Source organism: Streptomyces sp. NPDC004647 (genome assembly GCF_040609575.1).
In the GTDB taxonomy this organism is placed as follows: Bacteria; Actinomycetota; Actinomycetes; order Streptomycetales; family Streptomycetaceae; genus Streptomyces.
The window spans coordinates 15,724-73,394 of the sequence record NZ_JBEXKU010000029.1 but is presented as its reverse complement, the minus strand read 5'-3'; the positions used below and the strand labels follow the sequence as shown (position 1 = coordinate 73,394).

The following is a 57,671-nucleotide window of genomic DNA, read 5'->3' as shown; positions in this document are numbered from 1 at the left end:
GAACTCGCGATCACGCGCGAGGTCCGGTCGCGGCGGTGGAGACGGAGGCTGACGGTCACCGTGGCGATGGCCACGGCCGACATCGCCGCGCCCGCCCACGCCGTGGACGGGAAGCCGAAGCCGGCGTCGATGACCGCACCGCCGAGCCACGGGCCGCTCGTGTTGCCGAGGTTGAAGGCGGCCGTCGTGGTCGCACCGGCCAGGGTCGGCGCGGCGCCCGCCACGTTGAACATCCGGGCGTTGAGCGCCGGCGCGGAGAAGAAGGCCGAGACGCCGAGGAGGAAGGAAGCGGTGACGACGGCGACCGGGATGTGCGCCGTGAAGCCGATGACGACGAGGAGGACGGTCGAGGCCGCTATGCCGGAGAGCAGGACGCCGAAGAGATGCGCGTCCGCGAACCGGCCGCCTACCGTCGTGCCGATGAGGGCGCCGAGCCCGAAGAGCCCGAGCACCGTCGGGACCCAGCTGTCGGCCAGCCCGGCCACATCGGTCAGCAGCGGGGCCAGATAGCTGAAGATGCAGAAGACGCCGCCCGCGGCGAGCGCGGTCGTCGCCACCGCGAGCCAGACCTGCCGGTCACGGTAGATACGCAGCTCCTTGCGGAGCGCGGGACGGGTCTCGGGCAGCGGGATGCGGGGGATCAGGGTGGCCACTCCGACGAGCGCGACGGCGGACATGGCGCCTACTGCCCAGAACGCCGACCGCCAGCCGAGGTGCTCGCCGAGGAACGCACCGGCCGGTACTCCGAGGACGTTCGCGATGCTCAGACCGCCGATCATCACCGCGAGTGCCCGGGCGCGGGCGTTGACCGGGACCATCGCGATGGCCACCGCCGCACCCACTGCCCAGAACCCGGCGCAGGCGAGCGCGCTGATGACGCGGGACGCGAAGAGAAGCCCGTACGTCGGGGCCAGCGCTCCGCCGACCTGGCCGAGGCCGAAGACCGTGATCAGCGCGATCAGGGTGGTACGGCGGGGCAGTCGCAGTGTGGCCACCGCCAGCAGGGGCGCGCCGACGACCATGCCGATCGCGAAGGCGGATATCAGCAGCCCGGCCTGCGGGATGGTCACGCCCATGTCGTCCGCGATCGGCGGCAGCAGCCCGGAGACCATGAATTCGGAGGTGCCGAGCGCGAAGACACTCAGTCCGAGGATGTAGACGGCAAGGGGCATGCGGGCAGGGCGCTCGGCTCGGGTGGGCATGCTCGTTGCGAACGCCTCCGAAGGACCCGCAATTCCCTCACGTGGTGGAGAGCAGCTCGAGCTCCGTCGTCATGTTGTGGCGCGCCGTGCGCTCCCAGCGGTCGTGTGCGGTGTCCGTGCGGAACAGGCGGGGGAGTCCGAGCAGGTGGCGCAGTACCGCCGTGCGGCCGTCGCGGAAGGCGTCGTGCGGGACGAAGCCGTACTCCTGGCGTACGGCGGCCGCGTAGGCCGCGTACGCCTGCGGGGGGCCGGCGAGTACGGCGAGATCCGCGTCACACAGCACCTCGCCGTCGGCGTCCCCGGGCTCCGGGTCGTGAGTGACGGTGAGCCGTACGAGCCGCGCGACTTCGGCGGTGCGGGCCGCCGTCACGCCCGCCTCGGGCAGCGCCCGCTCGGCGATCCGCGCGCTGCGCTCCTCGTTCTCCGCCCGGTCCGGCCGGTAGACGGCGTCATGGAACCAGGCGGCGAGCCGGACCGCGTCGGGGTCGGCGCAGTGATGGGCCAGCTCCTCGACATGGTCGAGTACGGCCACCAGGTGATCGGTGGTGTGATAGCGCCGCTGCGGCTCGGCCCAGCGGGCGAGCAGGTTCTCGCCGTACGGGGCGGGGTCCGGCGGCGACGCGACCTCCTGGCAGCGGCGCAGCAGCTCGGACCAGCGGGCGAGCAGGATGTCGTGAGTGGCGGTGTCGGCCATGGAGCCAATTGTGGGCCACGGCTTTCCGCCGTGGCCCACAGTGTGGCAACCTTGGATATATGTCTAGACCAATCCTTGAGGTGGTCGCCCTCGACGCCGAGGACGCGGTCGCCGCACAGTCGGGAGGTGCGGACCGTCTCGAACTGGCGACCGATATGGCGGCCGATGGGCTGACCCCGTCCCGCAAGGTCTTCGCCGAGATCCGCGGCGCCGTGGACATCCCGCTGCGGGTGATGCTCCGTGCGGAGCAGGGCTTCTCGGCCGGCGGTCTGCACGCGCTGTGCGCGGAGGCGGAGGAGCTGCGTACAGAAGGGGCCGAGGAGTTCGTGCTCGGCTTTCTGGACCACGCGGGGCACCCGGATCTGGTCGCGGTGGAGATGCTGGTCGCCGTGATCGAGCCGTGCCGGTGGACCTTCCACCGGGCCATCGACCGGGCGGGCAACCGCGACGCGCTGCGCAAGCAGCTCGCGGGCATCCCCGGCCTGGACGCCTATCTGACGGCCGGTTCGCCGAGCGGCGTCGACGACGGCCTCCCGACGCTCCTCGCGGAGGCGGCCCGGAGCGGAGAGCCGGGCTACGAGCCACGGATCGTGGTCGGCGGCGGCCTGCGCCTCGACCACGTGAGCACGCTGCGCGCCGCCGGAATCGACGCCTTCCATATCGGCGGGGCGGCGCGCCCTGCGGGCTGGGCGAACCCGGTTTCGCCGGCGGCGGTCCAGGAGTGGCGCGAGGCACTCTGATCCCGACGACGGGCCGCTCATCCCGACGACGCCGCTCACGCCACGATGCGGGTACGAGCCGCCCGACGCGTACGGCGCGGCAGCCGCCGACCGGCGGGAGGGCTCCCGGCTGTCGGGCATGGCGCAGGGGACGGACCCGAGGGTGCCCACCGGCGGGACGGTGACGAGGTCGGAGGGGCGGGGGCTGGAAGCTGCCGGTGGGCCGCCACGCCCGTAAATACACGTTCCAGGCCCCCACTCCGGAGGCTCCGGCGCCCGAACCACCCACGGGGGAGGCAGTGCCCGATTCGGGATGCACGCCCCGATCGCCCGGCGCCGAGCCCGCCGCCGAGCGCCCCAGCCCTCAGTGACCGGCGCCCCCGCCCAACGCCCCCGGCAGGGAAGCCGCGTGGACCAGCACCAGCCCCGACACCGCGCGAGTCAGCGCCACATACAGCCGCCGCAACCCCGTCCTCTTTTTCCGGAGCCCGGGATGCCCCTGACGCCGGCTCGGGGTCCGTCCCCTCCAGTAGGGGGACCGGGCTGCGTCTGCGGGTGGACCGGCCCGTACGGCGGGCTCCGTCTGCGGACCGATGTGCTCTGAACGGGTGAATCCCATCATGGGGGATATGAGGACCGCATCGTTCACCCCGGCCCACCGCTCCCCCCTTCGCGGCAGCACCGCCCTGAGCAACGGCTTCGATCACCACCGGCACGTACTGGGCAACGCGCTGCGCGCCATCCGCGTGTACGCGGGCGCGGCGTTCAGCGTGGTCGTCCTCGGCGAATTCGCCGAGCCGGAACCGGTGATACGACGCTGAACCCGACGCGGCCGGAGACGCACCGCGTCATCGCACGCCTGCGCGCCTGCGCCGGGGCTCGGGGTGCTGCCTGCGCGGGCGTCGCGGCGGTCCGGCAGGCGCGGCAGGAGCACACCCGGGCCCGGCGGCCCTGTGCGGGGCAGCCGCGGCACGAGTACGCCTGGGCCCGTTACCGTGCCGTCGTCACCGCCCCTGCCGCCCCCACAAAAGTCGTCACCGCCCCTGCCGCCCCCACCCGGAAGTGGGCCGGCCAGGCCAGGGGAAGGGCAGGCCGGGGTAAGGGCGGCCCAGGCCGGAAGGAAGGCAGGCCAGGGCGGGCTTGGCCAGGGCGGGCTAGACGTCGTCCGACGCCAGCAGCTCGTCCGCGTCCACAATCCGGTATGCGTAGCCCTGCTCGGCCAGGAACCGCTGGCGGTGCGCCGCGAAGTCCTGGTCGATCGTGTCGCGGGCCACGACCGAGTAGAAGACCGCCGGGTGGCCGTCCGCCTTCGGACGCAGCACGCGGCCGAGGCGCTGCGCCTCCTCCTGCCGGGAGCCGAACGTCCCCGACACCTGGATCGCGACGGTCGCCTCCGGCAGGTCGATCGAGAAGTTCGCCACCTTGGACACGACCAGGACGCTGAGCTCGCCCTGCCGGAAGGCCTCGAAGAGCTTCTCGCGCTGGGCATTGGTCGTCTCGCCCTTGATGACGGGGGCGTCGAGATGTTCGCCCAGCTCGTCGAGCTGGTCGATGTACTGGCCGATGACCAGCGTCTGCTGGCCCCGGTGCCGCTCGACCAGCGCTTCGGTGACCTGGCGCTTGGTGTCGGTCGTCGCGCAGTAGCGGTACTTCTCCTCGGTCTCGGCGGTGGCGTATGCCAGCCGCTCGGCGTCGGTGAGGTTCACCCGGACCTCGACGCAGTCGGCCGGCGCGATGTAGCCCTGCGCCTCGATCTCCTTCCAGGGCGCGTCGAAGCGCTTCGGACCGATGAGCGAGAAGACGTCCGACTCACGGCCGTCCTCCCGTACGAGGGTGGCGGTGAGACCGAGGCGGCGACGGGCCTGGAGATCGGCGGTGAACTTGAAGACCGGTGCGGGCAGCAGATGCACCTCGTCGTAGACGATCAGGCCCCAGTCGCGGGAGTCGAACAGCTCCAGGTGCTGATAGACGCCCTTCCGCCTGGTGGTGAGGACCTGGTACGTGGCGATAGTGACCGGCCGGATCTCCTTGCGGGTGCCGCTGTACTCGCCGATCTCCTCCTCGGTGAGCGAGGTGCGCTTGATCAGCTCGGACTTCCACTGACGGGCGGAGACGGTGTTCGTGACGAGGATGAGGGTGGTGGATTTGGCGGTGGCCATCGCGCCTGCGCCCACGAGCGTCTTGCCCGCGCCGCAGGGCAGCACGACGACGCCGGAGCCGCCGTGCCAGAAGCCCTCGACGGCCTGCTTCTGGTACGGGCGCAGCGCCCAGGTGTCCTCGTGCAGCTCGATGGCGTGCGCCTCGCCGTCGACGTAACCGGCCAGGTCCTCGGCGGGCCAGCCGAGCTTGAGGAGGGTCTGCTTGATCTGGCCGCGCTCGGAGGGGTGCACGGCGACCGTGTCGGAGTCGACGCGGATGCCGACGAGGGGCTGGATCTTCCTGGAGCGGAGGATCTCCTCCAGGACCGGGCGGTCGGTGGACTCCAGGACGAGGCCGTGGGTGGGGTGCTTGAGGAGCCGCAGCCGGCCGTAGCGGGCCATCGTCTCGGCGACGTCGACGAGCAGGGCGTGCGGCACCGGGTAGCGGGAGTGCTCGACGAGCGCGTCGACGACCTGCTCGGCGTCGTGTCCGGCGGCTCGGGCATTCCACAGGCCGAGCGGGGTCACCCGGTAGGTGTGGATGTGCTCGGGAGCGCGCTCCAGCTCAGCGAAGGGCGCGATGGCGCGGCGGCATGCGTCCGCCTGCTCGTGGTCGACTTCCAGGAGCAGCGTCTTGTCGCTCTGGACGATGAGAGGTCCGTTCACGCCTGGCCCTTTCTACGGTGATGCGGCCCGGGTGGCCGGTACGGCCGGCGAGGCCAAACATCCAGTGTCGCATCCGCGGAGGTCGCGGCGGCGGTCGTTGGTGGGGCGGGCACACCTCGGGTGCCCCGGGTGCCCCGGGCGCATCGGTGGTCCCGGGTGTCTCGGATCGCATCGGGCAGCTTCGGCTGCGCCATGAGCCGCCGCCTCGCCCGTGTCGGCTACGTGTCGCGTCGCTTACGTGCCTCCGTCGGCTCCGTCGGCTCCGTCGGCTCCGTCGGTTCGTCGGCTCCGTCGGTTACGTCGGTTCGTCGGCGAGTTCGGCGACACCGGTGATGCGGTGCAGAGGATACGTGCGCACTTCGTCCGCCGTGTGGTCGAACGCCGTGACGAATCCGCCCTCCACACGCACCGGCGCGATCACACGCTGGCTGGCCGCACCGTCCGCGTTGACGTAGCCGATCCAGACCGCGCTGCTGGTGAGGGCGGCCGCCTGCATGGTGGCGAGAGTCTCGGCGGAGGTGGTGCGCGGAAGCCGGCCGCTGTCGGCACGCGCCGCGGTCCGGCCGGTCGCCGCCGCGGCCGCCGGTGCCGGCCTGCGGACCGCCGTCGCCGCGAGGTCGCCCGCGCGGATCGCCCTGACCGCCGCGCCGAGCAGGGTGTGGTCGGGGAGGGGCGGGCCGCCCGGTACGGGGGCGGGCGCCGTGCGCGGCGGGGTGCGGTGGGCGTCGGCGCGGGTCACCAGCACATCGCCTTCGGCGGACTCGGCCGCCGGCGCGTACCCCATCTCGCGCAGCCGTTCCAGCAGCAGGTCGGGCGTGGCCTGCGCGGCCAGCACGGTCGGTGCGAGACGGCGCAGCCGCAGCCCCGCCGACCGCCGGTCGGCGACGATCTCCGCGAGCAGCGCGTCGTCGTCGCAGCGCACGTACGCGGACGCGGCACCGATACGGAGGTGGCCGTGCTTACGAGCCACATCGTCGATGAGATAGCTGAGCGGCTGCGGCACCGGCGTACGGGAGTGCTCGGCGAGGAAAGCGTGCAGATCGCCGGCGGTCTGCCCGGCGTCGAGTGCGCGGCGTACGGAACCCGGAGTGAACCGGTAGACCGTCGCGCCGCCCTTCGACTCGACATCGGCCAGAACCCCGAGCATCTCGGCGAGCCGGCGCTCCAGCGGTCCGGGCGCGACGGCGGTCAGGTCGGCCTGGAGGAGTACGTGGTCGAGCGGCTCCGGCAGTTGGGGCGCGAGCAGCGCGGCGGCACGGGCGGGATCGCCCGACGGCTGCGAGCCCGGCGTGTCCTGCTGAGCTTCGTGCGAGTCCTGTGTGTCCTGCGAGTCCTGGATGCCCATCAGGGCGCGGCCGTGCGCCGAGAGGGCGCCGCGCCCTGTGACGCCGAGGAGTTCGGCCTCGGCCAGGGTCCACCGGGCGATGCGGGAGCGGAGATCTTCGGCGGAGGCAGGCCCCTGGGCAGCTGCTGAGGCTGAGGGGGACGGCCGGTCGGCGGCTGCGATCCGGGACGCGGCGGAGCCCGCCCGGGTGGTGGCGGCGGAGTCCGCCCGGGTGGTGGCGGAGTCCGCACGGGTGGTGGCGGAGTCCGCACGGGTGGTGGCGGAGTCCGCACGGGTGGTGGTGCCCAGGCCGCCGTACGCGCCGGTCGCGGTGGCCCCGCGCGCACGCGCCCCGGCTCCGGCACCCGGGCCGGTCGGGGTTGTCGGCACGACGGCGTGCCCGTCGGGCTCCGTATCGGTGACCGACCGGGGTGATGGGGGTGCCGTACCCGTACCCGAGGGTGATCCGTGTTCCCAGCGCAGTCGTGCCAGCAGCGACTCCGGGTCAGCCGATGCGCTCTGCGGGAGGAAGGCGAGGAGTTCGAGGGTGCGGCGGCGGATCGACGGGGCCGGAGAGCGGTCGAGGCCCGGGCCCAACGCGGCGAGGGTGCGCCCCTTCGCGTCCTGGGCGCCGACCAGGCCCGCCGTACGGGTGGCCGCCAGCCACGCCGTGGCGAGCACCACCCAGCGCTCCTCGGCGGGCAGCCGAAGCCATTCGTCGTACGCCGGGGTCGGCGCGAACCGCTCGTCCGCCTCGCCGTCGGAGGCCAGCAGCCCGGCGGCGTAAGCGAGTTCGAGCCAGAAGGCTGCCGTCTGTTCGTCCGTGTCGAGTGCGGTGGCGGTCCGCTTGAGGTCGCGGACGCTCAGCCCGCCCGCGCGCAGAACGGCGGGCCCGCCCGCGTCCCAGGTCTTGAGCAGATCCTCCACCGTGGCGAGCGCCGTCAGTGCCTGGCCCGCCGCCGTCGCGTCCACCGGTCCCGGGCGGTGCCCGGCCGCGGGCACGATGGTCGGCGGCACCGGCTCCGTGACGCGGTGCGCGCGGCCGCCGCGCAGATGCAGGGCGACTTCCCGCGGCAGGACGACGGTGCCGGGGGCGGTGGGCAGGAGCAGCCCGCGGGCGATGAGCCAGCGGACGGGCGCGGACGGCTCGGCGGGCACGGTTCCGTACGGAGGTCCCCAGACCAGCCGGGCGAGCGTCTGCCGCGACTCCTCCGGCGCCTGCGCGAGCAGTGCGGCCATCCGTTCGCGGTCGGAGAAGAGGGCGGTGAGCGCTTGGACGGCGGTCACCGGGTCGTGGGTGGCCGGCAGCCCGGCGGTGGCGACGATCTCCTGGAGCCGCCCCGGGGACATCCCGGCGGTGGCCTCCGTGACGGTCGGGCCGAGGCCGGTGGGGGAGGGGCCCGCGGCGCCCGACCCGTGCGTGCGGGGGACTCCGGGGGAGAGCAGTTCGCGGGCCGTGCGCACGAGGTGGAGACGGTCGTCCCCGCCCCAGACGAGCGCCTGCGCGCGGAGGGTGGCGATGGCGCGGGGGAGCTCTCGCTCGGCCTCCTCGTCACCGGAGTCGCCCGCCATCAGGCCGAGCAGCGTGGCGTACGGGCTCGGGTCGGGCGCGACCGCGAGAGCCTCGGCGGTCTGGAGCGCGAACCGGTCCAGCCGCTCCAGGGCCCGTACGACGGAAGCGCGGGTGCCGGCGCGGGTGGCGAGCTGGGTGAGGTCGTTGGGGACCGGGGAGAGCAGGTCGGGGCGGGCGCGGAGGAGTCCGGCGAGGTCTTCGTCGGGGCGGGTGCGGAGCTCTTCGGCGAGGGTGCGGGGGGTGGTGGGGCGGGTGCCGGTGGGGTCGGTGCCGGCTGGGTTGGTGCCCGGGGAGGTCGGGTCGGGGCCGCCGCCGGGGTCGTCCCTGGGGCCGACGGGGCTGTCGGGGCTGCTGGGGCGGCGGTTGCCGGGGCTGCCGCTGGCGGTGCCGCGGCGGGGCTCTGTCGGCACGCGCGCCTCCCGGTTCCGCTCGCTGGTCATCCGCCCCACGATAGCCGCTTCGCTGTGGGGGGTGGGGTGTGCTGGTGCCCTCGCCGGGCGGGCCGCTCCGCGGTGTGGGTTCCCTGCGGTGCGGGTGTGGGTTCCCTGCGGTGCGGGTGTGGGTTCCCTGCGGTGCGGGTGTGGGTTCCCTGCGGTGCGGGTGTGGGTTCCCTGCGGTGCCGGTGCGGGTTCCCTGCGGTGCGGGTGCGGGTTCCCTGCGGGGGTGCGAGTGTGGATCCGCGGTGCCGGTGCCTGTGTCGGTGCTTGTGCGGGTCCCCTGCGGGGTGCGGGTCGGTGGCCGGTTGGGTCGGTGTGTTTTGGGTTGCGGGGCCGGGGCCTCCGGGGTGGGGGCGTCCGGGAACGTATATTTACGGGCCCTGGGGGCCCACAAATACACGGCAGCTTCCCGGAACCCCCACCCCTCCGACCCCGTCCCCTCCCCCCGGCGGCCCGGCGGCCCGGCGGGGGAGTTGCGGGGCCAGGGTCTCCGGGCCGGTGGCTCCGGGGTGGGGGCGTCCGGTCCTTCGGCCCCTTCCCCCGGTGGCCGCCCGTGGGGGCGCCCCGCAAAAGAGGTCCCCTGCCACCCACGAACGTCCTCCGCACCGCCGACCGGCCACGCCGCCTCAACGCCTCCCAACCGAGCGGCGCCACTCGCCCGTGTCGCGAGGCCCGACCACAACCAGCGGTGGGCACAACCTCGGGGAGACGTGCCCGCCCCCGGGTCCGATGGTGGGCCGATCGTTCGCCCGTGGGTCTGGTGCCGGTCGTGTTGGGTCACGGGCCCTGTCGCCGCACGTGTCCGTCCGGGGTGGTGGGGAAAAGCCGGTACCGTCGAGGCAGTGCCGTCAGTAAATCCACGCGCCCGCAGGGGATTTGGTGGGGATCGAGAGCGATCAGCTCGTTTATGACTATCTGAGCCGGGTTGGCGACCTGGCTCAGCAGCGGCAGTTGCCGTCCGGCGATCGGATGCGCCTGGTCTCCAAGGTGCGCACCGAGATCGAGCAGCAACGTGCTGGTGTTCCCGATACGCCCGCCGCGGTGAAGCGGATTCTCGGCAAGCTGGGCCCGCCCTCCGAGGTGGTGGATGCGGCGGGTGGGCCCGTCGGTGGGGCGTCCGCGGCGCCGGCCGAGCCTGCCGAACCCCCCGCCGCCCGCAGCCGGTTCAGCGGCTTTGCGCAGCGCACGGGACTGGGTGGCCGGGTGCCGGCGCCGCGTCAGGACTCCGGGCCGGTTGCGGATACCGGAGGACCGCCGTTGCCCGCGTTCGGGGGCGCGTCGCCGCCGCATCTCGCGGGTGAGGACGAGTTGGGCCCGAGCGATGCACGCCCCGACTGGTGGCGGCTGGAGCCGGGACCGTTCGGCAGCCCGGGGGAGTCCGTACCGGGGTTCACCGGCGGGATCGAGATCCCCGAGATACTCAAGCCGCCGCGTGCCGAGGCGACCGAGGAGGTCGTGGAGGCGGCCGAGGCGGAGGAGGCCGGAGCGGAGGCAGTGCGCGGGCCGGGACTGCTGCGGCGCGTGATCTCCCGGCGCCGGAAGGCGGCAGCGGTCGAGAAGAAGGCCGCGCGCGCCATGCCCAGCCCGCTCCTGCTGCTGGCCGCCGGTTTCCTCGTCGTAGGCGCTGTCCTCGGCAACCTCATCGCGCTCGGCCTCGGCTGGGTCATCGCGTACGGCACCCGCCAGCTCTCGCGCGCCGAGGCGAAGTGGGCCGCGCTCGGGCTGCCGGGCCTCGTCGCGGCGAGCGCCGTCCTCTGGCTGTGGGGGCGGGTCAACGGGCGCTGGGGCGAGCCGATCCCGCACGGCGGGATGGGCGATGCGCTGCTCGAGACCTGGCCCGTGGCCGTGCGTACGGCTGCCGCCGCCTCGGCGCTCTACCTGGTGTGGAGGGCGAGGCGGCGGCAGTGACGCGCCCGGGTCATCCGGTCAGGTCGGACCGCAGTTCCTCGAGGATCTTGTCCGCGGCGGTGCAGCCGATGTCCCGGATCCACGACAGACCGGGAGCGTGACCCGGCTTGAAGCGACCGAGCAGGCAAGCCCGGTCCCTCCAGGGCCTTGACTGCCTTCATGTTCTGCCGGTGATCCGGGTCTCCTGGCCTTCTTCGGGTGCCGTCCTCGGCCTCCTCGACGGCCTTCGGGCGGCCCACGCCGAGGTCCTCGAGGAGCGTGGGCACAATGGCGGGCATGGCCACGCACCCCCGGACCGCTCCCCTGACCGTCGGCTTCGACCTCGACATGACGCTGATCGACTCCCGCCCCGGCATCAAGGCCGCCTACGAGGCGCTGTCCGCCGAGACCGGGGCGTACATCGACGCCGATCTCGCCATCACCCGGCTCGGACCGCCGCTGGAGCAGGAGCTCGCGCACTGGTTTCCGGATGATCGGATCCGGACCATGGGCGACCGCTACCGCGAGATCTACCCCCTCTTCGCCATCGCCCCGACGCCCGCCATGCCCGGGGCCCATGAGGCCATATCGGCCGTGTGGCGGCTGGGATCCGTCTCGGCGGAGGACGGGCGGGGACGCGCGATCGTCGTCACCGCCAAGCACGAACCCAACGCCAAGCTTCACCTCGCGCACCTGGGCATGGAGCCCGACGCCGTGGTCGGCTGGCTGTGGGCCGAGGCCAAGGGGGAGGCGCTGCGCGAGCACGGCGCGTCGGTCTACGTCGGGGACCACATCGGCGACGTCCGCGCCGCGCGCACAGCCGGTGCGCTGTCCGTCGCGGTCCCCACCGGGCCGTGTGACGCAGCCGAACTGCGCGCGGCGGGCGCCGACGTCGTACTGGACGACCTGACCTGCTTCCCGGACTGGCTCGAGAGCTACGCGGCGGAACGCGTGGCCGACTCGGCCTGACGGCGCTGCGCGGCGACCGACCGCAGCACCCCCGCGGCGGCGATGGCGAAGCCCACCCCCATCAGCATGCAGACGAAGTACGCGGCCGACGGAAGCGGCTCGACTCCCAGGCCTGCCATGTTCAGGAAGAGCGGAGCGACGGTGGCCAGAGTGGCCACCGCGCCGATGACGAAGACGATCGCGCCGATACGTACGAGGCGATCACCGGGGGAGGAAGGTGTGTTGCTCACCCGACCAGGGTAGATCGGGTCCAGGAGCGCTGAGGAACCACCCGGCGACGTCTTGTCACCAGGCACGGGACCATTAGCCTTGGACCAGGCGGGTCTCACGGCCCGCTGTACTGCTATCCAGAGCTGTTTTGTGTTTGTTTTTCCCCGACGAGCAACGAGGACGAGGACAGACGTGCCTACCGGCAAGGTCAAGTGGTTCAACAGCGAGAAGGGCTTCGGCTTTCTCTCCCGCGACGACGGCGGCGACGTCTTCGTGCACTCCTCCGTGCTCCCAGCCGGAGTGGACACACTCAAGCCGGGTCAGCGCGTCGAGTTCGGTGTGGTGGCCGGCAACCGCGGCGATCAGGCGCTGTCCGTGACCGTTCTCGACCCGGCCCCGTCGGTCGCCGCCGCGCAGCGCCGCAAGCCGGACGAGCTGGCGTCGATCGTCCAGGACCTCACCACGCTGCTGGAGAGCGTCACACAGCAGCTCGAGCGCGGGCGCTACCCCGACAAACCGCACGGCCACAAGATCGCGGGCATGCTGCGCGCGGTCGCCGACCAGCTGGACGTATAGCGGCCGGCCTCAGCCGGTCCGGCTCTTTCAGCCGGGCCGGACGAAGCTCAGCGCGTCGCGGCCGAGGGGAGGTACGAGCCCCTCGGCCGCCGCACGTGTGAGCAGTCCGTGCACCGCCGCGTAGCCGTCCTCGCCGAGGCCCGCGGTGAACTCGTTGACGTACAGGCCGATGTGCTGGTCGGCGACGGCCGGGTCCATCTCCTGGGCGTGCTCCAGCACATACGGCCTCGAGGCCTCCGGATCCGCCCACGCCATCCGTACGGACGTCCGCGCCGCGTCGGCCAGCTGCCGCAGCCGCTGCTCGCCCAGCTCCCGCTTGGCGACGATCGCGCCGAGCGGGATCGGGAGCCCGGTGGTGGTCTCCCAGTGCTCACCCATGTCGGCGAGGCAGTGCAGGCCGTAGTCCTGGTAGGTGAAGCGGGCCTCGTGGATGACGAGCCCGGCGTCGACCTTGCCGTCGCGCACCGCGGGCATGATCTCGTGGAACGGCAGCACGACGACCTCGCCGACCCCACCGGGGAGCATGTCGGCGGCCCACAGCCGGAACAGCAGATACGCGGTGGACCGCTCACTGGGCACCGCGACGGTCCTCCCCTCCAGCCGCGCCGCCTCACCGGGCTCCCGCGTCAGCACGAGCGGCCCGCAGCCACGGCCGAGCGCCCCGCCGCAGGGCAGCAGCGCGTACGCGTCGAGGATCCACGGCAGCACGGCGTAGGACACCTTGAGCACATCCAGCTCGCCGCGCTCGGCCATGCCGTTGGTGATGTCGATGTCCGCGAACGTCACGTCCAGCCCGGGTGCGCCCGGGACCAGACCATGCGCCCACGCGTGGAAGACGAAGGTGTCGTTCGGGCACGGCGAGTACGCGATTCGCACGGTGTCGCTCATGAGATGGGCCCCTCCCATTCGTCCAGTACGGACACGAGCGCGCCGCAGGCCCGCGCGAGGGCTTCCAGCGCTTCGCCGATCCGCCAGGCAGCGCGGTCGCGGGGGCCCACGGCGTTGGAGACCGCGCGGATCTCCAGCACCGGCAGCCCGTGCGCGGCGGCGGCCTCGGCGACGCCGAAGCCCTCCATGGCCTCGGCCGCGGCCCCGGGATGACGGCCGCTCAGCTCAGCGGCGCGCCCGGCGCTGCCGGTGACGGTCGACACGGTCAGGATCGTCCCGTACACGGCGGCTGCCGCGTCGGCGACGGCGCGGGAGAGGCCGGCGGGCGCTCGGTGCGTCGTGGTGCCGAAGCCCAGTTCGGTGACGGGCAGGAAGCCGTCGGGCGTCTCGGCGCCGAGATCGGCGACGACGATCGCCTCCGCGACGACCACGGCCCCGATGAGCGCGACCGGCGGGAATCCGCCGCCGATCCCGGCCGAGACGACGAGGTCGTACGGGCGCCCCGCCACCGCGGCAGCCGAGACCGCTCCGGCAGCGCCGGCCGCGGCGGCTCCCGGCCCGACCCCGGCGGCGATCAGGTCGACGGTGAGAGCGGCCCGGTCGGGCGGTGCGTCCGTGGCGCCGTACCCGCGTGGGGCGCCGTACCCGCGTGGGGCGTCGTACCCGCCCGGGGTGTCGTGTCCGCCCGCGTCCGAAGCGCCGGTGGCGGGCGGGACGGTCGGCAGTCCCGTGCGGCCGGACTGCGCGCCCGGGGCGATGGCGCCGGAGCGGCTGTCGGACGTGCCGGTGACGGCTGCGGCGCCGGCGAGGCGCGCCCGGGGCGCTGGTGCCTCGGGCGACGTGCCCGGGGGGCCGTCAGGGTTGTTGGCGGCTATAGCGCCGCTCGCAGGCAGCGCCAGCCGTTGCAGGGTGCCGCCGGGCAGCGCGACTGTCACCGGGGCGTCCGCCGCATCGACCGCATTGGCGGGTGCAGGGAGCGCCGCGCGCAGCCCAGTGAGTACGGCGTCGCATTCCGCCCGTACGGCAGTGACCACGAGGACGCGCATCAGCGGGGACCAGCCGGTCGCGGACGGCCGTAGCGCACCAGCCCCTGCCCGCCGCTTGCTGCCGGCACCGCGTCGGCGCGGACGGGCCCGGCCCCGCTGCTGCTGCCGTTCCTGCCGTGAGGACGAGGAGGCGCATCAGCCCGGCCCGGACGTCGTCGGCGGCCGTCCGTCGGGACTACCGCTTCAGGGTGAACTGCCACGCGCCCTTCGCCTGGCCCGCCTTGTCCAGCTGGATGATCGCGACCTGTGCGGTCTTCGGTGCCGGACCCGCGGCGCCCGCCTGGCTCTGCTGCGGGGCGAAGATCTGGTCGAAGTCGAAGGTCCGGTAGGTGTCCTTGCTGGCCTCGGTCATCGTGCCCTGGCCGTTGACCACCATGGCCCAGCCGGTGTCGGCGATCTCCGGCTCGACGCCGACGCGGACCTTCTCGCCGTCGCTCACCGTCAGCTTGTGCTCGGACTTGTTGCCGATGCAGTCGCCCAGCTCCTGCTGGGAGAGCTTCTTGCCGTCGTTGTAGCAGGCGGCTTCGGCAGAGACGGAGTTCGAGCCCACCGTGACGGTGGCCAGCGGGGTCGGCTTCTCACAGGCGGAGAGGGCGACGAGCCCGAGGGCCACGGCACCGGCGGCGGCAGCGGTGCGGCGGGTCTTGCTCCTGTAGTGCGCAACGGTCATGGGCGAAGGCTATCTGGCTGCTCCGGTCACGCCACGCGGGGGTGCGGTGTGCCGCGCCGGGCGGCGCTCAGCAGCCCGCGGACGCTCAGGACCGCGCCGAGGGTGAGCACCGAGGCCGCCACGGTCAGCCCGAGGGAGCCGTGCAGGGGCAGCGAGATACCGATCGCGCCGCCCACCACCCAGGACATCTGGAGCAGCGTCTCCGAGCGGGCGAACGCGGATGGCCGTACCTGCTCCGGCACGTCCCGCTGGATCAGCGCATCCAGCGACAGCTTGGACAACGCCTGAGTGAACCCGGCGGTCGCGCAGATCGCGGCGATCATCACCGGCACGAAGACCGCGGCGGCCAGGACGCACACGCCCAGCGCGAAGCCGAGCACCGTAGCGATGATGATCTCCGGCCCGCGGGCCCTGAGCCACGCGCCGACCGCCGTGCCGAGAGCGTTGCCCACCCCGGCCGAGACACCCACTATCCCGAGCGAGACCGCCGCGCTCAGATTGCCCAGCGGATGCTCGCGCAGCAGGAAGGCGAGGAAGAAGATCAGGAAGCCGGACAGCGCGCGGTGGGCGGCGTTCGCCTGGAGCCCGTGCAGTACGGACGGCCCGACCGTCCGCAGCCCGGGCCGCTTGGGCCCGCCGCGCTGGACCCTGAGGAGCCAGGCCGGAGCGTGGCGCGCGCGGGTCGCGCCGGCCCCGACCACGCCGGGCTCGTCATGCTTCGCGGCCTTCGGGGCGGATTCGGCATGCGAGATGAAGCGCGCCTTCGCCTCGCCCTTCGCCGAGTCCACCTTGTGCGGCAGCGTGAAGGCGAGGACGGTCCCCGCGATGAAGACGACGCAGGCCCCGTACAGCGGCCAGGCCGAACCGATGGACTGCAGCCCCGCTCCGACGGGTGCCGCCACCCCGGTGGCGAGCAGGCCACCGAGGGTCACCCGGGAATTCGCCTTGACCAGGGCGAAGCGGGGCGGCAGCAGCCGGGGTACGACCGCGCTGCGGACGACGCCGTACGCCTTGGAGGCGACCAGCACCCCGAGCGCCGCCGGGTAGAGCTCCAGACCGCCGGTCGACACGGCGCTCGACATGGTCAGGGCGAGCACGGCACGGGTCAGCATGGCGCCCGCCATCGCCGCGCGGCGGCCGTGCGGGAGGCGGTCCAGGAGCGGGCCGACGATCGGCGCGAGAAGGATGAAGGGCGCCATGGTGACGGCGAGGTACAGCGCGACGCGCCCACGGGCCTCATCGGTGGGAACGGAGAAGAACACGGTGGAGGCGAGCGCGACGGTGACCATCATGTCGCCGGCGGCGTTCACGGCGTGCAGCTCGATCAGCTTGCCGAGACCAGATTCGCCCGCGCCGTGCGCGTGGGTGGCCCGGCGGATGCCGCGCGCGGTGGCGGTGAACGGCAGATGCAGCGCACGGCCCACTGCCGCGCCGACGCGGCGGAGCGGACCCGATTTGTCGGACGACCAGTCGGCTGCCACTCCGTCATACTGCCCCAACCCGTCCACAGCATGGCTGTTTCGGCGACGCCGACGGCATGTCCGGTGGGCGGTCGGCGGAGCGAAGATGAGGGGAGGGTGGGCCCGGCGCCGCCGTTGGGGGTAGCGTGCCTAGCGCGCCACCGGCGGTCGTTCTTGGCCGCGCGCCTGTCCGCGATCCCGCAGAATGGGTTGTAACAGGTGCGCCCGAGGCCGATCGGGCGCGGACGTCGACGCGGTCCCCCGGTCCGCTCCGCCCGCTGCTCCTCCGGCCGCTCGGCCGGTTGGCTGGCGCACTCGTGAGACGGCGTAGGAGAGAATCGATTCTTGTGAGTGCAGCGACAATGCGAAGCCGTACCCCTGACCGCCTGTGCGCCGAGGCCGTCGAGCTCGCCCTGGCCGCGGCCGTGGAAGCCGCAGGTGAGGACTCTGTCGGCGAGCACCTTGGCGTGGTCGCGGACGGTGACCGCGTCGTCACGCACTTCTTCGCCTGCAAGGAGTCGGCGTACCGCGGCTGGCGGTGGGCGGTCACCCTGGCCCGCGCCTCGCGCGCCAAGCTCGTCACCCTCGACGAGACGGTCCTGCTGCCCGGCCCGGAGGCGATGCTCGCTCCGGAGTGGGTGCCGTGGAGCGAGCGTCTGCGCCCCGGCGACATGGGGCCGGGAGACCTCCTCCCGACCGAGGCGGAGGACCTGCGGCTGGAGCCCGGATTCACCGGGGAGGACGCGCCGCCGCCGGACTCCGTGGTCTCGGAGGAGGCCGAGTACTCGCGCAACCTGAGGGAGCTCGCGGAGGCCGAGGACGCCGAGGTGTCCGCCGTGCCGCCGTCCGCGCTGCCGGTCCCGCCGGCCAGGGGGAGCCTGGCGTCCGTGGCCGAGGAGCTGGGCATGCGCCGCGCGCGGGTTCTGTCCCGCTACGGGCTCCACACGGCGGCGGACCGCTGGGACGAGGCGTACGGCGCGAAGACGCCGATGGCGCAGGCCGCGCCGGCCTCGTGTGTGACCTGCGCATTTCTCCTGCCGCTCGCGGGCTCGCTGCGACAGGCGTTCGGGATCTGCGCCAACGAGTTCTCCCCGGCGGACGGCCGGGTCGTATCCCTCTCGTACGGCTGCGGCGGCCACTCGGAGGCGGCGGTCATGCCGAAGCCTCCGCGGCCGGCGCCGCCGGTGATCGACGAGACGAAGGTGGACCCGATGCCGTTGCATCCGGACCGGGAGGGCGGCTCGGTGGAGGAGACGACTCCGGCGGAGGAGCTCGGCCACTCCTGACCTCGTCCGCCGGACCTGGCCTCGCCGGCCGGGCCGCTGCCGCGGTGGGTTGTGGAATGGACAACAACTGGCTCCGGTGGCGGCCGGTGGGTGCTCGCCGTGTCTCACGCTCGGTCGGGCGGGCGGGGCATCGCGAGCCGTTCGGTCCGTGGCCGGTCCCCGTCGTGCGGGGCGCGCGCGGCGCGGCGGCGGTGCACGACCGGGTGGGACTGGGCCGCTGCGCGTTCAGCAGACGAGGTGGCGGGCATCGGTCCTTGCCGTGCCGTCTCCGCGTGGGCGGGCCGGCGTTTCCCGTGGGCGGGCCGGCGTTCGCTTCCTCTTCCCGGCTCGCTGCGGATGCCCGGAACTGGGACCACCGTCTCCGCGGGCTGCTGCGGCCCCGTCCGGCATCCGCTGTCGGCGCTGTACGGCGGCGGGGAGGCATTCCGGGGCAGGTGGGTGGGCAGTCGGGAGTGGCGGGTGCGTACCTCCTGCGGGTGCCCCGGGTGAAGCCTTGCCGACACTCCTGGTGAAGCCTCGCCGAGGCACCGGGCGATGTCTCGGCCGTGGCCGCGGGCGGGCCCGTCCGCCCGGGCGGGGGGCCGCAGCCGCGCGGGTGGCGCAAGGGGTACGTTCGGCGCTGACAATCGATGGTGCGGGAGAAGGAGCGACACGTGAGCGGCACGGCGATGGTGCGGGCGACGGCCGACGGGGCTGACCCGTTCGGGACGGCGCGACTGCGGCGCGGTGTGCTGGACGCGTGGGCAGCCTCCCCGGCCCGGTTCCGCGAGGACGCGAACGCCGAGGAGGACCTCGCCCTCGGCGGCTACCGCGACCGGCTCGTCGTCGAACTGGCCCAGAATGCCGCCGACGCGGCCGCCCGTTCCGGCGTACCCGGCCGTCTGCGGCTGACCCTCCACCCCGCCGGGGAAGATTCGCCCGCCGTCCTCGCCGCCGCCAACACCGGCGCTGCGCTGGACGCCCCCGGCGTCGAGTCGCTCTCCACGCTGCGCGCCTCCGCGAAGCGCGACGACGAGGACCCCGCGCGGGCCGTCGGCCGCTTCGGCGTCGGTTTCGCGGCCGTGCTCGCCGTCAGTGACGAGCCCGCCGTCGTCGGCCGTACGGGCGGCGTGCGCTGGTCCCTCGCCGAGGCCCGCGGACTCGCGAGCGAAGCGGCCGGGGCGAGCCCGAAGCTCGCCGACGAACTGCGCCGCCGCGACGGGCACGTACCGCTGCTGCGGCTGCCGCTGGCCGCGCAGGGCACCGCGCCCGTCGGGTACGACACCGCCGTCGTGCTGCCGCTTCGCGACGGCGCGGCCGCCGACCTCGCCACCCGGCTGCTGGCCGGAATCGACGATGCGCTGCTGATCACCCTTCCCGGCCTGGCCGAGGTCGTCGTGGAGACGCCGGAGGGCGTTCGGACCCTGACGCGCCGGCAGGACGGCCGGTACGTCGTCATCGAGGACAGCGCGCGGGGCACCACGCGCTGGCGTACCTCCGTCGCGGGCGGCCCGCTGGACGCGACGCTGCTCACCGACCGCCCGGTGGAGGAGCGGCTGCGCCCGGTGTGGTCGGTGACCTGGGCCGTACCCGTGAGTGAGGCCGAGGACGAGGCGGAGGGCGGCGCTCCGGTACGGCCCGGCACCGCGCCCGTCGTACACGCACCCACGCCCACGGACGAACCGCTCGGCCTGCCCGCCCTGCTGATCGCCTCACTCCCGCTGGAGCCGACCCGCCGCCACGCGGCACCCGGCCCGCTCACGGACTTCCTGGTGGAACGGGCGGCGGAGGCGTACCTCTCGCTGGTGCGCGACTGGCGGCCCGTCGGCACCGGCACGATCGACCTCGTACCCGGCCCGCTCGGCAAGGGCGAACTGGACGGCCGCCTCCGCGCGGAAATCCTCCGGCTCCTGCCGCGCGTCCCCTTCCTCCCCAGCGCGGCGTCGCCCGCGCCAGGGGCGGGGACGGACCGTGCGGCGGCGGAGTCCGGCGAGCCCTGGGAGGAGCTCCCGGGCCTGCGGCCGGGTGGCTTCGGCTCAGGCGCCGGTCCGGACGCCCGCGAGTCGGCGGCCGGGGGCCCGCCCGCCGCGCCGAGCGCTCCGCTCGGCGATCACGGCGGGTCGGTGCGAAGCGCCGTCCGTGCCGGGGACGAGGCGGCCGGCCGGCGGACGGAGGCTCCCGGTGCCGCCGGGCGCCGGGCGGACGTCGATGTCGACGCCGTCGGCTGGGACGACCCCCTCGCCGGAAGCGGCAGCGGCACCGCCGAGGGGACGGACGCCCTGCGGCCGGTCGACGCCGAGATCCTCGAAGGCGCCGGGGCCGGGACCGTACGCGTGCTCGCCGAGCTGTTCCCCGGTCTGCTCCCCGCCGGACTCGAGCGCCGGGCCGAACTGCGCGCGCTGGGAGTCGCGCGCGTGCCGCTCGGCGAGGCCATCGACCGGCTCGCCGGCGTCGAGCGCGCCCCCTCCTGGTGGCGGCGGCTGTACGACAGCCTCACCGGCACCGACCCCGACCGTCTCAGCGGTCTGCCCGTGCCGCTCGCCGACGGCCGGACGACCATCGGGCCCCGGCAGGTTCTGCTGCCGCTCCCCGGCACCGAGGACACCGCCGCGGAGCGCCGCCATCCGGATGTGGCCGACGTCGTCGTCGGCGCGACCCGCATCCCGGCCCCCGCGTCCGAGACCGCCCCCGCACCGGGGACGACCAGCGCGGCCACCCTCGCGCGCCTCGGCCTCAAGGTCGCCCACCCCGACGCCGCCCACCCGCTCCTCGAGAAGCTGGGCGCGACCCCCGCCACGCCCCGCGCCGTCCTCACCACCCCTCAGGTGCGGGCCGCCGTCGCGGGCTCCCTCGACAGCGGCGAGATCTGGGATGAGGAGGCCCTGGACGCCGAGGAGCTGGCCGAGGCCGTCCTCGGACTCGTACGGGACGCGCAGCTCGCACCCGGCGACGAGCCCTGGCTCGCCGCGCTCGCACTCCCCGACGACGAGGGCGAGCCGGCCCCGGCCGGTGAACTGGTCTTCCCCGGCAGCCCGTTCGAGCAGGTCATCCGCGAAGGCGAGCTCGCCGCCTGCGATCCGGAACTCGCCGAACGGTGGGGCGAGCAGCCCCTCACGGCAGTCGGCGTGCTGGCGAACTTCGCACTCGTACGGGCCACGGATGTCGTCCTCGACCCCGATGAACTCGAGCCGCGCGACAGCGAGTTCGCGGAGCCGGACGACGTCGGGCTGCTCGACTCGGTGGACGTGTGGTGCGAGGACGTGCTCGACCGGCTGCCCGACACCCCCGTGCCGCCGGTCGCCACCGAGATCGTCGCCGTCCGCGACCTCGACCTGGTGGACGACGACGCCTGGCTGCAGGCCCTCGCACTGCTCGCCCAGCCGCCGCTGCGGGACGCGCTGACGGCATCCGTACGCATTCTGCTGCCGGACGGGACGACCGAGACCGTACGCCCGTACGCCGCATGGTGGCTGCGCGGCCAGCCGGTGCTGGACGGGCGCCGACCCGCCGGACTCCGGGCCGCCGGCGGCGACCCGCTGCTTGCCGGACTCTACGAGTCCGTGGACGCGCACGGCTTCGACGATGAGCAGGTGCTGCGTGCGCTCGGGGTGCGTACCTCGGTGGTGGCGCTGCTCGACGAGCCGGGCGGTGCGGCCGAGTTGCTGGCCCGACTCGCCGACCCCGGCCGGCCGGTCACCGCCGCCCAACTGCACGCTCTGTACGGACTGCTGGCGGACCTCGACCCCGAGCAGGTGACACTGCCCGACGAGCTGCGGGCCGTGGTGGACGGCGAGGTGCAGGTCGTGGACGCCGCGGACGCGCTGGTCGCGGACGCCCCGGACCTGATGCCGCTGGCCGCGGGCCGGGCCCTGCTGCCCGTACGCCCCGGGCTGGCGGCGGACCTGGCGGAACTGCTCCAGGTGCGGCGGCTCAGCGATGCGTACGAGGGCCGGGTCGCCTCCGGCGGGGACGCCGCCGGAGAGCAGGCGGGAGAGACGCACGAGGTGCCCGACGCCGTACGCACACTCCTCGGCCCGGCGACGCCCGCGTCCTATGTCGAGTACGAGGAACTGTTCGTCGACGGCGTGGAGACCGACTGGCGCCGGACGCCGGACGGTGTGCTGCACGCGGCGACCGTGGAGGGCGTGGCGGCGGGCCTGGCCTGGGCGGTGGGTGACTGGCCGCGGCGATTCGAGGTCGCGGCGCTCCTGGAGGACCTCTCCCGCACGGAGGAACTGGCGCGGGCCCGCTGGTTCGACCGGTAGCGTCCCGCGCCGCGCCCGGGGGCCGGCCGCCGCTCGGCCGCCCCGGGACCGAACGCCGGCCGCCGCACGACCGCACCGTGCCGTCGACCGCGCCGAACGCACTCTCGGACGGCGACGCAGGCGGTCGGCCGTGCTTGACGACCAGGACGCGTGGGTCCATGGCCATGGCGGCAGGAACGGAGGCGACGCGAGGCGCAACAGGCCGGCCCGCGGACTGCCGAGCCCGCAGCGGCGGGGCAGCCCCAGCCGGTTCGAGGCAGTCCGCGCGGTGCGGGGGCGGCGGAACCGGAAGCGGGGACGGGTGGGCGCACGCCGCGTACCCCGACCGGGCCGTCGGACGGGAGGACGGCCGGGGAGCGCGGTGCCTTCGGCCACCCCCGTGACTCCTGCGGCCAGGGCTAGCCGTTCGGTTCGGGGCCGCGGGGTTCCCCGCAGGGGTACTTCCTCTCCACCCACAGCCACGACAGCTCCAGCGCCACCCCGGCCAGCGCCGCAACACCGACCGCCGTCCACGGCATCGTTCTCCCCACCAGCTTCAGCTCGAAGAACGTCTGCAGCCACGGCGTGGCGATCACGACCAGGAATCCCAGCCCCATCGTCAGCACCAGCCCGATCCGCCACCAGGTGTACGGCCGGGCGACGATCGCCAGCACCCACATCGCGATCAGAAAGAGCGTCAGGGTGGCGGCGCTGGTCTCCGCGGGAAGAGCGCCGGAGCCGCTGTAGTAGCGCCGGGCCATCAGATACGTCGTGAAGGTGGCGGCCCCTGCGATGATCCCCGCCGGGATGGCGTGCCGCATGACCCGACGGACGAAGTCCGGTCTCGCCCGTTCCTTGTTGGGGGCCAGGGCCAGGAAGAAGGCCGGAACGCCGATCGTCAGCGTCGACAGCAGCGTCAGATGCCGCGGGAGGAAGGGGTAGGGGACCTGCGAGCAGACGACCAGGATCGCCAGCAGCACCGAGTAGACCGTCTTGGTGAGGAAGAGGGTCGCGACCCGGGTGATGTTGCCGATCACCCGGCGGCCCTCGGCCACCACCGACGGCAGTGTCGAGAAGCTGTTGTTGAGCAGCACGATCTGCGCGACGGCCCGGGTCGCCTCCGACCCCGAGCCCATCGAGACGCCGATGTCGGCGTCCTTCAGGGCGAGTACGTCGTTCACGCCGTCGCCGGTCATCGCGACCGTATGGCCGCGGGACTGGAGCGCGCCCACCATGTCCTGCTTCTGCTGCGGGCTGACCCGCCCGAACACCGTGCTGTCGTCCAGCACTTGGGCCATCCGGTCCAATTCGGCGGGCAGCTTCCGGGCGTCCACCGGCGATCCCGCCCCGGGCAGTCCCAGCTTCCCCGCGACCGCGCCGACCGACACCGCGTTGTCGCCGGAGATGATCTTCGCGTCGACGTGCTGATCGGCGAAGTAGCGGAGGGTGCCCGAGGCCTCCGGGCGGAGCCGCTGCTCCAGGACGACCAGGGCGGTGGGCCGTACCTCCTGTGCCACCGCCGGGTCGTCCAGCGCGCGGTCGGAGCGGGCGAGCAGCAGTACCCGCAGGCCCTGGGTGTTGAGCTGGTCGATCTCGGCGAGTGCCGGGTCACCGGCGGGCAGCAGGACGTCGGGCGCGCCCAGCAGCCAGGTGTTGTGCCCGCCCCCCTCCGCCGTGAGGCTGGCGCCGCTGTACTTGCGGGCGGAGGAGAACGGCAGTGTCTGTGTGGCGCGCCAGTCCCGGCCGTCGGGATAGGCCTGGATGATCGCCTGGAGGCTGGCGTTGGGCCGGGTGTCCGATGCTCCGAGGGCCCCCAGCACGCTGCGTACATGGCTCTCGTCCGGGCCGCTCCCCGCGCCCCGGCCACTGCTCCCCGTTCCCCCCGCGCCCCGGCCGCTTTCGCTGCCGGAGTCGTCGGTCGCGGAGCCGAGCAGCCGCAACGCGTGGACGTCCATGCCGCCCTCGGTGAGCGTGCCGGTCTTGTCCAGGCAGACGACGTCGACCCGCGCCAGGCCCTCGATCGCGGGCAGCTCCTGTACGAGGCACTGCTTGCGGCCGAGCCGGATGACGCCGATCGCGAAGGCCACGGAGGTCAGCAGGACCAGGCCCTCGGGCACCATCGGGACGATGCCGCCGACCATCCGGCGGACCGCTTCGCGCCAGTCGTGTTCCTGCACGACGCTCTGGCTGATGATGAGTCCGATCGCGGTCGGAATCATCATCCAGGTGATGTATTTGAGGATCTGGCTGATGCCGCTGCGCAGCTCGGAGCGGACCAGGGTGAAACGGGAAGCCTCCTCGGCGAGCTGGGCGGCGTAGGCCTCACGGCCGACCTTGGTCGCGGTGAACGCACCGCCGCCCGCGACGACGAAGCTGCCCGACATCACCGGGTCGCCCGGCTGCTTCACCACCGGATCCGCCTCGCCGGTGAGCAGCGACTCGTCGATCTCCAGACTGTCGGCCTCGGCCACCTCGCCGTCGACCACCGCCTTGTCGCCGGGGCCGAGTTCGACGAGGTCCCCGAGGACGATCTCCGAGGTGTGGATCTCGGCGGAGACGCCGTCGCGACGGACCGTCGGCCGGGACTCGCCGATCACGGCGAGGGCGTCAAGGGTCTTCTTGGCACGCAGCTCCTGGACGATGCCGATCGCGGTGTTGGCGACGATGACGAAGCCGAAGAGACCGTCCTGGATCGGGCCGACGACCAGGACGATCGCGAAGAGGACCCCGATGATCGCGTTGAACCGGGTGAAGACGTTGGCGCGGACGATGTCGACCGTGGAGCGCGACGACCGGACGGGTACGTCGTTGACCTCGCCGCGCGCCACCCGCTCGCCGACCTCGGCGGCGGTGAGGCCGGGAGAGGCCGTGGCCGGGCGCCGCGTTCCGGGCGGCGAGACGGGGTGTACGGGATCGAGCTCCGCGCCCGCGTCGATGGCCTGCCCGGTGCCGGCCCCGCCTGACGGCTCCGGCTGTCCCCCGTCGGTCTGAGGCCGCTGCGTCATGACTACGACCGTACGGGGGGAGAGGGGCGTTCACCCCCTGAGTGCTCCTCCGGTCAGGGGCCTGCCGCCGAGGATCAGGCTCCGGTACCGCCGGGGGCGCTGTCCGGGTCGGCCCCGGAGGTGCCCGCGCCGGGCGTGCCTGCCCCCGCGTCGCCCGCCGCCCGCCGGAGGGCGGCGTCGCGCCTGCGGACGTACCAGATACCGATGAGCCCGAGTCCCGCGCCGGCCAGGCAGGTCCAGACCCACCACAGATGTCCGTGGTCGTCGAACCAGCCGTAGAAGGGGAGCTGGACGAGGAAGAGGACGAACCACAGGACGGTGCCGCCGGTGATGGTGCCCACCACATTGCCCTCAAGGGGCTCAGGCGCCTCGTGCCTGGGGGTCCACTTGGTCATGCGCACAGCTTACGGGCCGGGGCCGCTCGAACTGCCGGGGCTGGAGGCGACTGGGTCTACGCGCGGAGATTGGAGATCTATGGCCTATGCATTCATACTGTCCCGGTCCGGGACTGACTGGACTTATTCGTGTGATCGTCCGGCGGTGGACCGGATATTCACCTTCGCAGGTTGCTTCGCCCGCCGCGCCGCCCCCCCAGGCCCGTACCACTGAGGTCCCGTATGCCGCCCCCCTCGGTCATAGCTGACGCCGATGCCCCTCCGCCGTCTCCCGCTGAGCCGAGGAACAAGCTGGACCGTTTCTTCCGGATCTCAGAGCGGGGGTCGAACGTCCCGCGGGAGATTCGCGGCGGGCTGGCCACGTTCTTCGCGATGGCCTACATCGTCGTACTGAACCCGATCATCCTGGGTGCGGGTGTGGACAAGTTCGGCCAGCAATTGGACACCGGACAGCTGGTCACCGCCACCGCCCTGATGGCGGGTCTGACCACGGTCCTGATGGGCATCATCGGCAACGTCCCGATCGCGCTCGCCGCGGGCCTGGGCATCAACGCCGTCGTCTCGCTCCAGCTCGCTCCCAAGATGAGCTGGCCGGACGCGATGGGCATGGTGGCCCTGGCCGGCCTGGCGCTGATGGTCCTGGTCGCCTCGGGCCTCCGGCAGCGCGTACTGGACGCGATCCCTGCCGGGTTGCGCCGGTCCATCGCGATCGGCATCGGCATGTTCATCACGCTGATCGGCCTGGTCGACTCCGGATTCGTCACCCGCAACCCGGACTCCGCGCACACCACCGTCCCGCTGGGGATGGGCACCGGCGGGCGGCTGGAGGGCTGGCCGGTGCTGGTCTTCGTGCTCGGACTGGCCCTCACCTTCGTGCTGGTCGTCCGTAAGACCAAGGGCGCGATCCTGCTCGGCATCGTCGCGATGACCGGTGTCGCGATCCTCATCAACGCCGTCGCCACCATCCCGGACGAGAGTTGGGGCCTGACCGTCCCCAAGGTGCCCGACAGCATCGTGGGCACCCCGGACTTCGGGCTGATCGGCGAGGTGAGCCTGTTCGGCGGCTTCCGCGAGGTCGGTCTGGTCACCGGCTGCCTGTTCGTCTTCACCGTGCTGCTGTCCGGCTTCTTCGACGCGATGGGCACCATCATCGGCGTGGGCGAGGAGGCGGGCCTGACCGACGAGCAGGGCCGGCTGCCCGGCATGGGCAGGGTGTTGATGGTCGACGGTGTGGCCGTCGCGGCGGGCGGATTCGGCTCGGCCTCGGCGACGACCTGCTTCGTGGAGTCCACGGCGGGTGTCGGCGAGGGTGCCCGTACGGGGCTGGCGAATCTGGTGACCGGCGCCTGCTTCCTGCTGGCCCTGGTCCTCACGCCGCTCGCGACGGTGGTCCCCTCGCAGGCGGCGACCCCGGCTCTGGTCGTCGTCGGATTCCTGATCATGGCGTCGAACGTCAGGGGTATCGACTGGAGCGATCCGACGGTCGGGGCGCCGGCGTTCCTGACCATGGTCTCGATGCCGTTCACGTACAGCATCACCAACGGCATCGGTCTTGGGGTGCTGTCCTTCATCCTGCTGCGGACGGCGACGGGCCGCTTCCGTACGATCCCGTGGCTGCTGAACGTCGTGGGGCTGTGCTTCCTGGTCTACTTCCTGCTCGGCCCGATCGAGCAGGCACTCGGTGTCAGCTGACCGATGACCACTCAGGTCACCCCGTAGAACTTCTCCGTCTCGTCGACCGCCGCGTTGAAGCGCTCGTCGAAGTCGTCGCGCATGAGTGTCCGGACCACGTAGTCCTGGACGCTCATTCCGCGTTTCGCGGCGTGCTGCCGGACCCGGTCGAGCAGCTCACCGTCCATCCGCAGGCTTAGCACGTCAGATCCCATACCCGTACGGTCCCGGCCGCCGGGGGCGCGTGCGTCACTTTCCGACACCGTCTCACTCGTATGGGTGATCGTCCCGGTGATGGTGCAGAGGTGTGGCCCATCGCTCACGGTTGCGACTGGTCTTTAGGCAGGGTAATGAGTTAACCTAAAGAACATGCCGGAATCGAGCCGCACACCGCCGCCGGCGGGGCTGTCCCCTCAGGACGCCGCCGCCGTGAACTCGCTGCGGTCCGCCGTGATGCGACTGTCGCGTCGGCTCAAGCACCAGCGGGTGGACGAATCGCTCAGTCCCACCGAGATGTCGGTGCTCGGCACTCTCGCGCGCTGCGGATCCGCGACCCCCGGTGAGCTGGCCCGCAGGGAGCATGTGCAGCCCCCGTCGATGACCCGCATCGTCGCGATGCTGGAGAACAAGGGGCTGGTCCGGATGGAGCCGCACCCCGAGGACCGCCGGCAGAAGGTCGTCACCCAGACCGAGCGGGCGGAGAGCATGCTCGAGGAGAGCCGGCGCAAGCGCAATGCCTGGCTCGCTGAACTCGCAGCGGGACTGGACGATGAGGAATGGGCCGCGCTGCGTGCCGCCGCGCCCGTGCTGGAGAAGCTTGCGCATCTCTGAGCGCACCTCGAGAAGGCGAGCGCAGAGAAGACGGCGGCACGCCACGACGAGGAGGCGAACGCACTTTGAGTACGGGACCCGGAGCAGAATCCGCACCCGCACCGAACACACACCACGACATCCCCGGCACCCCTGACGCCGCGAAGCCGCGCACGGGGACGTTCCGCTCGCTGAAGGTACGGAACTACCGGCTCTTCGCCACCGGACAGGTGGTATCCAACACCGGCACCTGGATGCAGCGCATCGCCCAGGACTGGCTGGTGCTCAGCCTCACCGGCTCCTCGGCCGCCGTCGGCATCACCACGGCGCTGCAGTTCCTCCCGATGCTGCTCTTCGGGCTGTACGGCGGTGTGATCGCCGACCGTTTCCCCAAGCGGCAGCTGCTCCTGATCACCCAGGCCGCGATGGGCCTCACAGGCCTCGCACTCGCCGCGCTGACGCTCAGCGGGCAGGTCCAGGTCTGGCACGTCTACCTCATGGCATTCCTGCTCGGCATGGTCACGGTCGTCGACAACCCGGCCCGTCAGGCCTTCGTCGTCGAAATGGTCGGCCAGGACGATCTGCGCAACGCCGTCAGCCTCAACTCCGCGAACTTCCAGTCCGCCCGCCTGGTCGGCCCCGCCGTCGCCGGTGTCCTCATCACGGCGGTCGGCAGCGGCTGGGCGTTCCTGCTCAACGGTCTGTCCTTCATAGCCCCGCTCGCCGGTCTGCTGCTGATGCGGACGGGCGAGCTGCACAAGGTCGAGCGCGCGCCGCGCGGCAAGGGCCAGCTGCGGGAGGGCCTGCGTTACGTCGCCGGCCGGCCCGATCTGATCTGGCCGATCGTCCTCGTCGGCTTCATCGGTACCTTCGGTTTCAACTTCCCGATCTGGCTCACCGCCTTCGTCGACGACATCTTCCACGCGGGCGCGGGCACGTACGGCCTGCTCAATACGCTCATGGCGATCGGCTCGCTGGTGGGCGCGCTGCTCGCGGCCCGGCGCGGGGCGTCCCGGCTGCGGCTGCTGATCGGTGCGGCCGTCCTGTTCGGCGTGCTGGAGATGACGGCGGCCCTCGCTCCCGCCTTCTGGGTATTCGCGGCGCTGCTGGTGCCGATCGGCATGTTCGGCATGACGATCAACGTCACCGCGAATTCGAGCGTCCAGCTCGCGACCGATCCCGCGATGCGGGGGCGGGTGATGAGCCTGTTCATGATGGTCTTCATGGGCGGTACGCCGGTGGGCGCACCGATCGTCGGCTGGCTGACGGATGCGTACGGCGCCCGGATCGGCTTCCTGGCGGGCGGTCTGATCTCCGCGCTCGCCGCCGTTGCCGTGGGTCTGGTGCTGGTCCGGGTCGGCGGACTGCGGCTCAAGGTGGACCTGCGACGCGGCCACCGGCACGTGGAGTTCGTACCGCGCCTGCCGTCGGGTGAGAAGCGGCTGGCCGCGGCTGCGTGATCGGTGCGGTCGGGTTGACCGACCGGTCACTTCCGATCAAGGGACTGCGCGAAACTGGCCGCATGAGACTCTTCGCTGCCGTCCTGCCGCCGGCCACGGCCTTGGCGGAGCTGGCCGGGGAAGTGAACAAGGTACGGGCACTGCCGGGGGCGGACCGGCTGCGCTGGACCGGCCGGGCGGGCTGGCACTTCACGCTCGCGTTCTACGGGGAGGTGGCGGAGGAGCTGCTGCCGGAGCTGAGCAGGAGGCTCGAACGGGCGGCACACCGTCACCATCCGTTCGAGCTCCGGCTCTCGGGCGGCGGCCGTTTCGCCCGCGCGGTGGTCTGGGTGGGCGCCGAAGGCGATCCGGAGGCGATGCGACGGCTGGCGGACTCGGCCGCGGCCGGCGCCCGGAGAGCGGGCGTACCGATGGACGAGCACCGCTCCTACGCGCCCCATCTGACGATCGCGCGCAACCGGACACATATGACTCTCAGCCCGTTCGTCGACGCGCTCGCGGAGTTCGAGGGCAGCCCATGGACCGTGGGCGAGCTGAGCCTGGTCCGCAGCAATCTGCCGGTCAGCGGGGTGGAGGGGGAGCAGCCGCGCTACGAGACGGTGGGGGCCTGGCCGCTGGGGGCATGATCGCGGCCCGGGCGTCTCCGCTCGGCAGCCGCGGTCGTGATCGGGGTCACTGCCGGTGCGTGCGGCCGCCCCGTTAGCCTCGACGTGTGGATTCCAAGATGAGAACCCGGATCGTGAGCGGTGCCCTCGTACTGATGCTCGTCGTCGTCGCTGTGGCGGCCGCGCTCGGGTAGGCGCGGCCGCCCGTAGGCATCCCCTTCGCTACCAGCCCTTCGCTACCAGGCGAAGGCCTCCGGCGAGGGCCCCGGCCCCGGGAAGATCTCGTCGAGTGAGGCCAGCAGCTCGTCCGACAGCTCCAGCTCGACCGCGCGCAGCGCCGAGTCGAGCTGCTCGGTGGTGCGCGGGCCGACGATCGGGCCGGTGACACCGGGCCGGGTGAGCAGCCAGCCGAGCGCGACGTCGCCGGGTTGCACGCCGTGCTTGTCGACCAGGTCCTCGTAGGCCTGGATCTGCTCGCGCTGCTTCGCGTTCTTCAGCGCGTCGGCGGACCGCCCGGAGACGCCGCGCTTCGCGCCGCCCTCCCGCTCCTTGCGGATCACCCCGCCCAGCAGCCCGCCGTGCAGCGGGGACCAGGGGATGACCCCGAGGCCGTACGCCTGGGCGGCCGGGATGACCTCCATCTCGGCCCGCCGTTCGGCGAGGTTGTACAGGCACTGCTCGCTGACCAGGCCGTACGAGCTGCGGCGGCGGGCGGCCTCATTGGCCTGGGCGATGTTCCAGCCCGCGAAGTTGCTCGATCCGGCGTAGAGGATCTTGCCCTGCTGGATGAGGACGTCGACGGCCTGCCAGATCTCGTCCCACGGGGTGGTCCGGTCGATGTGGTGGAACTGGTACAGGTCGATGTAGTCGGTGCCGAGCCGCTTGAGGCTGCCTTCGACGGCGCGGCGGATGTTGAGGGCGGAGAGCTTGTCCTGGTTGGGCCAGGGGACACCGTCCCCGGCCATGTTGCCGTAGACCTTGGTGGCGAGGACCACCTTCTCGCGGCGGTCGCCGCCCTGGGCGAACCAGGAGCCGAGGATCTCCTCGGTGCGGCCCTTGTTCTCGCCCCAGCCGTAGACATTGGCGGTGTCGAAGAGGTTGACGCCGGCGCCGAGCGCGGCGTCCATGATCGTGTGACTGTCGGCCTCGTCGGTGACGGGCCCGAAGTTCATGGTGCCGAGCACCAGTCGGCTGACCTTGAGTCCGGTGCGTCCCAGCTGCGTGTACTCCATGGGTCACAAGCCAACGCCTTGGAGCGCGCTCGAAGCAAGGGGCGACCCGCAGCGGCGACGAGAGTGTTGGCTACCGGAAACGCCCCGGGGACCGGGGAGGGGCTGCTCGTGCGCGACCTTTTCCTACTTCGGGGCCGGCGCGTACGGGCTGCCTACGTCCCACGCCTGGTGCATCGCGTCCGCGAAGGCCGCGGCCAGGCGGTGCTCGCCCGAGGCGTTCGGGTGGGTGCCGTCGTAGGTGTCGTGGTCGAGGTGCCAGCCGTCCGGGCGGGACGCCAGCAGCAGCGGCGATGCCGGGGTGTCGAGGTCGGCCACCGCCTTCGCCAGCAGCTCGTTGAAGCGTTCGCACTCCGCGGCGAAGGGCTCGTCCGACAACGCGCGGATGTTCGGTATGACGGGCAGCAGCACCATTCCTATCCCCGGGTTCGCCTCCCGCGCCTCCGCGATGAAACGGCGGACATCGGCCGCCGTCTGACCGGCGTCGGAGTAGAAGCCGAGGTCGATCAGGCCGAGCGAGACGAGCAGCAGGTCGGCACGGTGACCGGCGACCGCCTCGCGGATCAGCGGAGCCATGTGCAGCCAGCCCTCCCCCCAGCCCGCGAGGTGGCGGCGGGCATGCTGGGGGAAGTCCGGGTCGGCGTAGTCCTGGGACCCGGCGGCGTGGGCGGCGTCGCCGGTGTGCCCGGCGTCCGGGCCGGCGTCGGCGGACGGGTCGTGGAGTCCGCTGCGCGGCCCCACTATCCGGTGCGGCCCCCCGGACTCGCGGTTGAGGTGCTGCCACATCCGGTAGCGCCAGGTGTGCTCCCCGGCGCTTCCGATGGTCATCGAGTCGCCGACGAACATCACCAACATGCCGCGTCCAAGCGGTGGACCGCCTCGGGAATCTTCATGGGACGAGATCATAAGGATGGCGCGCCGAGAGGTCCGGGCAGCCCCCGGCTTGCTGCCGAGGAGCATGAACACAGTCCGACGAGCCGGGCGTACGAGCACCGGTCGTTCGGGCACTCGGGTACGCGGGTGTTCGGGCACCTGGGGGCTCTGGGGCTCCGGGCGCTCGGGGCTCCGGACTCCCCGTCTCCCGGGCACAGGTCATCGACACCTCCGCGAACCCTGTTCCAGCAGAGGAATGTGCCCGCTTTCATCACAGGGGGAAACCACGACCACGCATTACAGGGAGCAACGCACGGACGGGACGGACGCCAGGCCGTTGCTTTCATTATCGACCCCGGCGACCAGGCTGTCGCGGCGAGCGCAAATACGGCCGGGGGACCGGTAATTCACTACCCCGGTGCCGCTGTTGAGGATGAACCCAGTCGAGTTACCCTGGAATTGCCGGGCCGACCGATCAAGCTGACAGCGGAGGTCGGCATGGATGTCACGGTAGGAACGTTCAATCTCAACAATCTGTTTTCGCGCTTCAACTTCCGCGCTGAAGTCTCCAGCGTTCAACCGGCGGAGAACGGCGAAGGACTGACGGGCAGCTACGTGTTCGACGACCCCGAGCAGGTGCGGCTCCGCACCTACAAGGGAAAGCTGGTCAAGGGCAAGGACCCCGAGGACCAGAAGAGCATCGCCGAGCGGATACTCCGGATGGATCTCGATGTGCTGGCCGTTCAGGAGGTCGAAGACATTGACACGCTGCGGTTCTTCGCCGCTCAGCAGCTCGGCCATGCGTACCCGAACCTGACCCTCATCGAGGGCAATGACCCCCGGCTGATCGATCTGGCCGTGCTGTCAAAACTTCCGATAGGCGCCGTAACCTCCTGGCAGCATGCGGCCCATCCGAAGCTGCACACCGAGCGCGTATTCAGCAGGGACTTGCTGGAAGTCGAAATCCTGGATCCCCGCGACCGGGACCGGCGGCTGCTCACGATATTCAACAACCACCTCAAGAGCCAGTTCGTCGAACCAGGGCATTCACCCGAGCTGGGCGCGGCCGCGAATGACGAACGTCGTCGCCTTCAGGCGGAGACCATTGCCCATATCGTCTCCGCGAGGTCCCGCCCCGACGGGCGTTTCCTGGTGCTGGGCGATATGAACGACACCCCGGATGCGCCGACTCTCTCAGCGCTGGGTCACTCCTCGGAACTGTCGTTGACCGAGGGCCTCTCCCATCCGGTCGAGACACGCGAACCAAAAGCGGACGTTCCTCCTCCACCGCCGTCGGGGTCGTGGACCCACCGGTTCAAGGAATCCGGTCAGCCGGCCAAGTACGAACTGTTCGACCAGATCTGGCTGAGCAGGAACCTCGTTTCGCGTCAGAAGGGCGCGTTCATCGACCGGCGCACCCGGCACGGCGGTGACGGCAGCGACCACGATCCCGCCTGGGTCGTCCTCGACCTCTAGCGTTCCGCTCCCGGTCCGGACCAGGCGGCTCGGCCCCGCACCGCGTGGGTGCCGCGTCGGTACCGTGTCGGCGGACGGGCACAAGGGGCTGATGCGGACGCGGCCCGGCCCGCGGCCTGAAGCGGGCCACCCCCGCCAGGTGGCAGTCTTGGGGCATGCGTTCGCTTGCACGCGGCCTCGGCGCCGCCGCCCTGGTCGTGCTTGTCGCCGCCGCGCCCGCGGCTGCCGGCGACAACGACTCCCCGTCCTCCTTCACCATCGAGGACCCCCGGATAACGGAGTCCAGCGGCCTGGCCGCCAGCCGCCTGCACCCCGGGATCTTCTGGACGCACAACGACAGCGACGACGGCCCGTACGTCTACGCGGTCGACAGCGCGACGGGCCGAACCGTCGCGACCGTCACCCTCAGCGGCATCCAACCGCGCGATGTCGAGGCCATCTCGGTCGGCCCCGGCGGCCGGATCCATGTGGGCGACATCGGTGACAATCTGGGCGGCAGCTGGTCCGAGGTGTGGATCTACCAGTTCCAAGAGCCGAAGGAACTGCGGAACACCACGGTCACGCCGGTCCGCTACACCGTCCAGTACGACGGCGGCCCGCGTGACGCCGAGTCGCTGATGGTCCATCCGAAGACCGGCCGGGCCTACATCGTCAGCAAGCACGAGGAGGGCGGCGGCCTGTACCGCGGACCGAAGGAGCTCTCCGCGTCCGGTGTGAACACCTTCGAACGGATTGCCGACATCGATCTCTGGGCGACCGACGGGGCGTTCTCGCCGGACGGCACCCGGCTGGTGGTGCGCAGCTACTTCTCGGCGGCCGAGTACGGCTGGGAGGGCGGTCTGCCGGAGCGGATCGGGCAGCCGAGCCTGCCGATGCAGCGCCAGGGCGAGTCGGTCACCTTCTCCCCGGACGGCCGTGCGCTGATGTACGGCACGGAGGGCGCGCAGAGCCGGGTGACGCGGGTCGAGCTGCGGCGAGAACTGCTGCCGGACTCTGTGGCGGCGGAGGCCGGTGTGAAAGGCGGACCGTCCGGCAGAGAGGACAAGGCGGACGAAACGGGCGGCGACCGGGACCGCAACCTCCTCATGGGCGTGCTGACGTTCGCCGCCGCGACGGGGCTGGTGATGGGGCTGCGCAAGGTGTTCCGGCGCCGCTGAGGGCGCCGCGCGGCTGCCGGCCGTCCATGGCGCGACAGCTACCCGCTGCCCGCCGAGCTCCTCTCCGCGGAGCGCGGCGGCTGTTACGCGCCCGGCTCCTCCTCGAGCAGCCGCACTTCGTAGTGCAGCGTCTTGTCCCGCAGGAGCTTGTGCGCCGCCGGGACCAGATAGCGCTGCACCAGCGGGTACTTGCGGCCGATCAGATAGGCCGCGTGCGCGTTCTCCTCGCTGCCCTGGTCGAGCAGCCGCACCCGGGCTTTCAAGGTCGGCCCGGTCGGTTTTCCGCGGCGGGTCGAGGGGGCGACCTCCACCTCGGGGAAATTGCGCATCCGCTTCGCCTTGCCCGACTTGGCGAACGTGCGGATGTACGCGTGGTCGCCGTCGACGGCGATATGGACGGGCGTCCCGACGGTCGAGCCGTCCCGCTTGCGCGTGGTGAGCAGAATGCAGCCCTGTTGCACGAACGGTGCGAGTCCTGGAGTGGCCATGCCTCCATGGATGCATACAGCGGCGCACCCGTCATCCGGAGCGGTGTCCGATGAAGGTCTCAAGGCCGTCGAGCAGGCGCTGCAGGCCGAACTCGAAGGTGGCCTCGCTGTGTCCGGTGAAGGCGTCCTCGTCCAGTGCCGCGAGCAGCGGATAGCGGCCGGTGTTCATGGCCTTCTCCAGGATGGGCGCCTGGGCGTCCCAGAAGTCCTTGTCGCTGACGCCGGTGCGCTGCTCCGCCCGTACGGAGTTGACGTGGCCGCGGGCCAGCCCGTGGACGTAGCCCTCGATGAGCGTCAGGACGGTGATCTTCTCCCGGTCGGAGAGCGCGGCGTCCTGGATGCCGCCGAGGGAGATCTCCAGCCCGGCGAGGGCATTGGGCCCCAGGACGGGCCGGGCCTGGTCGACCAGGAGCAGCCAGGGGTGCTGGGTGTACATCTCCCAGATGCCGTGCGCGATGAGGTCCAGGACGCCTCGCCAGCCGAGGTCCGGGTCGTACTCCGTCGTATCGCCCACGTCGTTGACCTTGTCCAGCATCAGGTCGAGCAGTTCAGCCTTGCCGGGGACGTAGCGGTAGAGCGACATCGTGCCGGCGCCGAGCTCGGTGGCGACGCGGCGCATGGAGACGGCCTCAAGTCCTTCGGCGTCGGCGACGGCGACCGCGGCCGTGACGATCCGGTCGAGCGTGAGGCCCGGTTTGGGGCCGCGGGCGGGTTTGCCGCCGAAGTCCCAGAGGAGCTCCAGGCTGCGGCTGAGGTCGCCGCTTCCGGTGTGTTCTGTCGTCGTCATGGTGTCCCCCATCCTAAGCGGCCGCGAAAAAAACTGGGTACGCCGTACGCGAAATCGAGTACGCTGTACTCAGTTTGGAGGGGAGTCCATGAACGACACAACGGATACGGATCACGCGGTCCTCGCCGAGGGCCTGCAGAAGCGGTATGGGGACAAGCGCGCGCTCGACGGCTTCTACCTCGCCGTGCGCCGCGGCACCGTCCACGGGCTGCTGGGGCCGAACGGCGCGGGCAAGACGACAGCGGTGCGGATTCTGTCCACCCTCGTCCGGCTGGACGGCGGGCGGGCACAGGTTGCGGGCCTGGATGTGATGCGGCAGCCGCGGGAGGTGCGCCGGAGGATCGGGCTGACCGGGCAGTACGCGTCGGTGGACGAGATCGTCACCGGGCGGCAGAACCTGGCGATGTTCGGGCGGCTCTTCCACCTGGACAAGCAGCAGGCGGCGCGGCGGGCCGACGAGCTGCTGGAGCAGTTCGCGCTGACGGACGCCGCCGACCTGGGCGTCAAGGGGTACAGCGGCGGTATGCGCCGACGGCTGGATCTGGCGGCGAGCATGATCCTCGCCCCGGAGGTGCTCTTCCTGGACGAGCCGACGACCGGTCTCGACCCGCGCGGGCGCAACGAGGTGTGGGAGGCGGTGCGCTCGCTGGTCGCCGGGGGCACGACCGTACTGCTCACCACGCAGTACCTGGACGAGGCCGACAAGCTCGCGGACCGCATCGCCGTCATTGACCGCGGGCGGATGATCGCGGACGACACCCCGGCCCGGCTCAAGCGCGAGATCGGCGGGGACCGGATCGAGGTGGTGGTCCAGGAGGCCGCCGGTGTTCCGGCGGCGGTCAAGGTCGTGGCTCGGGTGACCGACGCCGAGCCGGAGAGCGACCCGGAGGACCGGCGGGTGACGGCGCCGGTGGCCGACCGGGTGGCTGCGCTGACCGAGGTCGCGCGGAGCCTTCAGGACGAGGGGATCGGCGTCGAGGACATCGGGGTCCGGCGCCCCACCCTCGACGAGGTCTTTCTCCGGCTGACCGGGCACCGCGCGGAGGAGCCGCAGGAGGCGGAAGAGACGGAGAAGGTGGAGCAGGGGGGCGTGGCGGCATGAGCACAGCAGTGGATGGACCGGCAGCGGATGCGCCGGCCGTGGACGTACAGGCCGTGGACGGGCCCGAGCGGCGGCTGTACTGGGCGGTCGCGGACTGTATGACCATTGTCAGGAACGAACTCACCCACCTGCGGCGGCAGCCCTCCAACATTGCCTGGCAGCTGGGCTTTCCGATTGTGTCGGTGCTGTTGTTCGTCTATGTCTTCGGCAGCGCCATGGAGGTGGGGGGCGAGGTCGACTACAGGGATTACGCGCTGCCCGGCATGTTCGCCATGACCATGTCGTCCGGCTTCATGAACACCGCGATGATGGTCGCCATTGGCAAGGAACGCGGCATCCTGGACCGCTTCCGCTCCATGCCGATGGCGCCCTCCGCGGTGGTGAGCGGCCGCGGTGTCTCCGATGTTATCGGCGCCTGCCTGGACCTGGTGGTGCTGGCGGTGATCGCCCTGGCTGTCGGCTGGCGGCCCGACGGCAGCCTCATCCAGGCGCTGTCCGCTTTCGCGCTGCTGATCCTGCTGCGGTTCTCACTGATCTGGGTCGGGGTGTTCCTCGGCCTTCTCGTCCCCAACCAGGAGGCCGCGGGGAACCTTTTCGCCCTGGCCTTTCCATTCGGGATGATCTCCAGCGTCTTCACTCCGCCGTCGCAGATGCCGGACTGGCTGGGCACCGTCGCGATGTGGAATCCGGTCTCCTCGACGGCGAATGCGATCCGGGGGCTTTTCGGCAATCCGATGCCGGGCGGCGGCAGTTGGATCGAGGAGAACGCGCTGCTGATGGCGGTGGTCTGGCCCATCGTCATCACGCTGGTCTTCCTGCCGCTGGCGGTGCGGAAGTACCAGAACCTGAGCCGCTGATACGGGAACGGGCTCCGGCGCGAGTGCTGAGCGCTGCCGGGGCCCGTTGCCGTACGCACCCCGGTGCGCGGCGGATGTCAGCTCAGAGCTTGTCGACCACGTAGTCGATGCAGGCGGTGAGCGCCTCCACATCGACCGGGTCGACGGCCGGGAACATCGCGACCCGCAGCTGGTTGCGGCCCAGCTTGCGGTACGGCTCGGTGTCCACGATGCCGTTGGCGCGCAGCGCCTTGGCGATCGCTGAGGCGTCGACGTCGTCGGTGAAGTCGATCGTGCCGACGACCTGCGAGCGCTTGGCCGGGTCGGTCACGAACGGCGTCGCGTACGGGGCCTTCTCCGCCCAGCCGTACAGCCGCGACGAGGAGCTCGCGGTCCGCTCGACGGCCCAGTCCAGGCCGCCGTGCCCGTTGATCCAGTCCAGCTGGTCGGACAGCAGGAACAGGGTCGCCAGCGCCGGGGTGTTGTACGTCTGGTTCTTCAGGGAGTTGTCGATGGCGGTCGGCAGCGAGAAGAACTCCGGGACGTGCCGGCCGGACGCGTGGATACGGGCGGCACGCTCCAGGGCGGCGGGGGAGAAGACGGCCAGCCACAGGCCGCCGTCCGCCGCGAAGGACTTCTGCGGGGCGAAGTAGTAGACATCGGTCTCGTGGATGTCGACGGGCAGCCCGCCGGCACCGGAGGTCGCGTCCACCAGTACGAGGGATCCCTCGTCGGCGCCCGCCACGCGCTTGATGGGTGCGGCGACACCGGTCGAGGTCTCGTTGTGCGTGAGCCCGTACACATCCACGCCCGCCTCAGCGCGCGGATCCGGGTGCGTGCCCGGGTCGGAGGTGATGACGGTCGGCTCCGCCAGCCATGGCGCGAGCTTCGCGGCCTTGGCGAACTTCGACGAGAACTCGCCGAAGGAGAGGTGCTGCGACTTCTGCTCGATCAGGCCGTAGGTCGCGATGTCCCAGAAGGCGGTGGAGCCGCCGTTGCCGAGGACCACCTCGTAACCGTCGGGCAGGGAGAACAGCGCGCGGACCCCGTCCCGCACCCGGCCGACCAGGTTTTTCACCGGGGCCTGGCGGTGGGACGTGCCGAGCAGAGAGCTACCGGTGGCCGCCAGGGCGCTGAGCGCCTCCGTACGCACCTTGGACGGGCCCGAGCCGAATCGACCGTCGGCGGGCTTGATGTCAGCGGGAATCTGGATCTCAGCCACGGGGGAAGCCTAATCCGTCCGGACGGCGCGTCCGGACCCCCGTCCACCGGATGAGACGCGCGCTGCCCGTCTGGCGAGCCACCGCGGCGGAGCCTGGGGCTCCGGATGGCCCCGTGCGGAGGGAGCCGCTTTCGGCGGAGCGCGGCGTTCGCAGCGGGGCCGGCGACACCGGTGGTCCCCTTCGGCCACACGGGCGGGGACGAGGTCCCGATGGTCCCCTTCGTATGCACGGGCGGGGACGAGGTCCCGGTGGTCCTCTTCGTATGCACGGGCGGGGACGAGGTGCGCCCCCGGCCCCGGCGGCGCCCGCTCCTGGCCAGTACCTCGGCGACTCCGCCGTCCCGGCAGCGGTCGGACCTCCCCCGACGTCTCCGGGATCTTTCAGCGCTCCGGCGGGTGAGGGCGGCCGGGTTTCGGGCAGGCTGGGCGCATGGACACTGGGATCTCCCGGGATGCGGCCGCCGCGCTGCGCGCACAGGTGCGCGGCGAGGTCTCCTTCGATGCCGGCAGCCGGGCGCTGATGACCATGGACGCCTCGAACTACCGGCGGGTGCCGGACGCGGTCGTGGTGCCACGCGACGCCGACGACGTCGCGGCCGCGCTCGCCGTCTGCCGCGAGTACGGGCTGCCGGTGCTGCCGCGCGGTGCCGGGACGTCGATCGCCGGGCAGGCGACGGGCGTGGGCGTGGTGCTGGACTTCACCCGCCACATGGACCGCATCGTCTCGGTCGATCCGGAGGCGCGGACGGCCGTCGTCCAGCCCGGAGTGATCCTCGACGACCTGCGGGCGGCAGCGGCCCGGCACGGGCTGACCTTCGGCCCCGACCCCTCCACGCACAGCCGCTGCACGCTCGGCGGCATGATCGGCAACAACTCCTGCGGCTCGCACTCGGTCGCCTGGGGGACCACGGCCGACAACGTGCACGAGCTGGACGTGCTGGCCTACGGCGGCGAGCGGGTGCGGCTCGGCCGTGGAGAGGACCGTACGGCGGGTCTTCCGGCGCGGCTGCGGGACGGGGCCGAGGCCCTGGTGTCCTCCCGCCTCGCCCTGCTCCGCACCGGCTTCCCCGAGCTGCCGCGCCGTATCTCCGGCTATGCGCTCGACTCGCTGCTGCCGGAGAACGGCCCGGACTGGGCGCGGGCCTTCACCGGCAGCGAGGGGACGCTCGGCGTGCTCACCGAGGCGACCGTACGGCTCGTGCCGTCGCCCCACGCGCGCGTGCTCGCGGTGCTGGGCTACGAGGACGAGAGCGCGGCCGCCGACGCCGCGCACACCGTGCTGCCGTACGGGCCGCTCACCGTCGAGGGCATGGCTTCCGATCTCGTGCCGGGCATGGCGGCGGAACGGCTGCCGAAGGGCGGCGCCTGGCTGTTCGTCGAGATGGGCGGGGACACGGCGGGCGAGGCGCGGGCAGCGGCGGAGGGGCTGTGCCGGGCGGTCGCGGACGGCACCACGGACCGCGCCGTGGTCACCGGCCCGGCCGAGCAGCGCGCGCTGTGGCGTATCCGCGAGGACGCCTCGGGCACGGCGACCAGGCTGCACCTTCCGGGCGCGGAGGTCAGCAGCGAGGCGTGGCCCGGCTGGGAGGACTGCGCCGTGCCGCCGGCCCGGCTGGGCGGCTATCTGCGCGACTTCCGCGGGCTGATGGCGCAGCACGGGCTGCGCGGCACGCCGTACGGGCACTTCGGCGACGGCTGCATCCACATCCGGATCGACTTCGACCTGCTCAGCGAGGAGGGAGTGCGGCGCTTCCGGGACTTCTCGTACGACTTGGCCGGACTGGTCGTCGAGCACGGCGGCTCTCTGTCGGGGGAGCACGGCGACGGCCAGGCGCGCGCGGAGCTGCTGCCACGGATGTACGGGCCGGACATGGTCCGGGCCTTCGAGGACTTCAAGGACCTGTGGGATCCCTCGAACGGGATGAATCCGGGCATGCTCGCCCGGCCGCACCGGCTCGACGAGAATCTCCGCTTCGAGGTGCTGCCCAGGGAGCCGGTGGATGTCGCCTTCGGCTATCCGCAGGACGGCGGGGACTTCTCGGCCGCTGTCCGAAGGTGCGTCGGCGTCGCCAAGTGCCGCAACACGTCGGTAACGGGCTCGCAGGTGATGTGCCCGTCGTTCCGGGTGACGGGGGAGGAACAGCACTCCACGCGCGGGCGCGCGCGACTGCTGCACGAGATGCTCGCCGGCGAGGTGGTGCGCGACGGCTGGCGTTCCGAGGAGGTCCACGAGGCGCTGGACCTGTGCCTGAGCTGCAAGGGGTGCCGCAGCGACTGCCCGGTGGGGGTGGACATGGCCACGTACAAGGCGGAGTTCCTGCACCACCACTACGCGGGCCGGGTGCGGCCCGCGGCGCACTACGCGATGGGATGGCTGCCGGTCTGGCTGCGGGCCGGGGCGCCGGCCGCACCGCTGCTCAACAGGCTGGCCGGGGCCGGGCCGCTGGCCGCGATGGCGAAGCGGGCCGGCGGGATCGCGCCCGAGCGGACGATCCCCGAGCTCGCACCGGAGCCGTTCACCCGCTGGTGGCGCAAGCGCGCGAAGGCGGCGCGGGGCTCGGGGAGCGAGGCGGGTGCGGCATGGCCGGGAGAGGGCGCTCGGGCGCCGGGATCGGGGCAGGGGCAGGGCTCCGACTCGGATCAGGAGCGTCGCCCCACCGTCGTCCTGTGGCCGGACACCTTCACCAACTACCTCTCCCCGTCCGCCGGAACGTCCGCCGTGGCGGTGCTGGAGGCAGCCGGGCTGCGTGTGGTCGTACCGCCGAAGCCGGTGTGCTGCGGGCTGACCTGGGTGTCGACCGGACAGCTCGGCCGCGCGCGCAAGGTCATGCGGCGCACGCTCGATGTGATGGCCCCCGCGCTGGACGCGGGCCTCCCCGTGGTCGGCCTCGAACCGAGCTGCACGGCCGCGCTGCGCACCGACCTTCCGGAGCTGGCCGGCGAGGACGACCCGCGGGCGGCGCGGCTGGCCGCGTCCACCGTCACCTTCGCCCAGGCTCTCGACCAGTACGCCCCGGACTGGCAGCCGCCGCATCTGGACCGCCCCGTTGCCGGTCAGACGCACTGCCACCAGCACGCGGTCCTCGGCGACGAGGCGGAGCGGAAGCTCCGTGAACGGGCGGGACTGACGGGCGGGCTGAGCGGCGGCTGCTGTGGACTGGCGGGCAACTTCGGCTTCGAACGCGGCCACTACGAGGTGTCGGTGGCCTGCGCGGAGGAGCAGCTGCTGCCTTCCGTTCGCGGCGCGGCGCCGGACGCGGAGATCCTGGCGGATGGCTTCTCCTGCCGTACGCAGCTCGCCCAGCTGGGCGAGCGCAAGGGCCGTCACCTCGCCGAGGTGCTCGCCGAAGGGCTGTAGCCGCGCCGGCGCGCGACACGGTCTTCCGTCGGCTGCGGCGGGCGCGCAGCGACAGCCTTCGCAGTCGGCGAACCTCACCCTGGGCAGCAACGTCGCGGACAGCTGCTGCTGGGCTGCTATTGCCTGACCCCGCGCAGCAAAACGGCCCCTTGCTCCTCCGGGAGGCCAGGGGGCGCTTTCGTGTTCATCATGGCTGCGCACGCCGACGATCGCGGGTTTCCTCGTTCTGCTGGAGGCGCGCCCTTCCCCGCCGCTACGGTGCGAAGCATCCTGGTAACTCAACCGGCTCGGAAGGGCGGACACCGTGGCACGCAGGCTTCGCATGGTCGGTACGAACTCCGGCAACAACGGATGCCCCACGCTCTACGAGGTCGAGGATTCCGGCGACTACCTCGTACAGGGCGACGCCGTAACCGACCCCGCCGAGCTGGCCCAGCTACGTAACGTCAAGCCCGGCGAAGGCTTCGTCACCGTCCCCCGCGAACTCCTGGCCAACTTCGGCCCGAAGGAACCCGTACACGTGCCGCAGTTCATCAGCTTCGACGAGTTCGACGGCATGTTCGAGACCTTTGCGCACAGCGCATGGCGGCTGGAGACCCGCCGTCGCTACGCCTCGGATGAGGACACCGACACCTATCAGCAGTTCGCCCGCGGCGAGAGGGTGGCCTGGGACCTTGAGGACCCATGGTGCGTCTCGCGCCGTCAGCAGTCCGCGCAGGGCAAGCGGTTCGAGCGGGTGCGCATCGTGGACAGCCCGGCCACCCCGGGGCAGCTCTACCTCCTCGACAACGCCCGGCGGAATGCGGCCGTGGGCGAGGACATCCGCAATCTCGCCCGGAGCGACGCCGACAGTCTGCGCCTGCCGGCCGAGGACTTCTGGCTGTTCGACTCACGCGTCGTGGCGCTTCTCCACTTCGACCAGGGCGACGGCATGACCGGCGTCGAGTTGGTGACCAACCCTGTCGACGTCCTGCGGTACTGCCAGGCCCGCGATGCTGCCTGGCACCTCGCGAAGCCTCACGGTGAGTTTGCAGCGCAGGTAACTTCGACCGTGTGACGACCGATTTCCAGCAGGCTCGAGTCTCCCTCGGTGCGCGGTTGCGCGAGCTGCGCACCGAGGCCGGGCTCACCGGCCGGGACCTTGCCGAGCGGCTCGGCTGGACACAGTCGAAGGTGTCGAAGCTGGAGACCGGCAGGCAGACCGCCACGGTCGAAGACCTCAGCGCGTGGGCTGAGGGCGTCGGACACCCCGAAGCCACTCCAGAGCTCCGCGCCCGGGTACAGGGCCTCGAATCACGCTCCAGGTCCTGGCGCCGTCAACTCGCCGCCGGCCACCGTCCGGTGCAGGACATTCTCAGCGTCGAGTACGAGCGCTCCAGCACCCTCCGGGCATGGGAAGGCGCGATGGTCGTCGGCATGCTCCAGACAGCCGACTACGCCCGGCACGTCTTCACCCGGTACGCCGACCTCCACCAGTCCGTGCGGGACACCGAGGCAGCCGTCCGCGCCCGCCTGCGCCGCCAAGAGACGCTGTACCAGCCGGGCCGCACCTTCCATATCGTCATGGGGGAGGCAGCGCTCCACACGGCGATCTGCCCGCCGTCGGTACTGGCCGCCCAGCTCGACCGGTTGTCCGGTGTGTTTGGTCTCGACACGGTGTCGCTGGGCATCGTGCCCTTCGGCGCCCCGGTGAAGATCCCCCCGGCCAACGGCTTCTGGATCTATGACGAGCGGCTCGTCATCGCCGAGGACTGGCACGCTGAACTGTGGCTGGACGATGCCGAGAACGTCGCCCTGTACCTCAAGGTGTGGGAGCTGCTGAGTAGCTCGGCCGTGTACGGGCCCAAGGCTCACCGCCTCATCACCCGCGCGAGGGCACAACTCGACCTCGCGTGAGCACATCGGAGAATCACCGGACGAGGCCGGAGAATATTCGAGAATCAGGCGCGCCTCTGATTCGAGGACTTTTCTACGGTCCTGTTCATGGGCACAGGGACACACAATCCGCGGCCTGAGTGGCTGCCACCCAGACACGTCCTCGATGCGGTCCGCGCCGGCCGCTGGTGGGACGCCATCGCTGTCGAGGGCGACACCGGGCTCCGGCTCGTCGAGCTGCTGCGCGCCGCAGTCGACGGGCCCATCGGGCCGGTTGTCTGCGACCCGCTCGGCCCGGTCCGGAAAACGTACTTCCTCGTCCCGCCGCACACCTCCGACCGGTGGACGGTGCCGGGCACCGAGGCACTCGGGGAGTGCTGCTACGTCGGCATGCCAGGCAGCCTCGACGCGGACACCAGTGGCGTGCACTGGCTCGAACCGCCCAGCTCCTGTACGCCCCGGCTCGTCCGCCCACAGTTACTGCGCGAGCTGCTCGCCGAACTACGGGCCGCCGCGTGAACGCCGCCGGCGCTGTGTGGCTCGCTCACTCCGCACCCCAACCCGCGGGCGTCCGCCGCGCGTGGGCAAACGACAACCTCGCCGCGATCCCCTCCCGGCTGTGGGACGTCGTCGAGGCGGACCTCAGGCGCAGCCTCGACGCGATGGAGCGCCTCGGCCGTACCGGCCAACTCGGCCCCGTCCTGGTCCACCCCGACACGCAACGCGCATGGTGGCTCGTCACCCGCGGCGCAGAGCAGCAGCTCGCCGACTGGGCCACGCTCACCGTGCGGCCCACCGGATGGCTGCTGCACTGCCCACCCCTCGACCGCCCGGTGTCGGGCCGCGGCTGGCTGGAGAAGCCGGACGGCTCCGGACGGCTGACCGACCCGGCCGCCCTCGGCGCCGCCTTCGGCCCCGGCGGCAGACTCCCGGCGGAGGCCTTCGGATGACGAACCAAATCTGCGTGCGCTGCCAGACCTCCACCGACAAACCGGTCCTGGTACGGGACGAACACGGGGCGACCGGCCCGGGACGCAGGCACTACGCCTGCTCCGTCTGCGCACCGCACTTCCCCCGGCAGCTGTCGCCCATGGCGGCCTTCGAGATGGCGCGCGCCCCCGGGAATGAGTACGCGCCCCCGTGAGCGGGACCGCGGGCGGGACGGCGAGCCACCCACCGTCGGCGGTCCCCATAGATCCCCGCCCCGGCCGCGCGGTCCCAACCAGAGCGGCCGGGGCGGGTCCACCCCCGAAGCAAGACCAACCATCGGAGGGCACATGCCAACTTCCACAGAGCGACTGGCATTACACGCCGGGGCTCGGAGCCTCATCACTGACGCCGAGTTCGCCGACGTCACCGCCACCGTCCAGGACAACAACCCGGACATGGCGGCCGACGTCGCCGAGCGCATCGTCGAGGAGGCGCTCAAGTTCATGGCCGCTTGCGCCGTCACTCGCGGCGGCGGGCTGAACCCGTCTCGGGTGGTCGATGAGGGCTGGCACGCCCTCATCCTCCACACGGGCGTCTACGCCCGCCTGTGCGAGCGACTCGGCCGGTTCGTCCACCACGTGCCCGAGCGAGCCGACCCCATCCGGCACGACCCGGCCGCGCTCGACCGCACGCAGCAGGCCATCGTGGATGCCGGGTACGAGCCGGATCTCACGCTGTGGCCGGCGCCGACCGACGAGTCGATCCCCGTCTCGGCCAACTGTGAGCACTCCCCGCCGGGCCCCAACGGCTCATGCACCGGCGACTGTTCCAACAGTGGCCCGAACTGACGAAGCGGTGACGGGCAGGGCACCGCGCTTCTACCATCGTCACAGGAGGTGGTCAGCGTGGCACAGTGGGTCAATCCACAGTGGTCTGATCTCGTGCAGTACGTGCAGAAGCTCCAGGCCCCCAACCCCAGGCCCGGCAACGCTTGTCGGTGTACCAGGCGCCGCGGAATGACGGCCACCGTCATCGTCGACAAACACGGGACTCGCTACACGGTCCCGTGCCGCCGGTGTGGCGGAACGGGTATCGCTTCATAGCGCGCCTCGATCTGCCCCGGCTGTCGCTCCCCCCGTGGCGGATGGCCGGGGCCCTGCCGACCAGTAACGCGATGGACACCCTGGCCCGGATGTAGCGTCATCGGACTGCACCCGATTGACCCGGCATGCCGCATCGTCGCAGGTCGAAGCGGGTCAACTGATCCGTTCGGGTCCCGTTGCCCACCCTTGTTGATCAAGTCCGGGCGGCGATGGAAGTCCGGATCGACCACCGGGCGAGGGGCTGCCGGGTGAAGCCTGCCCGTCCGGCGGCGACATCGTCACCTACGGCGCGGTCCGCGCCGCGCCGTGCGTAAAAAATAATGCAATCACGCTTGATTGTTTCTTCGCTCGCTGCCACGCTCTGAGGAATCGGGACGCTCTGACGATGCGTCAACCGGCGAAGGGAGCGCACCCGTGTCCGACCCCGGAGACGTGCTCGACGATCTGCTCAACGAGGGCGACGAGCTCGACGGGCTCGTGGCCGGGCTCGCGCCCGGGAGATGGGCCGAACCGACCCCCGCGCCCGGGTGGACCATCGCGCACCAGATCGCGCATCTGGCGTGGACCGACGAGCAGGCGGTGCTGGCGGCCACCGACCCCGAGGACTTCAACCGGCAGGTCGAGAAGGCGCTGGCCTCGCCCGGCACTTTTGTGGACGAGGCCGCCGAGCGGGGCGCGGCGGCGCCGCCCGCCGAGCTGCTGGAGCGATGGCGGGACGGGCGTCTGGCGGTGCAGTGGGCCCTCTCGGAGCACCCGTGGGACGTACGGCTTCCCTGGTACGGGCCGCCCATGAGCGTGGCGTCGATGGCGACCGGGCGGCTGATGGAGACCTGGGCGCACGGGCAGGATGTCGCGGACGCGCTGGGAGTGGAGCGGGTGCCCACGGCCCGGTTGCGCCATGTGGCCCGGATCGGGGTGCGGGCGCGGAACTTCGCCTTCGCCGCGCGGAGCCTGGAGGCGCCGGCGGAGGAGTTCCGCGTCGAACTCGCGGGGCCGGACGGGGAGATCTGGACCTACGGGCCGGAGGACGCCGCCCAGCGCGTGACGGGCCCCGCACTCGACTTCTGCCTGCTGGTCACCCAGCGCGCGCACCGCGCCGATCTTGCCGTACGCGCCGAAGGGCCGGACGCCGACCGCTGGCTGGACATCGCCCAGTCCTTCGCCGGCCCGCCCGGCCAGGGGCGCGAGCCCTCCGGCGGGACTGCCGCAGCGACGGCCGGGGGCGGCGCATGACCCTGCGCGTGGGCAACGCCTCCGGCTTCTACGGCGACCGTTTCGAGGCCGTACGGGAGATGCTCACCGGCGGACAGCTCGACATCCTCACCGGGGACTACCTCGCCGAGCTGACCATGCTGATCCTCGGCCGCGACCGCGCCAAGGACCCTGCCCTGGGCTATGCGAGAACTTTTCTCCGCCAGCTCGAGGAGGGTCTCGGTCTCGCCGCCGACCGCGGAGTGCGGATCGTCACCAACGCGGGCGGCCTCAATCCGTCCGCCCTCGCCGGCGCCATCCGCGAGCTGGCCGAACGTGTCGGCGTACCCGTACGCGTCGCTCATGTCGAGGGTGACGACCTGCTGGACCGCGGCTGGGGCCCGGGAGTCCTCACCGCCAACGCGTACCTGGGTGGCGCGGGCATCGCCGAGTGCCTCCGCGCGGGCGCCGATGTGGTGGTCACCGGGCGGGTCACGGACGCCGCCCTCGTCACCGGGCCCGCCGCCGCCCACTTCGGCTGGACGGAGCGGGACCGGGACGCCCTCGCCGGAGCCGTGGTCGCGGGCCACGTCCTGGAGTGCGGGGCCCAGGCGACGGGCGGCAACTACGCGTTCTTCACCGACCACGACGTCCGCCGGCCCGGCTTCCCGATCGCCGAGATCAACGCCGACGGCTCCTCGGTCATCACCAAGCATCCGGACACGGGCGGCGCGGTGACGGTGGGCACGGTCACCGCACAACTGCTCTACGAGACCGCCGGCGCGCGCTATGCCGGACCCGATGTGACCGCCCGTCTGGACACCGTCAGGCTCACCTCGCTCGGACCGGACCGGGTCGGCATCGACGGCGTACGCGGCGAGGCGCCGCCCCCGGCCCTCAAGACCGGCCTGACCCGCATCGGCGGCTGGCGCAACGAAGTCGTCTTCGTCCTCACCGGCCTGGACATCGAGGCCAAGGCCGCTCTCGTACGGGACCAGATGGAGCGTGCCCTCGCCAAACGCGGCCCGGCCGAGGTCCGGTGGACCCTGGCCCGTACGGACCGGGCCGACGCGGAAGTCGAGGAGGAGGCGAGCGCGCTGCTGCGTCTGGTGGTGCGCGACCCGGACCCCGAGGCGGTCGGAAGAACCGTGAGCAGCGCGGCCGTCGAACTCGGCCTGGCCAGCTACCCGGGCTTCCACCTCACGGCCCCGCCCGGCAAGGGCGCCCCGTACGGAGTCTTCGAAGCCGTCCACGTCGACGCGGACATCGTTCCGCACGCCGCGGTTCTGCCGGACGGCCGCCGGATTTCCGTACCCTCGCCCGCGGTGACCAGCCAGCTCACCGAGGTCGAACAGCCGCCGCTGCCCGAGCCGTTGCCCCCGGGCCCCACGCGCCGGGCGCCGCTGGGTCTGGTCGCCGGAGCGCGCAGTGGGGACAAGGGTGGCAGTGCGAACGTCGGCGTCTGGGCGCGCACCGACGACGCGTGGCGATGGATGGCCCATCATCTGACCGCTGACAGATTTCGTCATCTGTCACCCGAAGTGCGTGATCTGCCAGTTGAACGCCATGTACTCCCCAACCTCCGCGCGCTCAACTTCACCATCGACGGTCTGCTCGGCGAAGGCGTCGCCTCGCAGGCCCGCTTCGACCCGCAGGCCAAGGCCCTGGGGGAGTGGCTGCGCTCCCGCCATACGGACATCCCGGAGGTGCTGTTGTGACCGTGCTCGCGTCCGCTCTCGACCTCACGAGCGCCGAATACACCGCCCATCGCAAGGCGATGCTCGGCAAGCTCGCCGACCTCGAGACCGAGCATGGCAAGGCGGCGGCCGGAGGGGGCGAGAAGTATGTCGCCCGCCACCGGGAGCGCGGCAAGCTCCTCGCCCGTGAGCGGGTCGAGCTGCTGCTCGACCCCGACACGCCCTTCCTCGAACTGTCCCCGCTCGCCGCCTGGGGCAGCGACTACCAGGTCGGTGCCTCGCTCGTCACCGGGATCGGCGTCATCGAGGGCGTCGAGTGCCTGATCACCTCCAGCGATCCGACCGTACGCGGCGGAGCCAGCAACCCCTGGACCCTCAACAAGGCCCTCCGCGCCAACGAGATCGCTCTCGACAACCGGCTGCCGCTGGTCAGCCTCGTCGAGTCCGGCGGTGCGGACCTGCCCAGCCAGAAGGAGATCTTCATCCCCGGCGGGGCGCTGTTCAAGGACCTCACCCGCCTCTCCGCCGCCGGTATCCCCACCCTCGCCGTCGTGTTCGGGAACTCCACGGCCGGCGGCGCGTACATCCCCGGCATGTCCGACCACGTGATCATGGTCAAGGAGCGCTCCAAGGTCTTCCTCGGAGGCCCCCCGCTGGTCAAGATGGCCACCGGCGAGGAGAGCGACGACGAGTCCCTCGGCGGCGCCGAGATGCACGCCCGTACCTCCGGCCTCGCCGACTATTTCGCGCTGGACGAGCCCGACGCTCTCCGTCAGGCCCGCCGCGTGATCGCCCGGCTCAACTGGCGCAAGGCTCACCCCGAAACACCGCCCGCGCAGCCCCCCAAGTACGACGAGGACGAACTCCTCGGCATCGTCCCCGGCGACCTCAAGGTCCCCTTCGACCCGCGCGAGGTGATCGCCCGGATCGTCGACGCCTCGGACTTCGACGAGTTCAAGCCTCTCTACGGTCCGAGCCTGGCCACCGGCTGGGCGAGCCTGCACGGCTACCCGGTCGGCATCCTCGCCAACGCCCAGGGCGTCCTGTTCAGCGCCGAGTCCCAGAAAGCGGCCCAGTTCATCCAGCTCGCCAACCAGCGCGACATCCCGCTCCTCTTCCTCCACAACACCACGGGCTACATGGTCGGCAAGGAGTACGAGCAGGGCGGCATCATCAAGCACGGAGCGATGATGATCAATGCGGTCTCGAACTCGCGCGTCCCCCACCTCTCCGTCCTCCTGGGCGCCTCCTACGGCGCCGGGCACTACGGCATGTGCGGCCGGGCGTACGACCCGCGCTTCCTGTTCGCCTGGCCCAGCGCCAAGTCGGCCGTCATGGGCCCGCAGCAACTGGCCGGCGTCCTCTCCATCGTCGCCCGCGCCTCCGCGGCGGCCAAGGGCCGCCCGTACGACGACGAGGCCGACGCCACCCTCCGCACCATGGTCGAGCAGCAGATCGAGTCCGAGTCCCTGCCGATGTTCCTGTCCGGACGGCTCTACGACGACGGTGTCATCGACCCGCGCGACACCCGCACCGTCCTCGGACTGTGCCTCTCCGCGATCCACAACGCCCCCGTCGAAGGCGCCCGCGGCTTCGGCGTCTTCCGGATGTGAGGCAGAAATGACCCCGCACCCCCGTATTGCGCGCCCCCGCCTCGCGCACGCCCGTATCGAATCCCTCCTCGTCGCCAACCGCGGCGAGATCGCTCGCCGCGTCTTCCGCACCTGCCGCGAGCTGGGCATCGCCACGGTCGCCGTCCACTCCGACGCCGACGCCGACGCCCTCCACACACGGGAGGCGGACGCGGCGGTACGCCTGACCGGCAACGCGCCCGCCGACACCTATCTGCGCGCCGACCTCATCGTGAAGGCGGCCCTCGCGACGGGTGCGGACGCCGTGCACCCCGGCTACGGCTTCCTCTCCGAGAACGCCGAGTTCGCCCGCGCCGTCACGGACGCGGGCCTGGCCTGGATCGGCCCGCCGCCCGAGGCGATCGAGGCGATGGCGTCCAAGACCCGCGCGAAGGAGCTCATGGCCGCGGCAGGAGTCCCCCTGCTGACACCGGTACGGCCGGAAGAGGCCACCGACGCGGACCTCCCCCTTCTGGTGAAGGCGGCGGCGGGTGGCGGTGGCCGCGGCATGCGCCTCGTACACCGACTCGACGCACTGCCCGCCGAACTGGCGGCCGCAAGCGCCGAAGCCGCCTCCGCCTTCGGGGACGGCGAGGTCTTCGCCGAGCCGTACGTGGAGCGAGGCCGCCATGTCGAGGTGCAGATCCTGGCCGACACCCACGGCACGGTCTGGGCACTGGGCACCCGCGACTGCTCCCTCCAGCGCCGCCACCAGAAGGTGATCGAGGAGGCGCCGGCCCCCGGGCTGACGGAGGAACTGCGCCGCACCCTCCACGACGCGGCCACCGAAGCCGCCCGCACCATCGGCTACACGGGCGCGGGCACGGTCGAGTTCCTCGTCTCCTCCGACGGCCGCCCGTACTTCCTGGAGATGAACACCCGGCTGCAGGTCGAGCACCCGGTCACCGAATGCGTCCACGGCGTCGACCTCGTGGCCCTCCAACTCCGTATCGCCGAAGGCGATCCGCTCCCCGCCGAGCCCCCGGCGCCGGCCGGCCACGCCGTGGAGGCCCGTCTCTACGCGGAGGACCCGGCGCGCGACTGGCAGCCGCAGACGGGCCTGCTCCACCGCATCGACATCCCCGGTTCCCCGGGCCTCCGCCTGGACGCGGGCGTCACCGGCGGTGACACGATCGGCGTCCACTACGACCCGATGCTCGCGAAGGTCATCGCCTGGGCCCCGACGCGCGCCGAAGCGGTGCGCAAGCTCGCCGCCGCCCTGGAACGCGCCCGTATCCACGGCCCGGTCACCAACCGCGACCTGCTCGTACGCTCGCTGCGCCACCCCGATTTCGTGTCCGCGCGCGTGGACACCGGCTTCTACGACCGTCATCGCGCCGCGCTGACGGTGCCCGAGGCCGACCAGGAGGCCGTCCGTCTCTCGGCCCTCGCCGCCGCCCTGGCCGATACGTCGGGCAGGTCCCGCTTCGGCGGCTGGCGCAATGTGCCTTCCCAGCCCCAGTCCAAGGGCTACCGGTCCGAACCCGACGGCACGGAGCACGAGGTCCGCTACCGCCTCACCCGCGACGGACTGGCGGCCGACGACTTCCCCGACGTACGGGTGCTCGCGACCGCCGCCGACCGCGCCGTACTCGAACTGAACGGCGTACGCCGCGCATTCGACGTCGCCACGTACGGCACCCGGATCCACGTCGACTCACCGCTCGGCGCCCACGCCTTCACCGCGCTTCCCCGCTTCCCGGACCCCACCGCGCACACCGAACCGGGCTCGCTCCTCGCGCCGATGCCCGGCACGGTGATCCGGGTCGGGGAGATCGCGGTCGGCGACCGCGTCGAGGCCGGTCAGCCGCTGCTCTGGCTGGAGGCGATGAAGATGGAGCACCGCGTGTCCGCGCCCACCGCCGGCACGCTCACGGCGCTGCACGCGGCCCCGGGCCATCAGGTCGAAGTCGGAGCGCTGCTGGCTGTCGTCTCGGACGACCCGGCGTAGACAGCGCCGCCACCTCGTCACGCCCCTGGCACCGGACAGGGCCCCTGACACCGGACACGGCACGGCACCGCACGCAAGGCACGGCACGGCACGGCACGGCACAACACGGCCCGCACCACCAGGCACGGCACCGCAAGGCACCACCGCACACAAGACACCGCACCGCAAGGCACCGCACCGGATCCCGCTCACGTACCGCCCGCGTACCGCCCGAGGAGGAGCCCCATGAGCCCCGTCATCGAGACCGAGGAGCACCGAGACCTACGCGCCGCCGTGGCAGCCCTGGGCGGCCGCTACGGTCGCGAGTACTTCGCCGCCGTCGCCCGCGACAACAAGCAGACGGACGAGCTCTGGACCGAGGCGGCGAAGCTCGGCTACCTCGGCGTCAACCTCCCCACCGCGTACGGCGGCGGAGGCGGCGGCATCGCGGAACTGTCCATCGTGCTCGAAGAACTCGGTGCCGCGGGATGCCCGCTCCTCATGCTCGTCGTCTCGCCGGCCATCTGCGGCACCGTCATCGCCCGCTTCGGCACGGAAGCCCAGAAGCGGCACTGGCTCCCCGGCCTCTCCGACGGCACCCTCAAGATGGCCTTCGGCATCACCGAGCCCGACGCGGGCTCCAACTCCCACCGGATCACCACCACCGCCCGCCGCGACGGCACCGACGAGAACGCCGACTGGCTGCTCACCGGGCGCAAGGTCTTCATCTCGGGCGTGGACATCGCCGACGCCACGCTCATCGTCGGCCGTACCGAGGACTCGAGGACAGGCAGGCTCAAGCCCTGCCTGTTCATCGTCCCCCGGGACACCCCCGGCTTCTCCCGCCACCCCATCGAGATGGAACTCGCCGCTCCGGAGAAGCAGTTCGAGCTGACCCTGGACGACGTACGCCTCCCCGCCGACACCCTGGTCGGAGACGAGGACGCGGGCCTCCTCCAGCTGTTCGCGGGTCTCAACCCCGAACGCATCATGACCGCCGCCTTCGCCCTCGGCATGGGCCGCCACGCCCTCACCAAGGCGGTGGAATACGCTCGCACCCGCACCGTGTGGAAGGACCCGATCGGGGCCCACCAGGCCATCGCCCACCCCCTCGCCCAGGCGCACATCGAGCTCGAACTGGCGCGCCTGATGACGCAGAAGGCCGCCCATCTCTACGACGCGGGCGACGACCTGGGCGCGGGCGAAGCCGCGAACATGGCGAAGTACGCGGCCGCGGAAGCCGCGGCGAACGCCGTCGACCAGGCGGTTCACACCCTCGGCGGCAACGGCCTCACCCGCGAGTACGGCCTCGCTTCGATGATCACCGCGTCACGGGTCGCCCGGATCGCTCCGGTCAGCCGCGAGATGATCCTCAACTTCGTCTCCCACCAGTCCCTGGGGCTCCCCAAGTCGTACTGATATGCCCCATCCTGGGCGGCGCGGGAAGAGTGAGAGGCGACAAGCGAGCATCGATGGACGAGCAGCAAGAACGAACAGCGAGAAACGGGCAGTGAGCGAGCAGTGAGCAGCGAGAAGGGATCGCCATGGTGTTCCACAGCGTGTACGCCGATGTCCCGGCCGTCGAACTCCCCATCCACGACGCCGTACTCGGCCGGGCAGCCGAGTACGGAGACCTGCCCGCGCTGATCGACGGTTCCGACGGCACCACCCTCAGCTACGCACAACTCGACACCTTCACCCGCCGGATCGCCGCCGCCCTCGCCGAGGCGGGCCTGCGCAAGGGCGACGTCCTGGCCCTGCACAGTCCGAACACCATCGCTTATCCAGCGGTCTTCTACGCCGCGACGCGTGCGGGCGCCACCGTCACCACGATCCACCCGCTCGCCACCGCCGAGGAGTTCGGCCAACAGCTCGGCGACTCCGGAGCCCGCTGGATCGTCACCGTCTCCGTACTCCTCCCCACGGCCCGAAAAGCCGCGGAAGCTGCGGACACGGACATCGCCGAGATCTTCGTCTGCGACGACGCCGAGGGCCACCGCTCCATCCTCGGCATGCTCGCCTCCACCGCGCCCGAGCCGGCCGTCACCATCGACCCGGCCGAGGACATCGCCGTGCTCCCGTACTCCTCCGGCACCACCGGCACCCCCAAGGGCGTGATGCTGACCCATCGCAGCATCGCCACCAACCTCGCCCAACTCCACGCCCTGAACCCCAGCGGCCCCGGCGACCGGGTCCTGGCCGTACTGCCCTTCTTCCATATCTACGGCCTCACGGCCCTGATGAACGCCCCCCTCCGCAACGGCTCGACCGTCGTCGTCCTGCCGCGCTTCGACCTGGAACAGTTCCTGTCCGCGATCGAGCAGCACCGGGTGACCGCGCTCTTCGTGGCGCCACCCATCGTGCTCGCACTCGCCAAGCACCCCGCGGTCGCCGCCCACGACCTCTCATCCCTCGAGTACGTCGTCAGCGCCGCGGCCCCGCTCGACGCCGAACTGGCCGAAACCTGCTCGAGCCGCCTCGGCATCCCGCCCGTCATGCAGGCGTACGGCATGACCGAACTCTCCCCGGGCACCCACGCGGTACCGCGCGGGGAGCAGAACGCGCCGCCCGGGACCGCAGGAAGGCTGCTGCCGAGCACCGAGATGCGGATCATCGGCCTGGACGACCCGTCGAAGGATCTGGGCCCCGGCGCGGAAGGCGAAGTGGTCATCCGCGGCCCGCAGGTGATGAAGGGCTACCTGGGCCGGCCGGACGCGACGGCGGCGATGATCGACACGGACGGCTGGCTGCACACCGGGGACATCGGGCGCGTCGACGCCGACGGCTGGCTCTATGTGGTCGACCGGGTCAAAGAGCTGATCAAGTACAAGGGCTACCAGGTGGCACCGGCCGATCTGGAGGCGGTGCTGCTGACCCACGAACACATCACGGACGCCGCCGTCATCGGGGTCATGGACGGGGACGGCAACGAGATCCCCAAGGCGTACGTCGTCCCGCAGCGGGGGGTGGAGATCACCGCTGACGAGGTCATGGCGTACGTTGCCGAGCGGGTCGCCCCGTACAAGAAGGTGCGCCGGGTCGAGTTCGTGGACGCGGTGCCGCGCGCCGCCAGCGGCAAGATCCTCCGGCGCGAACTGCGAGCCCGCGAAAGGAGTTCAGCGCCCTCATGACCGAAGCACCCAAGGGCAGGGCCGACGCGCCCGTGCACACGACCGAGGCACCCCCGCAACTGGTGCGCCGCGCATCCGCGCGCGGCGTCACCACCCTCACCCTCGACTCGCCGCACAACCGCAACGCGCTGTCCACCCGTCTCATAGGCGAGCTGGGGGAGGCACTGGACGCGGCGGAAAGGGACCCGGACACGCGCGCGGTCGTGCTGACCCACACCGGCAACACCTTCTGCGCGGGCGCCGACCTCACCGAGGCGAGCACGTCCGGCTCACCCACCTCCGGCCCCCTCGCCCTCACAGCGCTCCTCCGCAGGGTCGTCGAGCTGCCGAAGCCGGTCGTCGCCCGGGTGACCGGACACGTACGGGCGGGCGGACTCGGGCTGCTCGGCGCCTGCGACATAGCGATCGCCGGGCCCGGCGCGAGTTTCGCCGTCACCGAGGCCCGGCTCGGACTGGCACCCGCGGTGATCTCGATGCCGCTGCTGCCCCGCCTGGATCCGCGGGCGGCAGGGCGCTACTACCTCACGGGCGAGCGCTTCGACGCGGCGGAGGCGGCCCGTATCGGCCTGGTCACCCTGGCCACGGACGGCGAGGTGGACGAGGCGCTCGGCCCGATTCTCGACGGCCTGCGCCGGGCCTCCCCCCAGGGGCTGGCCGAGGCCAAGCGGCTCACCACGGCGGACGTGCTGCGCACCTTCGACCGGGATACGGAGGACCTGGCCGCGCGGTCCGCCCGGCTCTTCGCCTCGGACGAGGCGCGCGAGGGCATGACGGCCTTCCTGGAACGGCGGGATCCCGCATGGGCGCGGTGACGACCCCCAGCCAGTCCAGCCAATCCGGCCAGTCCAGCCAATCCGGCCGTTCCAACGGGTCCGGCCGGTCCAACGGGTCCGGCGAGGCCAACGGGTCCGGCGAGGCCGACCGGGCAGCCCGGCCCGACCGGGCCAAGCAGGACCGCAGCCCCAAGCAGGACCGCAGCCGCGCCACCCGCCTGCGGCTGCTGGAGGCCGCCGTGGCCTGCCTCGCCGAGCACGGCTGGAGCGGCAGCACGGTCACCGTGGTCGCCGAGCGGGCGGGCGTCTCGCGCGGCGCGGCCCAGCACCATTTCCCGACCCGCGAGGACCTGTTCACGGCGGCGGTGGAGCACGTGGCCGAGAAACGGTCGGGCGCGCTTCGGGCTCTCACCCGCGACCTGCCGCCGCCCGGCTTCGCGCGCACCTGGGTCATCGTCGAGGAGCTGGTGGACCTCTACACGGGCCCGCTGTTCCGGGCCGCCCTCCAGTTGTGGATGGCGGCTTCGAACGAGGAGCAGCTGAGGCAGCGGGTGACGGCCCTGGAGGCGCGCGTCGGAAGGGAGACCCACCGGATGGCGCTGGAGCTACTGGGTGCGGACGAGCGCGGGCCCGGGGTGCGTGAGACCGTCCAGGGGCTGCTGGACATGGGCCGCGGGCTCGGCCTCGCGAACCTCCTCACCGACGACAAGGCGCGCCGCGACGGGGTGGTCGAGCAGTGGGCCCGCATCCTGGACGACGTGCTGCGCCCGCTGCGGTAGCGAAGGGCCTTCTCCTGCCGGACCGAGCCCGGCTACGACCGAGCCCGGCTACGACCGCAACCGGCTGCCATCGAGCCGGTCACCGTCGAGCCCCGGTCACCGTCGAGCCCCGGTCACCGTCGAGCCCCGGTCACCGTCGAGCCCCGGTCACCGTCGAGCCCCGGTCACCGTCGAGCCCCGGTCACCGTC

46 protein-coding genes and 1 pseudogene (1 of these 47 running past the window's edge) are annotated in these 57,671 nt (G+C 72.1%); 30 read left to right on the top strand and 17 right to left on the bottom strand.

What is annotated here, in order from left to right:
- Positions 1–1,172, bottom strand: the 5' portion of a protein-coding gene (locus ABZW18_RS15535; RefSeq protein WP_356187453.1) for a Cmx/CmrA family chloramphenicol efflux MFS transporter. It extends 37 nt beyond the left edge of the window; 1,172 of the gene's 1,209 nt are visible here — the first part of the coding sequence; its start codon is at positions 1,170–1,172; its stop codon lies off the left edge, out of view.
- A 67-nt stretch (positions 1,173–1,239) separates the two neighbouring features.
- Positions 1,240–1,896, bottom strand: coding sequence for a hypothetical protein (locus ABZW18_RS15530; protein WP_356187406.1), 657 nt, complete (start codon positions 1,894–1,896; stop codon positions 1,240–1,242).
- A 59-nt stretch (positions 1,897–1,955) separates the two neighbouring features.
- Between ABZW18_RS15530 and ABZW18_RS15525 the strand changes: the two genes are divergently transcribed.
- Together ABZW18_RS15525 and ABZW18_RS15520 are read left to right on the top strand one after the other, a co-directional pair.
- Positions 1,956–2,636 carry a copper homeostasis protein CutC gene (locus ABZW18_RS15525; protein WP_356187404.1) on the top strand — a complete coding sequence of 227 codons (681 nt, stop codon included), beginning with the start codon at positions 1,956–1,958 and terminating at the stop codon, positions 2,634–2,636.
- Positions 2,637–3,244: 608 nt separating this feature from the next.
- On the top strand, positions 3,245–3,436 hold the full coding sequence (locus ABZW18_RS15520; RefSeq protein ID WP_356187401.1) for a hypothetical protein: 192 nt from the start codon (positions 3,245–3,247) through the stop codon (positions 3,434–3,436).
- A gap of 333 nt (positions 3,437–3,769) precedes the next feature.
- Here the strand turns inward: ABZW18_RS15520 and ABZW18_RS15515 are convergent, their stop codons facing one another.
- Both ABZW18_RS15515 and ABZW18_RS15510 read right to left on the bottom strand, forming a co-directional pair.
- On the bottom strand, positions 3,770–5,419 hold the full coding sequence (locus ABZW18_RS15515; RefSeq protein ID WP_356187398.1) for a DNA repair helicase XPB: 1,650 nt from the start codon (positions 5,417–5,419) through the stop codon (positions 3,770–3,772).
- 295 nt (positions 5,420–5,714) lie between these two features.
- Entirely contained in the window at positions 5,715–8,756 is a 3,042-nt protein-coding gene (locus ABZW18_RS15510) for a helicase-associated domain-containing protein (RefSeq protein WP_356187395.1), read from the bottom strand.
- 876 nt (positions 8,757–9,632) lie between these two features.
- Between ABZW18_RS15510 and ABZW18_RS15505 the strand changes: the two genes are divergently transcribed.
- Complete coding sequence (locus ABZW18_RS15505) at positions 9,633–10,661, top strand: hypothetical protein (protein ID WP_356187392.1); 1,029 nt, start codon at positions 9,633–9,635, stop codon at positions 10,659–10,661.
- Positions 10,662–10,937: 276 nt separating this feature from the next.
- Positions 10,938–11,609: a haloacid dehalogenase-like hydrolase gene (locus ABZW18_RS15500; RefSeq protein ID WP_356187389.1), complete on the top strand. Its 672-nt coding sequence runs from the start codon at positions 10,938–10,940 to the stop codon at positions 11,607–11,609.
- Here the strand turns inward: ABZW18_RS15500 and ABZW18_RS15495 are convergent.
- Positions 11,576–11,839 carry a hypothetical protein gene (locus ABZW18_RS15495; RefSeq protein WP_356187387.1) on the bottom strand — a complete coding sequence of 88 codons (264 nt, stop codon included), beginning with the start codon at positions 11,837–11,839 and terminating at the stop codon, positions 11,576–11,578. The genes ABZW18_RS15500 and ABZW18_RS15495 overlap by 34 nt on opposite strands.
- 172 nt (positions 11,840–12,011) lie before the next feature.
- Between ABZW18_RS15495 and ABZW18_RS15490 the strand changes: the two genes are divergently transcribed.
- Positions 12,012–12,395, top strand: a complete 384-nt coding sequence (locus ABZW18_RS15490; RefSeq protein WP_356187384.1) for a cold-shock protein — start codon at positions 12,012–12,014, stop codon at positions 12,393–12,395.
- Between the two features lie 27 nt (positions 12,396–12,422).
- Here ABZW18_RS15490 and ABZW18_RS15485 read toward each other — a convergent pair whose 3' ends face one another.
- From ABZW18_RS15485 to ABZW18_RS15470, 4 genes and pseudogenes are all read right to left on the bottom strand, one after another.
- Positions 12,423–13,283: a 1,4-dihydroxy-6-naphthoate synthase gene (locus ABZW18_RS15485; protein ID WP_356187381.1), complete on the bottom strand. Its 861-nt coding sequence runs from the start codon at positions 13,281–13,283 to the stop codon at positions 12,423–12,425.
- A pseudogene (locus ABZW18_RS15480) lies at positions 13,280–13,870 on the bottom strand (futalosine hydrolase); the annotation flags it as partial. The pseudogene ABZW18_RS15480 and the gene ABZW18_RS15485, both read right to left, overlap by 4 nt.
- 634 nt (positions 13,871–14,504) lie before the next feature.
- Positions 14,505–14,999 (bottom strand): hypothetical protein, encoded by a 495-nt coding sequence (locus ABZW18_RS15475; protein WP_356187378.1) that lies wholly within the window; start codon positions 14,997–14,999, stop codon positions 14,505–14,507.
- Positions 15,000–15,025: 26 nt separating this feature from the next.
- Complete coding sequence (locus ABZW18_RS15470; RefSeq protein WP_356187375.1) at positions 15,026–16,480, bottom strand: MFS transporter; 1,455 nt, start codon at positions 16,478–16,480, stop codon at positions 15,026–15,028.
- A 326-nt stretch (positions 16,481–16,806) separates the two neighbouring features.
- Here ABZW18_RS15470 and ABZW18_RS15465 point away from each other — a divergent pair, with 326 nt between their 5' ends.
- The gene (locus ABZW18_RS15465; RefSeq protein WP_356187372.1) at positions 16,807–17,745 is read left to right on the top strand and encodes a DUF3027 domain-containing protein; all 939 of its coding nucleotides are present in this window, start codon (positions 16,807–16,809) and stop codon (positions 17,743–17,745) included.
- Between the two features lie 668 nt (positions 17,746–18,413).
- Positions 18,414–21,989, top strand: a complete 3,576-nt coding sequence (locus ABZW18_RS15460; RefSeq protein ID WP_356187450.1) for a molecular chaperone Hsp90 — start codon at positions 18,414–18,416, stop codon at positions 21,987–21,989.
- A gap of 398 nt (positions 21,990–22,387) precedes the next feature.
- Here ABZW18_RS15460 and ABZW18_RS15455 read toward each other — a convergent pair whose 3' ends face one another.
- Positions 22,388–24,973, bottom strand: a complete 2,586-nt coding sequence (locus tag ABZW18_RS15455) for a cation-translocating P-type ATPase (protein WP_356187370.1) — start codon at positions 24,971–24,973, stop codon at positions 22,388–22,390.
- A gap of 74 nt (positions 24,974–25,047) precedes the next feature.
- The gene (locus tag ABZW18_RS15450) at positions 25,048–25,368 is read right to left on the bottom strand and encodes a DUF2530 domain-containing protein (RefSeq protein ID WP_356187367.1); all 321 of its coding nucleotides are present in this window, start codon (positions 25,366–25,368) and stop codon (positions 25,048–25,050) included.
- 222 nt (positions 25,369–25,590) lie between these two features.
- Between ABZW18_RS15450 and ABZW18_RS15445 the strand changes: the two genes are divergently transcribed.
- Entirely contained in the window at positions 25,591–27,060 is a 1,470-nt protein-coding gene (locus ABZW18_RS15445) for an NCS2 family permease (protein ID WP_356187365.1), read from the top strand.
- An 11-nt stretch (positions 27,061–27,071) separates the two neighbouring features.
- On the opposite strand, the gene ABZW18_RS15440 is transcribed toward ABZW18_RS15445, so the two are convergent.
- Entirely contained in the window at positions 27,072–27,254 is a 183-nt protein-coding gene (locus tag ABZW18_RS15440; protein ID WP_356187362.1) for a ribbon-helix-helix protein, CopG family, read from the bottom strand.
- A gap of 154 nt (positions 27,255–27,408) precedes the next feature.
- On the opposite strand from ABZW18_RS15440, the gene ABZW18_RS15435 reads away from it, so the two are divergent.
- From ABZW18_RS15435 to thpR, 3 genes are all read left to right on the top strand, one after another.
- Entirely contained in the window at positions 27,409–27,870 is a 462-nt protein-coding gene (locus tag ABZW18_RS15435) for a MarR family transcriptional regulator (protein WP_356187359.1), read from the top strand.
- Positions 27,871–27,935: 65 nt separating this feature from the next.
- A complete protein-coding gene (locus ABZW18_RS15430; protein WP_356187356.1) occupies positions 27,936–29,309 on the top strand; it encodes an MFS transporter in 1,374 nt (457 codons plus the stop codon).
- A 62-nt stretch (positions 29,310–29,371) separates the two neighbouring features.
- Positions 29,372–29,935, top strand: a complete 564-nt coding sequence (gene thpR / locus ABZW18_RS15425) for an RNA 2',3'-cyclic phosphodiesterase (protein WP_356187355.1) — start codon at positions 29,372–29,374, stop codon at positions 29,933–29,935.
- 215 nt (positions 29,936–30,150) lie between these two features.
- Here the strand turns inward: thpR and ABZW18_RS15420 are convergent, their stop codons facing one another.
- Together ABZW18_RS15420 and ABZW18_RS15415 are read right to left on the bottom strand one after the other, a co-directional pair.
- Positions 30,151–31,146: an aldo/keto reductase gene (locus ABZW18_RS15420; RefSeq protein ID WP_356187353.1), complete on the bottom strand. Its 996-nt coding sequence runs from the start codon at positions 31,144–31,146 to the stop codon at positions 30,151–30,153.
- A 123-nt stretch (positions 31,147–31,269) separates the two neighbouring features.
- On the bottom strand, positions 31,270–31,998 hold the full coding sequence (locus ABZW18_RS15415; RefSeq protein WP_356187350.1) for a GDSL-type esterase/lipase family protein: 729 nt from the start codon (positions 31,996–31,998) through the stop codon (positions 31,270–31,272).
- Between the two features lie 276 nt (positions 31,999–32,274).
- On the opposite strand from ABZW18_RS15415, the gene ABZW18_RS15410 reads away from it, so the two are divergent.
- Together ABZW18_RS15410 and ABZW18_RS15405 are read left to right on the top strand one after the other, a co-directional pair.
- Complete coding sequence (locus tag ABZW18_RS15410) at positions 32,275–33,492, top strand: endonuclease/exonuclease/phosphatase family protein (protein WP_356187347.1); 1,218 nt, start codon at positions 32,275–32,277, stop codon at positions 33,490–33,492.
- A 155-nt stretch (positions 33,493–33,647) separates the two neighbouring features.
- The gene (locus ABZW18_RS15405) at positions 33,648–34,649 is read left to right on the top strand and encodes a hypothetical protein (protein ID WP_356187345.1); all 1,002 of its coding nucleotides are present in this window, start codon (positions 33,648–33,650) and stop codon (positions 34,647–34,649) included.
- A gap of 83 nt (positions 34,650–34,732) precedes the next feature.
- Here the strand turns inward: ABZW18_RS15405 and ABZW18_RS15400 are convergent, their stop codons facing one another.
- A complete protein-coding gene (locus tag ABZW18_RS15400) occupies positions 34,733–35,137 on the bottom strand; it encodes a PPOX class F420-dependent oxidoreductase (RefSeq protein WP_356187342.1) in 405 nt (134 codons plus the stop codon).
- A gap of 31 nt (positions 35,138–35,168) precedes the next feature.
- A complete protein-coding gene (locus ABZW18_RS15395) occupies positions 35,169–35,924 on the bottom strand; it encodes a TetR/AcrR family transcriptional regulator (protein WP_356187340.1) in 756 nt (251 codons plus the stop codon).
- Between the two features lie 88 nt (positions 35,925–36,012).
- Between ABZW18_RS15395 and ABZW18_RS15390 the strand changes: the two genes are divergently transcribed.
- Together ABZW18_RS15390 and ABZW18_RS15385 are read left to right on the top strand one after the other, a co-directional pair.
- The gene (locus ABZW18_RS15390) at positions 36,013–37,026 is read left to right on the top strand and encodes an ATP-binding cassette domain-containing protein (protein ID WP_356187337.1); all 1,014 of its coding nucleotides are present in this window, start codon (positions 36,013–36,015) and stop codon (positions 37,024–37,026) included.
- Between the two features lie 98 nt (positions 37,027–37,124).
- Complete coding sequence (locus tag ABZW18_RS15385; protein WP_356187447.1) at positions 37,125–37,883, top strand: ABC transporter permease; 759 nt, start codon at positions 37,125–37,127, stop codon at positions 37,881–37,883.
- Between the two features lie 82 nt (positions 37,884–37,965).
- Here ABZW18_RS15385 and serC read toward each other — a convergent pair whose 3' ends face one another.
- Positions 37,966–39,084, bottom strand: a complete 1,119-nt coding sequence (gene serC, locus ABZW18_RS15380; protein ID WP_356187334.1) for a phosphoserine transaminase — start codon at positions 39,082–39,084, stop codon at positions 37,966–37,968.
- A gap of 430 nt (positions 39,085–39,514) precedes the next feature.
- On the opposite strand from serC, the gene ABZW18_RS15375 reads away from it, so the two are divergent.
- From ABZW18_RS15375 to ABZW18_RS15305, 15 genes are all read left to right on the top strand, one after another.
- Entirely contained in the window at positions 39,515–42,442 is a 2,928-nt protein-coding gene (locus ABZW18_RS15375; RefSeq protein WP_356187331.1) for an FAD-binding and (Fe-S)-binding domain-containing protein, read from the top strand.
- A gap of 304 nt (positions 42,443–42,746) precedes the next feature.
- A complete protein-coding gene (locus ABZW18_RS15370; RefSeq protein WP_356187329.1) occupies positions 42,747–43,499 on the top strand; it encodes a DUF6879 family protein in 753 nt (250 codons plus the stop codon).
- A complete protein-coding gene (locus ABZW18_RS15365; protein WP_356187326.1) occupies positions 43,496–44,338 on the top strand; it encodes a helix-turn-helix transcriptional regulator in 843 nt (280 codons plus the stop codon). Before ABZW18_RS15370 ends, ABZW18_RS15365 begins: the two co-directional genes overlap by 4 nt.
- An 87-nt stretch (positions 44,339–44,425) precedes the next feature.
- Positions 44,426–44,836 carry a hypothetical protein gene (locus tag ABZW18_RS15360; RefSeq protein WP_356187323.1) on the top strand — a complete coding sequence of 137 codons (411 nt, stop codon included), beginning with the start codon at positions 44,426–44,428 and terminating at the stop codon, positions 44,834–44,836.
- A complete protein-coding gene (locus tag ABZW18_RS15355; protein WP_356187320.1) occupies positions 44,833–45,267 on the top strand; it encodes a hypothetical protein in 435 nt (144 codons plus the stop codon). Before ABZW18_RS15360 ends, ABZW18_RS15355 begins: the two co-directional genes overlap by 4 nt.
- Positions 45,264–45,461 carry a hypothetical protein gene (locus tag ABZW18_RS15350; protein WP_356187317.1) on the top strand — a complete coding sequence of 66 codons (198 nt, stop codon included), beginning with the start codon at positions 45,264–45,266 and terminating at the stop codon, positions 45,459–45,461. The genes ABZW18_RS15355 and ABZW18_RS15350 overlap by 4 nt, the downstream gene beginning before the upstream one ends.
- Positions 45,462–45,594: 133 nt before the next feature.
- Positions 45,595–46,095: a hypothetical protein gene (locus ABZW18_RS15345; protein ID WP_356187314.1), complete on the top strand. Its 501-nt coding sequence runs from the start codon at positions 45,595–45,597 to the stop codon at positions 46,093–46,095.
- A 669-nt stretch (positions 46,096–46,764) separates the two neighbouring features.
- Entirely contained in the window at positions 46,765–47,583 is an 819-nt protein-coding gene (locus tag ABZW18_RS15340; protein WP_356187311.1) for a TIGR03084 family metal-binding protein, read from the top strand.
- Positions 47,580–49,259, top strand: a complete 1,680-nt coding sequence (locus ABZW18_RS15335) for an acyclic terpene utilization AtuA family protein (protein WP_356187309.1) — start codon at positions 47,580–47,582, stop codon at positions 49,257–49,259. The genes ABZW18_RS15340 and ABZW18_RS15335 overlap by 4 nt, the downstream gene beginning before the upstream one ends.
- Positions 49,256–50,851, top strand: a complete 1,596-nt coding sequence (locus ABZW18_RS15330; RefSeq protein ID WP_356187307.1) for a carboxyl transferase domain-containing protein — start codon at positions 49,256–49,258, stop codon at positions 50,849–50,851. The genes ABZW18_RS15335 and ABZW18_RS15330 overlap by 4 nt, the downstream gene beginning before the upstream one ends.
- A 7-nt stretch (positions 50,852–50,858) precedes the next feature.
- Positions 50,859–52,820: a biotin carboxylase N-terminal domain-containing protein gene (locus ABZW18_RS15325; protein WP_356187304.1), complete on the top strand. Its 1,962-nt coding sequence runs from the start codon at positions 50,859–50,861 to the stop codon at positions 52,818–52,820.
- 225 nt (positions 52,821–53,045) lie between these two features.
- The gene (locus ABZW18_RS15320) at positions 53,046–54,218 is read left to right on the top strand and encodes an acyl-CoA dehydrogenase family protein (RefSeq protein ID WP_356187301.1); all 1,173 of its coding nucleotides are present in this window, start codon (positions 53,046–53,048) and stop codon (positions 54,216–54,218) included.
- Positions 54,219–54,343: 125 nt separating this feature from the next.
- On the top strand, positions 54,344–55,930 hold the full coding sequence (locus ABZW18_RS15315; RefSeq protein ID WP_356187299.1) for a 4-coumarate--CoA ligase family protein: 1,587 nt from the start codon (positions 54,344–54,346) through the stop codon (positions 55,928–55,930).
- On the top strand, positions 55,927–56,742 hold the full coding sequence (locus tag ABZW18_RS15310; RefSeq protein WP_356187296.1) for an enoyl-CoA hydratase family protein: 816 nt from the start codon (positions 55,927–55,929) through the stop codon (positions 56,740–56,742). The genes ABZW18_RS15315 and ABZW18_RS15310 overlap by 4 nt, the downstream gene beginning before the upstream one ends.
- Complete coding sequence (locus ABZW18_RS15305) at positions 56,739–57,482, top strand: TetR/AcrR family transcriptional regulator (protein WP_356187293.1); 744 nt, start codon at positions 56,739–56,741, stop codon at positions 57,480–57,482. Before ABZW18_RS15310 ends, ABZW18_RS15305 begins: the two co-directional genes overlap by 4 nt.
- Positions 57,483–57,671: the final 189 nt, after the last annotated feature.

Bases quoted from the DNA above. Each gene is read 5' to 3' on its own strand.
- ABZW18_RS15530 (WP_356187406.1), bottom strand. From the start codon at position 1,896: ATGGCCGACACCGCCACTCACGACATCCTGCTCGCCCGCTGGTCCGAG.
- ABZW18_RS15525 (WP_356187404.1), top strand. From the start codon at position 1,956: ATGTCTAGACCAATCCTTGAGGTGGTCGCCCTCGACGCCGAGGACGCG.
- ABZW18_RS15520 (WP_356187401.1), top strand. From the start codon at position 3,245: ATGAGGACCGCATCGTTCACCCCGGCCCACCGCTCCCCCCTTCGCGGC.
- ABZW18_RS15510 (WP_356187395.1), bottom strand. From the start codon at position 8,756: ATGACCAGCGAGCGGAACCGGGAGGCGCGCGTGCCGACAGAGCCCCGC.
- ABZW18_RS15500 (WP_356187389.1), top strand. From the start codon at position 10,938: ATGGCCACGCACCCCCGGACCGCTCCCCTGACCGTCGGCTTCGACCTC.
- ABZW18_RS15485 (WP_356187381.1), bottom strand. From the start codon at position 13,283: ATGAGCGACACCGTGCGAATCGCGTACTCGCCGTGCCCGAACGACACC.
- ABZW18_RS15475 (WP_356187378.1), bottom strand. From the start codon at position 14,999: ATGACCGTTGCGCACTACAGGAGCAAGACCCGCCGCACCGCTGCCGCC.
- ABZW18_RS15460 (WP_356187450.1), top strand. From the start codon at position 18,414: ATGGTGCGGGCGACGGCCGACGGGGCTGACCCGTTCGGGACGGCGCGA.
- ABZW18_RS15455 (WP_356187370.1), bottom strand. From the start codon at position 24,973: ATGACGCAGCGGCCTCAGACCGACGGGGGACAGCCGGAGCCGTCAGGC.
- ABZW18_RS15450 (WP_356187367.1), bottom strand. From the start codon at position 25,368: ATGACCAAGTGGACCCCCAGGCACGAGGCGCCTGAGCCCCTTGAGGGC.
- ABZW18_RS15445 (WP_356187365.1), top strand. From the start codon at position 25,591: ATGCCGCCCCCCTCGGTCATAGCTGACGCCGATGCCCCTCCGCCGTCT.
- ABZW18_RS15440 (WP_356187362.1), bottom strand. From the start codon at position 27,254: ATGGGATCTGACGTGCTAAGCCTGCGGATGGACGGTGAGCTGCTCGAC.
- ABZW18_RS15435 (WP_356187359.1), top strand. From the start codon at position 27,409: ATGCCGGAATCGAGCCGCACACCGCCGCCGGCGGGGCTGTCCCCTCAG.
- thpR (WP_356187355.1), top strand. From the start codon at position 29,372: ATGAGACTCTTCGCTGCCGTCCTGCCGCCGGCCACGGCCTTGGCGGAG.
- ABZW18_RS15420 (WP_356187353.1), bottom strand. From the start codon at position 31,146: ATGGAGTACACGCAGCTGGGACGCACCGGACTCAAGGTCAGCCGACTG.
- ABZW18_RS15415 (WP_356187350.1), bottom strand. From the start codon at position 31,998: ATGTTGGTGATGTTCGTCGGCGACTCGATGACCATCGGAAGCGCCGGG.
- ABZW18_RS15405 (WP_356187345.1), top strand. From the start codon at position 33,648: ATGCGTTCGCTTGCACGCGGCCTCGGCGCCGCCGCCCTGGTCGTGCTT.
- ABZW18_RS15400 (WP_356187342.1), bottom strand. From the start codon at position 35,137: ATGGCCACTCCAGGACTCGCACCGTTCGTGCAACAGGGCTGCATTCTG.
- ABZW18_RS15395 (WP_356187340.1), bottom strand. From the start codon at position 35,924: ATGACGACGACAGAACACACCGGAAGCGGCGACCTCAGCCGCAGCCTG.
- ABZW18_RS15390 (WP_356187337.1), top strand. From the start codon at position 36,013: ATGAACGACACAACGGATACGGATCACGCGGTCCTCGCCGAGGGCCTG.
- ABZW18_RS15385 (WP_356187447.1), top strand. From the start codon at position 37,125: ATGACCATTGTCAGGAACGAACTCACCCACCTGCGGCGGCAGCCCTCC.
- ABZW18_RS15375 (WP_356187331.1), top strand. From the start codon at position 39,515: ATGGACACTGGGATCTCCCGGGATGCGGCCGCCGCGCTGCGCGCACAG.
- ABZW18_RS15360 (WP_356187323.1), top strand. From the start codon at position 44,426: ATGGGCACAGGGACACACAATCCGCGGCCTGAGTGGCTGCCACCCAGA.
- ABZW18_RS15350 (WP_356187317.1), top strand. From the start codon at position 45,264: ATGACGAACCAAATCTGCGTGCGCTGCCAGACCTCCACCGACAAACCG.
- ABZW18_RS15345 (WP_356187314.1), top strand. From the start codon at position 45,595: ATGCCAACTTCCACAGAGCGACTGGCATTACACGCCGGGGCTCGGAGC.
- ABZW18_RS15335 (WP_356187309.1), top strand. From the start codon at position 47,580: ATGACCCTGCGCGTGGGCAACGCCTCCGGCTTCTACGGCGACCGTTTC.
- ABZW18_RS15325 (WP_356187304.1), top strand. From the start codon at position 50,859: ATGACCCCGCACCCCCGTATTGCGCGCCCCCGCCTCGCGCACGCCCGT.
- ABZW18_RS15320 (WP_356187301.1), top strand. From the start codon at position 53,046: ATGAGCCCCGTCATCGAGACCGAGGAGCACCGAGACCTACGCGCCGCC.
- ABZW18_RS15315 (WP_356187299.1), top strand. From the start codon at position 54,344: ATGGTGTTCCACAGCGTGTACGCCGATGTCCCGGCCGTCGAACTCCCC.
- ABZW18_RS15310 (WP_356187296.1), top strand. From the start codon at position 55,927: ATGACCGAAGCACCCAAGGGCAGGGCCGACGCGCCCGTGCACACGACC.